The organism is Bacteroides sp. MSK.20.82, assembly GCF_019052485.1.
Lineage (GTDB): Bacteria > Bacteroidota > Bacteroidia > Bacteroidales > Bacteroidaceae > Bacteroides > Bacteroides thetaiotaomicron.
The window spans coordinates 1-43002 of the sequence record NZ_JAHQUN010000046.1; the positions used below are offsets into that span (position 1 = coordinate 1).

The 43002-nt window shown below is 41.4% G+C and carries 36 protein-coding genes and 2 tRNA genes; 22 read left to right on the forward strand and 16 right to left on the reverse strand.

From position 1 onward, the window contains the following. Window positions 1–46 precede the first annotated feature (46 nt). The 5 genes from KTR07_RS22960 to KTR07_RS22980 all read right to left on the reverse strand — a co-directional run bounded on the left by KTR07_RS22960 (window position 47) and on the right by KTR07_RS22980 (window position 5201). Complete coding sequence (locus KTR07_RS22960; protein WP_014299552.1) at window positions 47–1003, reverse strand: toprim domain-containing protein; 957 nt, start codon at window positions 1001–1003, stop codon at window positions 47–49. A gap of 232 nt (window positions 1004–1235) precedes the next feature. Beyond that, entirely contained in the window at window positions 1236–2426 is a 1191-nt protein-coding gene (locus tag KTR07_RS22965) for a primase-helicase family protein (RefSeq protein WP_014299551.1), read from the reverse strand. 4 nt (window positions 2427–2430) lie between these two features. Beyond that, complete coding sequence (locus KTR07_RS22970) at window positions 2431–2745, reverse strand: AlpA family transcriptional regulator (protein WP_007763424.1); 315 nt, start codon at window positions 2743–2745, stop codon at window positions 2431–2433. Between the two features lie 169 nt (window positions 2746–2914). Further along, entirely contained in the window at window positions 2915–3856 is a 942-nt protein-coding gene (locus tag KTR07_RS22975) for a DUF6043 family protein (protein WP_009037360.1), read from the reverse strand. A gap of 7 nt (window positions 3857–3863) precedes the next feature. Next, window positions 3864–5201, reverse strand: a complete 1338-nt coding sequence (locus tag KTR07_RS22980; RefSeq protein WP_009037359.1) for a site-specific integrase — start codon at window positions 5199–5201, stop codon at window positions 3864–3866. 474 nt (window positions 5202–5675) lie between these two features. On the opposite strand from KTR07_RS22980, the gene KTR07_RS22985 reads away from it, so the two are divergent. From KTR07_RS22985 to KTR07_RS22995, 3 genes are all read left to right on the forward strand, one after another. Continuing rightward, entirely contained in the window at window positions 5676–6269 is a 594-nt protein-coding gene (locus tag KTR07_RS22985; protein WP_005928871.1) for a hypothetical protein, read from the forward strand. Window positions 6270–6273: 4 nt separating this feature from the next. After that, window positions 6274–7008 carry a DUF4145 domain-containing protein gene (locus tag KTR07_RS22990; protein WP_005928873.1) on the forward strand — a complete coding sequence of 245 codons (735 nt, stop codon included), beginning with the start codon at window positions 6274–6276 and terminating at the stop codon, window positions 7006–7008. Window positions 7009–7312: 304 nt separating this feature from the next. After that, window positions 7313–8122 (forward strand): Fic family protein, encoded by an 810-nt coding sequence (locus KTR07_RS22995; RefSeq protein WP_113748095.1) that lies wholly within the window; start codon window positions 7313–7315, stop codon window positions 8120–8122. Here KTR07_RS22995 and KTR07_RS23000 read toward each other — a convergent pair. Then, window positions 8119–9309, reverse strand: coding sequence for a DUF418 domain-containing protein (locus KTR07_RS23000; protein ID WP_113748096.1), 1191 nt, complete (start codon window positions 9307–9309; stop codon window positions 8119–8121). The two genes, KTR07_RS22995 and KTR07_RS23000, sit on opposite strands and share 4 nt — an antisense overlap. Before the next feature lie 331 nt (window positions 9310–9640). Beyond that, window positions 9641–11602: a WG repeat-containing protein gene (locus KTR07_RS23005; RefSeq protein WP_113748097.1), complete on the reverse strand. Its 1962-nt coding sequence runs from the start codon at window positions 11600–11602 to the stop codon at window positions 9641–9643. A 334-nt stretch (window positions 11603–11936) separates the two neighbouring features. Here KTR07_RS23005 and KTR07_RS23010 point away from each other — a divergent pair, with 334 nt between their 5' ends. The 6 genes from KTR07_RS23010 to KTR07_RS23035 all read left to right on the forward strand — a co-directional run bounded on the left by KTR07_RS23010 (window position 11937) and on the right by KTR07_RS23035 (window position 17647). Continuing rightward, entirely contained in the window at window positions 11937–13790 is a 1854-nt protein-coding gene (locus KTR07_RS23010; RefSeq protein WP_225709839.1) for a dynamin family protein, read from the forward strand. 10 nt (window positions 13791–13800) lie between these two features. Beyond that, entirely contained in the window at window positions 13801–14979 is a 1179-nt protein-coding gene (locus KTR07_RS23015; protein ID WP_113748099.1) for a hypothetical protein, read from the forward strand. A gap of 351 nt (window positions 14980–15330) precedes the next feature. Then, on the forward strand, window positions 15331–16014 hold the full coding sequence (locus tag KTR07_RS23020) for an energy transducer TonB (protein ID WP_113748100.1): 684 nt from the start codon (window positions 15331–15333) through the stop codon (window positions 16012–16014). A 108-nt stretch (window positions 16015–16122) separates the two neighbouring features. Further along, window positions 16123–16746: a hypothetical protein gene (locus KTR07_RS23025; protein WP_165938071.1), complete on the forward strand. Its 624-nt coding sequence runs from the start codon at window positions 16123–16125 to the stop codon at window positions 16744–16746. 51 nt (window positions 16747–16797) lie between these two features. Continuing rightward, window positions 16798–17361, forward strand: a complete 564-nt coding sequence (locus KTR07_RS23030; RefSeq protein ID WP_016268845.1) for a cob(I)yrinic acid a,c-diamide adenosyltransferase — start codon at window positions 16798–16800, stop codon at window positions 17359–17361. A gap of 64 nt (window positions 17362–17425) precedes the next feature. Beyond that, window positions 17426–17647: a DUF2795 domain-containing protein gene (locus KTR07_RS23035; RefSeq protein WP_002558131.1), complete on the forward strand. Its 222-nt coding sequence runs from the start codon at window positions 17426–17428 to the stop codon at window positions 17645–17647. An 80-nt stretch (window positions 17648–17727) separates the two neighbouring features. Here KTR07_RS23035 and KTR07_RS23040 read toward each other — a convergent pair whose 3' ends face one another. From KTR07_RS23040 to KTR07_RS23050, 3 genes are read right to left on the reverse strand one after another with little or no spacing between them, the layout of a single operon-like run. Continuing rightward, a complete protein-coding gene (locus KTR07_RS23040; protein WP_055221637.1) occupies window positions 17728–18897 on the reverse strand; it encodes a porin in 1170 nt (389 codons plus the stop codon). Window positions 18898–18912: 15 nt separating this feature from the next. Then, window positions 18913–19974 carry an L-asparaginase 2 gene (ansB, locus tag KTR07_RS23045; RefSeq protein WP_113748102.1) on the reverse strand — a complete coding sequence of 354 codons (1062 nt, stop codon included), beginning with the start codon at window positions 19972–19974 and terminating at the stop codon, window positions 18913–18915. Between the two features lie 29 nt (window positions 19975–20003). Further along, entirely contained in the window at window positions 20004–21314 is a 1311-nt protein-coding gene (locus tag KTR07_RS23050; RefSeq protein ID WP_008762009.1) for an anaerobic C4-dicarboxylate transporter family protein, read from the reverse strand. Window positions 21315–21493: 179 nt separating this feature from the next. Between KTR07_RS23050 and KTR07_RS23055 the strand changes: the two genes are divergently transcribed. From KTR07_RS23055 to KTR07_RS23080, 6 genes are all read left to right on the forward strand, one after another. Then, complete coding sequence (locus KTR07_RS23055) at window positions 21494–22927, forward strand: aspartate ammonia-lyase (protein ID WP_113748103.1); 1434 nt, start codon at window positions 21494–21496, stop codon at window positions 22925–22927. A 227-nt stretch (window positions 22928–23154) separates the two neighbouring features. Next, window positions 23155–24135, forward strand: a complete 981-nt coding sequence (locus KTR07_RS23060; RefSeq protein WP_117981638.1) for an SMI1/KNR4 family protein — start codon at window positions 23155–23157, stop codon at window positions 24133–24135. A gap of 58 nt (window positions 24136–24193) precedes the next feature. Beyond that, window positions 24194–24784, forward strand: coding sequence for a porin family protein (locus KTR07_RS23065; protein ID WP_008765414.1), 591 nt, complete (start codon window positions 24194–24196; stop codon window positions 24782–24784). A gap of 201 nt (window positions 24785–24985) precedes the next feature. Further along, window positions 24986–27442, forward strand: a complete 2457-nt coding sequence (gene priA / locus KTR07_RS23070; protein ID WP_113748870.1) for a primosomal protein N' — start codon at window positions 24986–24988, stop codon at window positions 27440–27442. A 55-nt stretch (window positions 27443–27497) separates the two neighbouring features. Further along, a complete protein-coding gene (locus KTR07_RS23075) occupies window positions 27498–29294 on the forward strand; it encodes a DUF4091 domain-containing protein (RefSeq protein ID WP_113748105.1) in 1797 nt (598 codons plus the stop codon). 42 nt (window positions 29295–29336) lie between these two features. Beyond that, on the forward strand, window positions 29337–29807 hold the full coding sequence (locus tag KTR07_RS23080) for a low molecular weight protein-tyrosine-phosphatase (protein WP_008765417.1): 471 nt from the start codon (window positions 29337–29339) through the stop codon (window positions 29805–29807). On the opposite strand, the gene KTR07_RS23085 is transcribed toward KTR07_RS23080, so the two are convergent. Further along, a complete protein-coding gene (locus KTR07_RS23085) occupies window positions 29782–31854 on the reverse strand; it encodes an HD family phosphohydrolase (RefSeq protein ID WP_113748871.1) in 2073 nt (690 codons plus the stop codon). The two genes, KTR07_RS23080 and KTR07_RS23085, sit on opposite strands and share 26 nt — an antisense overlap. 94 nt (window positions 31855–31948) lie before the next feature. On the opposite strand from KTR07_RS23085, the gene gltX reads away from it, so the two are divergent. Beyond that, a complete protein-coding gene (gene gltX / locus KTR07_RS23090) occupies window positions 31949–33463 on the forward strand; it encodes a glutamate--tRNA ligase (protein ID WP_113748106.1) in 1515 nt (504 codons plus the stop codon). A 16-nt stretch (window positions 33464–33479) separates the two neighbouring features. Continuing rightward, a complete protein-coding gene (locus KTR07_RS23095; RefSeq protein ID WP_113748107.1) occupies window positions 33480–34703 on the forward strand; it encodes a 3-deoxy-D-manno-octulosonic acid transferase in 1224 nt (407 codons plus the stop codon). A 272-nt stretch (window positions 34704–34975) separates the two neighbouring features. On the opposite strand, the gene KTR07_RS23100 is transcribed toward KTR07_RS23095, so the two are convergent. The 5 genes from KTR07_RS23100 to KTR07_RS23115 form a co-directional block, all read right to left on the reverse strand. Beyond that, a complete protein-coding gene (locus tag KTR07_RS23100) occupies window positions 34976–36604 on the reverse strand; it encodes a TlpA disulfide reductase family protein (RefSeq protein ID WP_113748108.1) in 1629 nt (542 codons plus the stop codon). Then, the gene (locus KTR07_RS23105) at window positions 36601–37815 is read right to left on the reverse strand and encodes a peroxiredoxin (protein WP_117981639.1); all 1215 of its coding nucleotides are present in this window, start codon (window positions 37813–37815) and stop codon (window positions 36601–36603) included. The genes KTR07_RS23100 and KTR07_RS23105 overlap by 4 nt, the downstream gene beginning before the upstream one ends. A gap of 426 nt (window positions 37816–38241) precedes the next feature. Further along, the gene (locus tag KTR07_RS28640; protein WP_256365422.1) at window positions 38242–38376 is read right to left on the reverse strand and encodes a hypothetical protein; all 135 of its coding nucleotides are present in this window, start codon (window positions 38374–38376) and stop codon (window positions 38242–38244) included. 34 nt (window positions 38377–38410) lie between these two features. Then, the gene (locus KTR07_RS23110) at window positions 38411–38923 is read right to left on the reverse strand and encodes a gamma carbonic anhydrase family protein (protein WP_008765423.1); all 513 of its coding nucleotides are present in this window, start codon (window positions 38921–38923) and stop codon (window positions 38411–38413) included. A gap of 149 nt (window positions 38924–39072) precedes the next feature. Beyond that, window positions 39073–40854, reverse strand: a complete 1782-nt coding sequence (locus KTR07_RS23115) for an aminopeptidase P family protein (RefSeq protein ID WP_113748111.1) — start codon at window positions 40852–40854, stop codon at window positions 39073–39075. Window positions 40855–41045: 191 nt separating this feature from the next. Here KTR07_RS23115 and rpsU point away from each other — a divergent pair, with 191 nt between their 5' ends. The 5 genes from rpsU to KTR07_RS23140 all read left to right on the forward strand — a co-directional run bounded on the left by rpsU (window position 41046) and on the right by KTR07_RS23140 (window position 42920). Continuing rightward, complete coding sequence (rpsU, locus tag KTR07_RS23120; protein ID WP_002558090.1) at window positions 41046–41237, forward strand: 30S ribosomal protein S21; 192 nt, start codon at window positions 41046–41048, stop codon at window positions 41235–41237. A 73-nt stretch (window positions 41238–41310) separates the two neighbouring features. Then, window positions 41311–42192, forward strand: a complete 882-nt coding sequence (gene xerC, locus KTR07_RS23125) for a tyrosine recombinase XerC (protein ID WP_016268834.1) — start codon at window positions 41311–41313, stop codon at window positions 42190–42192. Window positions 42193–42207: 15 nt separating this feature from the next. Next, on the forward strand, window positions 42208–42507 hold the full coding sequence (gene hpf, locus KTR07_RS23130) for a ribosome hibernation-promoting factor, HPF/YfiA family (protein WP_008762025.1): 300 nt from the start codon (window positions 42208–42210) through the stop codon (window positions 42505–42507). Window positions 42508–42604: 97 nt separating this feature from the next. Continuing rightward, window positions 42605–42681: transfer RNA gene (locus KTR07_RS23135), tRNA-Thr, on the forward strand. A 156-nt stretch (window positions 42682–42837) separates the two neighbouring features. After that, window positions 42838–42920: transfer RNA gene (locus tag KTR07_RS23140), tRNA-Tyr, on the forward strand. The last annotated feature ends 82 nt before the right edge of the window (window positions 42921–43002 follow it).

Consider the following 43002-nt stretch of genomic DNA (forward strand, 5'->3'; position numbering starts at 1 on the left):
CGGGAGAGCCCACAACTACGAAAGCGGAGCGTGTAGTTATAGTGGGCTATAACCGAAAGCCGTTTTTCTTTTTCGGTGACTGGCTGCTCACTTCTTTGACGGATTGGAGCTTCCCTTTTTTCTCAGCCTGTTTCTGTAAGTATTCGTTCAAGTCCTTGCATCCGCTGTAAGTCTGTGAAGCGTCACGGATGTATCGGTCTCTGCCGTATTCCTTGCGGATTTGTTGGAGGGCTTCCATGCCTGCATGGTCGTTATCAAAAAAACAGTGGATGCGTTCGTAGCTGCCCAACGGATAGAGAGCTTTATTCACATTCGATACGGAATTTAATACGATATAGTCCTGTCCGTCCAACTCCGGATAATTTGGGCAGCTCTCCTGTCTCAATGTCAGAAAGGAGAGGTAGTCCATAAATCCCTCGAACACATAACAGGTATTCCTCGCTTTCCCAGACTGTCTGATGTGGGAGATTTCCTTTGGAGCGATGCAGCCCTTGAAATAGCGGTTGCGAACCTCAAACCCACCCGAAGCATTGGGAAAGGCGATGGCAAAGTACCGCTTGCCGTTGTGGGTGAAACGGGCTTCACTACATTCTCTTTTCGCCAGTTCTGTATTTATTCCTCTACCTTGTAAGTAGGCAAGCAGGGCAGGAGATGACAGCGGAACAATCTCCAACTGTTGGAAGCTCGGCTCAGAAGAGCTTTGCTTGCCAAAAGAAAAAGATACCGGGCGCACGTGCGGTGTCTGCTCTGCTATCCGTTTCAAGATGTAAGGCACATGGTCGGTAGCGTACAGATGTGCAGCCAGTGCAATGATGTTTCCGCCCTTTCCCAAACCGAAGTCATACCATTGTTCACGTTCGGTATTCACTTTGAACGATGCTTCACTCTCTTCCCGAAACGGAGATTTGTACCAAAGGTTGATACCTTGTTGTTTTACTGGTGAATAACCCAAGCTGTGCAGGTAGTCGGCTATTCGTATGCTTTTAGCTTCTTCTATTGTCATTTTCTTGCGGATTTGTTGGTGAATGAAAAAATGATGATTTGATGAATTTGGAATTTAACACACTGTTAAACAGCGTTATATCGGCTCATCTTTTTCTCATCAGATTGCTTGCCAAAAGAGAAATGATGTTTTCTTTTTTCATCAGCAATCGTTGTTGATGAGTGTTTGATGAATACATATCTATCTGTAAGGCAATATATTACTTCCCTTATTCATCATTTCATCAAAATAATTAGATAGCGGTCAGTTGTTCTTTCGTTACCGTATAAAACCGACCAGTTTTCCTTTTCGGCTCATAGTGGCACTCACGATGGGGTGCGAACTCATAAGCGGTGTAGGATAGCGAATTGTGTGCGGAAGTAAGTTTCCATACTTCCTGCACAACTTTCCTCACTTGATACTTTTCAACCTTGACCTGTGAATAGAGTAGCAAGGTTACAAGGTCGTTCAGGCAGAATGATACGCTTTCCACGTTCATGTTCGACATGATGTCAAGCAACAACTCGGTCATTTCTATTTCCAGTCGGTTGCGGTTGCTTCGGATTATTTTCTGCAAGGCTGCGGTATGTGTCAGTCTTGGGTTGAACCACATACGGCTTTCCTGTGTTGTGGATAGTTCCCTTTGGGTCAGGAAATAAAGAAATGCGGGTATTTCCGCTTTTAGCTTTTGCAGAAAGTTGGTATCATCACTCTGCAACGGCATTATCTTCCGCACCCAGTAGCGTGTTTCTCCTACGTCTATGAGTATGGGCAGATATTCGTTGTTGGAACATAGCACGAACTTGGCGAAGAAAGCAATCTCCGTTCGGTCTTTGCCTTTGGCTTCCACCTTGTAGGTGAAAGTGGTGCTCAGGTTTTTCAACCGTTCGCTGTCTTCCCTGCGGTTGAGCAAAACTTCGTCCACAACGATTAGCAGCTTTCCTGCCCAGTCGGAATTGAATTGGCTGCGGAAATCTTCGTTGGTGTTGAAAGTCACGTTGTTCTCAAACACGGCTTTCAGGAAGTTCAAGAACGTGCTTTTGCCTGTGTTGCGTTCTTCTGAAACAAGTAGGACAATAGGCAGCTTCTGTGTCGGCTGTAGATACAGCAGTTGCATATAGTCCATACCCAGCTCGTATTGTTCCCCGAAGATGTGCCGCATCAAGGATTGGATGTGGGAGAAGTCCCCCTGCTGCGGTTTATGCTCTATAGGCTCGTAAAGGTTCAGAAATCCCTCAATCTCCTTTTGATAGTTCAAATGGTTGGGAACAGTGCAAAAGCCGTCATACTTGGGGACGGTGGCAAGATAATTCTTTCCATAGTCCTGCCGTAATGTGCTGTTGTTCCATACGACACGTTTCTTTTCATAACCGCCATTAGCGCATGGCTGATTGACCACCTTGTACAAAGTTGTTCCTACGCGCATATATTCTTCCTCCTTCATAGGCTTAGATTAAAGGGTTGTGTTCACCTAAAATTCTCTGAATGTCGGATTGTCGGTATCTGACCTTGTTTCCAACCTTTACAGGCTTCAGATAGTTTTTCTTAGACCAGTGCCAGAGTGTGGTATCACAAACACCGCACATCTTTTTCACTTCCTCTTTGGTTAGATACTTCTCCTTTCTTGCTTCCGCAATGGCGGTAGAAAGTTCATGCTTCGCACGGCTGATTAACTGGTTGGAGAATAATAGCAAATCTTCTCCTGTTACTTCCAACTTGATGTTGCCGTTCCCGTTTTGGATAATTGCCAATAAATCTGTCATAGGCTTCTTGAAACTGCCGGTTGTAAGACTTCCCGTTTCGGCAGTATTATAAACGAAAAGCCACTACCCCGATTAGGATAGTGGCGCAAATATATAATGAAAAACAATCGTAAAACAATGATATTCAATTCGTTAAATTCGTAAAAACGAAAAGCGAATTAAACGAGTTTCAATTGGATAGATAGGCTTTCAATTCCTCGATGGCTTCATGGTCTTCACCAATGTCTTTTACCAGTTTCTTGCTGTTTCCAAGTGGTGAAATGAGATTTTTGTATGCTTTCTGGATGCCTCTTTCGTGGACGATTTCTTGTTCCTTGAACTGCTCGTGCAGTGCGTTTCTGAAAGTCTTGATGGGACACTTCCGCATGAAGCGGTATTCCACCAGTGCGATAAACAGCCGTGCTATATCTGTTTCCGTAGCATGGGTTTTCAATCGTGTGCCAATTCTTTCAATCAGTATGTCATGCCTTTCTATCAGAAGTTCTGGCAACGTGCGTGTGTCGGCTTTGCGTCCTGCGGTCTTTGGCTGTTCTTCCTGCAACATATCTGTTTCTTCCTCGTCCATGTCTTCATCTTCTTCTATTGCCCATTCCACAAGAGAGTTTTCCTCAATGGCTTTCTGTTGCTTCCTGAATACTTGCCAGTCCTCTTTGGTTCTCATGCCATTGGCGATGCTTTTTCTGATAATGAATTTGACCATGCCGGAAACAAGCCATTTGTATAAGGTGGGAATATCCTTTCTTTTGGTCAGTTCCTCACCCTGTTCCACCATGCACTCATAGCTTCGTCCGTAATAGAGCCATGCAAGCATGGCAGGAACAATGCTTCTCTTGTTCGGGGTATGAAACTCATTCACTATTTTCTCGGCAAGGTCTGATTGTAAAAGAACATTTTCCAGTTCCTCGAAATCAGGGTTTCTATCATCGCCTATTCTCTTGCGTGCTGCTTCTTTATATTTCGGAACAAGCCTTACAGCCGTATTGAAAATATTGAAGAACCCTTTGAACTTCTTGTCGTTCATTTCTTCTACGAAATCGGCATATTCATCCGGATGGCTGTCGAGCCATTCCTTTATCAGTCTTTTGAAATTGTCATATTCCTGTTGTCCCATACAAGTATCAGTCTAATAGTTTTACAAGGTCTTTCTTCATTTCTTCGTCAATATCCCTGTATCGTCTGAAAGCCTTGCTTCCCTCCTTGTGTCCCGACAGTGCGGAAACAAGGTTCGGGTCTTTCACTTTTTTATAGATATTGCCGATAAAAGTACGTCTTGCCAAGTGGCTGCTTGCCACTTCATAAATCGGTCGTTTGATTTCGTTGTGCGTCAACGGATCTAAGATTGTTACGATGCGGTCAACTCCAGCCAACTTGAATATCTTTTTTATGGCGTCATTGTACTTTTGTTCGGATATGAACGGCAATAGTTTCCCCTCATATTCTTTGTAGCGTTCAAGGATTTCTTTCGCTTTGTCGTTAAGTGGAACACGTACCGTAACCGGATTCCCCTCTTTGGTTTTCTTGGGAATATACTCTATGGCTTCATTGACCACATTTAGTTTGGTCATTCGGTACAAGTCGCTCACTCTGCATCCTATCAGTGTCTGAAATATGAATATATCTCTCTGTATTGCCAGTTGTGGGGTAGCTGAAAGGTCGGCATTGAAAATTCTATCTCTCTCTTCAAGTGTTATATAATAAGGTGTACCGTATGTACATTCTTCTATTGGGAATTTGTCGAAAGGTCTGTTTGTGGTACGCTTGTTATCGAAGCACCACAGGAAGAATGTACGTATTCTTGAAAAACAGTCTATCAGCGTGTTCTTGCTTCTGGGCTGTGGTGTCCTCTTTTCGGGAATGGCTTCATAAATGCTCGGGTAAAGTTCATAATACTGGTATTCGTTCTGAAAGAAATCCCACATATCCCGAAGCGTGTCAGGTGTTACCAAATCCACGTCAAAGATAAAGCCCTTTTGTCCTCTCTTTGTAGCCCTTACATATAGTTCATAACGCAGTAAGGCTCTTTTGACAACCCGGAAATTTTTCTTTCGTACCTCCGACAAAGGGTGCTTGTTTAGAAATTCATCGAATAGTTCTCCAATGGTAGGCTTGATAACCACTTCCTCCGGCAAAAAATATTTTTCAGGATGGTAAAATTTATCAAGTGTTGTTTTTAGCCATTCTTTGTCTATTGCTTCCTTTTCTTGTTGATATACCTTCTCGATATAGGTTTTCAACTGGCGTATCTCTTCATTTATATGGGTACGCATTTCTTCATTGCAGACAGCTTTCGTTTTTACACATTCGTCTTTATCATCCCATAGATTGGGATTGATGGCTAACTGAGTAGGAGCAACGGAGTCTAACTGCCTTCCGTTTCTAAAACGGACATAGATTGTAGCCATGGATTCTGTATCATATCGTTTGGCTGCTTTTTTAATGATAAAGGTTACTTTCATAGACTTTCAGGTTGAATTTTACTCTGCTGCAAATATAGATATTTTCCCCACATTTTCCCCACATCTGCTAGATATTTTGCAATTCGATTAACTTGGATTGAAATTTAATAGGATTGTAACATGTTGAAATACAGTGTGATTGCAGTGTTTTTCCGCATTTTTTCTTTTTACTCACATTTTCCCCACTTTAATTATTTCAAATGCGGGTCTGGGTACTGAAGCGGAGAAAGTTGAAAAACTCTCTCCGCTTTTCTTTTCTGTCCCTCGTAACTCGTTGGTTTGCTGATATATTAAGTCAACTACTTTGTTATAAGAATTGGTTCGGTATATACTATAGAACTCTTCTTCTAAAGAAGAAAAATGAAAGGTAGGGGTATGGATGTATTTTATGCTTAACTGAAATTCGCAATTATCTTTATTAATATTTCGTAATGAAAAAAAAACTAATTATTTTTGCACAAAATAAATCTAATTATGGGAGTTTACGATGACGATTTAGAATCAGAAGCTATTGCTAAATGTGCAAAAGCACTTTCTTTGATTGAGAATAATGCAAAGGTAAGAGTAATTAAACACTTGCTGGATAGATTTGAACTAATAGAGACAAATAATGCTATAAGTTCTATTTCTAATCAAGCTAATGTCTCCAATTTGACACCTACCACTTTTGCCCAAATTGAATCACACATACCACACTCTCAAGAAGTGGTGGAAGTCGATAACTGTGAGCCAGATGTTCCTTCAATATATGAGCTAATGACTAAAGGATTTGCGAAAAGTGAAATGGATATTTTATTATTAGTTTTTTATTTTAAATCTAATAAAGGTACTCAACCAGTTGAGAGATTAGCTTTGATAGATGGTTATAAAGAATATGATATTCATACGCCTACACGAACTAAAAATTTATCTTCAGCACTTAATAATTTGCTTAAAGCAGAATATATTACAGCACTAAATAAAACTAAATTTTCCATTACCTCCAAGGGAAAAGAACAAATTTCATTAATTGCTTTAGGAAAGTCTGTGACAAGAACTAAGAAGAAGTCTCTTTCTAAGAAAAAATAATCTTATGGATTTGAATACACAGTCATTGTTGTATGCAATTTGTCGTGAATATGCTAAAAAAATAGATAAAGCATCGGCCTTTATATGGTTGCACTATAAAATGTTTCCAGATGGCTGTGATATAAAAATGATAAATAAATATTTTGAGGCTTGTGATTTGCCTAAATACAATCCAACATACCTAAAAAATGATTTGAGAAAATCAAAGGGTATTATTGCAGGTAAAACTATTGGGACATATAAACCAAATCGTGAGCTAATTGAAAAATTGGATGCTCAATTCTGTGATTTGATATTAAAAGATGAAACAATTATTTCTGATGATAGAATTATTCCTAAAATATTATATGAAGAAACAAGGGGGTATATTGAATGTCTTTGTAAACAAATAAATGCGAGTTATGAATATAATATCTATGACGGGTGTGCTATTCTTATGCGAAGATTATTAGAAATATTACTCATTCATTCTTACGAAGCTATTGGTAAAATAGGATTAATACAAGAAGCCAGCGGAGAGTATAAAGGGTTGAGTTATATAATTAACTATACCTTAAGCAATAAACCTTTTTCTTTAGCAAAAGAGAGTCAAGAATTATTGGACACTTTTAGGCAGCTTGGAAATTTCTCTGCACATAAAATTCAATATAATGCTAAAAGAAAATATATTGACGATGTTAAGGTGGTATATCGTTTGACAATGGAAGAGCTATTGTATATTTCGAAAATGAAAAAATAATCAGATTATATTGTTGTAAGATAAGATTGGTGATTATGGATTTGGTATCCAAGATTTTAATTCATAAATTAGGTCCAAATCATGTAGGAATTGGTTCGAGAACAGAACGGTTAAGGGTGCCACAAAGAAAGTCAAGTATTGAATAATCAATTACTTGGCTTTCTTTGTTATAAAGTGATTGTTCCTAAATTATTCCACCACCTTTAAACAAAAACTTTTCTTTAAATAAATATGTCGTTTCCTTTTGTCGGAGTATAAACTCGGAGTATTTTTGGGAAGAAGATCGAATTAAAGATAGCCTATTATGGAAAAGAGTATTTGGCAGGAGATAGAAAAACTGTATCAAGAATTTCAGAAACTCGGTATCGGTCAGTTGGTAGACTATGAAAAGTACTACCTTTATTCTCTTATTACTCATTCTACAGCTATTGAAGGTTCTACACTCACTGAGATGGATACTCAACTTCTCTTTGATGAAGGAGTGACTGCCAAAGGAAAGCCATTGGTTTATCATTTGATGAATGAGGATTTGAAGAATGCATACGAACTTGCTAAAGAAGAAAGTGTGCAGGGTGTTGATATTACTTCTTCCTTGTTACAAAAGCTAAATGCTACTCTTATGCGTACCACTGGAAGCGTACATAATACAATAGGCGGTTCTTTCGATTCTTCCAAAGGCGAGTTTCGTTTGTGTGGTGTTACGGCTGGTGTGGGTGGCCGTTCTTATATGAGTTATCAGAAAGTGCCTGCAAAAGTAGAAGAATTATGTTCTATATTGCAAGAACGGCAAAAGTTAATGAATACACTTCGGGAACAATATGAATTGAGTTTCAACGCTCATCTTAATTTAGTAACTATTCATCCATGGGTGGACAGTAACGGTAGAGCGGCTCGTTTATTAATGAACTATATTCAATTCTGCTATCGTCTTTTCCCTGCAAAGATATTTAAGGAAGATAGAGCCGATTATATACTTTCTTTACAGCAGTCGCAAGATGAGGAAACCAGTCAGCCTTTCTTGGACTTTATGGCAACACAACTGAAAAAATCCCTTTCTTTGGAGATTGAAAGGGATCATACTTTCCGGGAAAGAGGATTCAGCTTTATGTTTTAGTTGTTAGGTTTCCAGTTTATCCAGGTTGCCTTTTTCCATAACCACTCTAATGGTCCCTGACGATGTGAGCAAAGCCACCAATTACAGAAAAAGTATTGTAAAAAGAATACGCATACACCAATAAGAATGCATGCTGTAATGCCTGTATGCAGATAAAGACCTAATCCCCAATTGTAAAACAAGAATCCTCCGATCAAAGATTGCGATAGATAGTTTGTCAGACTCATGCGGCCATAAGGTGCAAATTTATGAAGGACATGTTTCAGTTTTGTCAGGTAATAAACGAGTATAATCCCTGCAAACATGATTCCGGTAAATGCAATATTTGAAAGTGATTTCAGTAGAAGGACAGAAGGTACAAGTAGTGCCTCCCTGCTTATAAAGTCGGGAAGTATATCTATCAAACCATAAAGAGGGAAAAATGCTGTAACGGCTATGATGAATACTTTAAGCCAGATTTTTATATTTTTTTCTGAGTAGAGAAATACATTGCTGCGTCCTATGATCATACCTACCATAAATAATCCTGCGGTTTGGGTAACCCTTCCATGTAAGAGCATCCACCCCATATTAGCAACATTACCCGTCCAAATGGCAGTTTTGCACATTTTGAGGAAAGAACCTTCTTTCTGAGCAGCATTGACTAACTCCCAGTATGGAGCATCAAGATCAGCATTAATCATATAGTCGGGGTTGATGAGTGCATAAATTATTTGTCCCAATTCAATAGGTTGAAGTAGAAGAATGACTGCTATGATCGTGACTGTTCGGGTAGAGAGTCGGCAGACTGCGATCAGTACATAACCAAGCAAGGCGTAGAGTACCAATATTTCACCCGGAAATAAAGCCGAATTAATACAAGCTATAAAAAGAAGTAATACTAACCGCCAGGCAAACCGCCCACGAAAATCTTTCCCTTTAAGTTTTTGTGAATTGTCTTGAATAAAAAAACTAAATCCAAAAAGCAACGCAAAGATGCAGTATGCCTTACCGGAAAAGGTGAAAAATACACTATCCCAAATTACCCTATCCGTAAATATCAGAAAGTTACAGGTCTCTTCCGGAAAGCTATTGAGACTAAACCGTTCGATAAAATGGATAAGTGTAATTCCCATTACAGCGAACCCACGTAGCACATCAGCTATTTCTATACGATTATTATGGGGTAATGTGTTAGATAAATGCATACTTTTTAGAATTTAAAATGTTAACGTACTTTTTCAGATGCAAATTTAACGCAGCCCTTTTATAGTTTTGGAAAAATACTGTTCAATAAAGAGCAAAATATGACTTTTATGTGCTTTGTATGATTGACGATGCTTTCTGCCTTTTACAGTTAGTCTATTGATAATTAGTCTTGTGCCTAAAATATGAGAAGATAATACAATAATATATGATAAAGGATATTTGAGTTGTGAGTATCAAAGAGAATTTTCTATATTTTGCATTCGGCAAGAATTTATTATCCAATTATAAAAAAATGCAGTCTGCATTTTTAAGACAAACTTGCAGGTTCTTTTATTTTTTTGCCCGTTTCATTCCAAAATCAAGGTTTTCGTTAGATGGTTCACCCCGCTCTATTCTGTGTCCATAACTTTCCATTATTACTTCTTTGGGAACATTTTTACGGATGATGTCTCCTTTTTTATCATAATAATTCCAGTTGCCATTTGACAAAACAATCAATTTAGGTTCTCTTGTATCTCCAATACTTTCTATAGGCATATCATTAATGATCCTGTCATATATACAAGGTAGTATTTCTTTGTTTTTCCATGATAAAGCCCCATACTTTCCATTTTTGCGAACAACAATAATGCCTGCTACCGGTAAATCGACATATTCGTATTCCAAAGGGATAATAATTTGTCCCTCGTAGGATATCAATCCATATTTGCCATCTTTTTTTGCAAAATGTGCCTCAGGACCATATTCCACCCATCCGGATAGTTCATCGTATATAATTGGTATAATGACCTTATTGTGAATATCAACCGTACCCACCTTCCCATTTTTAATAACGATGTATTTATTTTCTTCTGGCTCAAAATTATTATAGTGAGTATCGCAGATGCTGTCATATTCAAAAGCTAATTTTATATTTCCTTCTTTATCATACATTCCGGCTTTGCCGTCAGCATTCACAAAAACAAGATCATCTTTCAGTCCATATATGTGTTTGTATGTAAAAGGCTTGATTATTTCGTCTTTTCTAGAAATATAGCCATATGTATCACCTTTTCTGGCAATGAAATCTATGACAGAAATAGAGCGGGAAGTGTAAAGTGTGTCATATTTAAAGGGTATTGACTGCGTTCCATCATAATCAAGAAGTCCTTTCTTATTGTGAATATTTGAAATAATAATGTGATTGTCTCTGCATTCGTAAGATTCAATGCCTTTTATTGGAATTATTTGGGCGTTTTGATTATAGACTGTTACTGTTTGCCCCTTGGTTGCCAAAAATATATTGGCATATTCAGAAGGCTGCTCTATGAAATCGAAACTCAGAGGCAGAATGGGTTTACCATATTCGTCGATAATACCAAATGCTCCTTGTTTCGCAACAATGGCTTTTCTTCCCAATCCGAAAGGGGTGGCATAATCGTATGTTCCGAAAGGTACAACTACCTTTTTAGTTTTATCAATATATGCAAATTTGTTTTCTACAGGTGTGTTATCCGATCTTTTGTTTTGTTCTATTTCTTCTAAGTATTGAGTCTTGTCTAGATATACATTCATTTCATCTGTTGTAATCAGCAGTGGAAGGTTTGTTTTGTTGGAAGGGATGGCTGATAATGGTCTGGATATGATAAAATAATTATCAAATTCAGAGAGCTGTTTCCCTTCAAAAGAATAGGTTGCCCAATCGTAGTCTTTTGTTACGATAAGGCAATCTTGATTATCCGAATACTTTATTTTTTCATATTCAAATGGGATTATGATGTTGTTTTGAGCGTTTATTACTCCATATCTTTTGTTTTTAGTTAAAATGGCAACTCCTGAGTGGAAATTTGTATTGTATGAATTTCCGTCATATTCCAGCGGAATGATGACTTCTCCTTTCCGGTTGATAAATCCCTGTTTGCCATCTTTTATGACACTGGCCAATTCCACATCTGTAGAGAAGACTCCGACATTATCATAAATAAAAGGAATCAGCACCTTTTCTGTAATATCTATATAGCCTTCCTTGCCATCTTTTTGGGCAAGTATCATTCCATGTTCATCTATAGGATTCAAAAAACTATATTTTCCGGGTGGTATCATTATCTTCCCTTCTTTGTTTTTGAATCCCCACATAGAATGATCTTTATTAGTAATACGATGATATTCTATACTGTCTGTAGGGATGAGTATTTGTTTTCCTTCATCATTATAATAATATTCGGTTAATATAAAATATTCGTCATTACTGCTTTGGCAGAATACTATATAGGGGAAGAATATTAATATGAATAGTAAGATAATTGGTTTCATAAGTGCTGAATTTAGAGTGTTCTATGTTAATGAACAAATATATTCTTTTTTGCGGATATGAAGAAACTTTTTGTTGATGAATTGAACTTGAATCCATAAAACTTTGACGAACTTTCAATTATTATGCAATCTTTGTGCTCTATACATTTTTTATTTCCCGACAAACTGCTAACTTTATCATCATTATTAAAATGACATGTGAATAGTCGGTTGTACCATTATTTAAATCTCGTTTATGGGTAAATACAAATTTATAGAAGAAAGAGTGGAAACAATGTCTTCGTCGGAGCTTAAGATATTCTTGAATATACTGAAGAGCAGATCTAAGGAATTGATGTCAACTTTGGAGTCAGTAAGGGGAATAAAAGATTTGGAGGCTGTTTGTAAATCAACTCAGAAACTAAATAATCGTGTTTCTGAGTTTGACGGAGGATCTTTTCTTATATTAGTGGTTGGACCCGTGAAATCAGGAAAATCTACTTTAGTAAATCTCATAGCACATGCTCACGTCAGCCCCACTCATTTCTTGGAGTGTACGGTGCGTCCGTCCATTATTTCAAAAGGACAGGAGGAATCCATTACCCGTATTTTTTCTGTTGCTGATAAAGCCAGAAAAGTAGAACAGTTTGATTCGGTCATTGATAGCCTGCGCGGATTTGAGAAACTGGAAAACATTTCCGAGATAAGCATTGAAAAGAAAGAATTGAATGATGCTAATCTGGAGGAGTGTGTTTCGTTAGCTTTGGAAGAAAGCGTGATAAATACAGATCATACGCTGGTGACATCCATAACAACTTCCGGTGGGGAGCTTTTGAAAGATAATATATTTCTGGTGGATATGCCCGGGCTGGATGGCGGGTATGCGAATTTGGATAATCCTATTTATGAAACGATCTCTCAAAGGGCAGATTTCGTGATATTTGTGCAAAGTTCAAATTCTGCTATATCGAAGGTTTCCAATCGTTTTCTGAAGTTGCTGCAGGAGAATAATCCGAAAGTTCCGGTTTGTCTTCTGCATAATGTGTTTGAAGCGGCTTACTGGCATTCGGAAGAGGAGAAGCAGGCTGTAATTAAGGTACAGGTAGAATTTGCCGAGAATGAAATGGGCAGACGTAACTTCCAGTTGAAGGAGAATATATATAGTTTGAACTTGGGAAAAGTGGCGGATGCTGCTAGCTATGCGGGAATGGCGGATCTTCAGGAAGAAGCTGCGAAGTTTCAGAGATTTGAGAAGGATTTGTATGGCAAGGTGATCTCCAATAGTACTGATATACGCCTGAGAAGTGTAATCGGAAGAACGCTGAATCAGTTGGAAAAACTGGATAATTTAGTCGGAGAATCAATTGGTCAACAGGAAGCAATCGATATAGAATATCAGGCTGCGGCAACTTCGTTTGACGAGTTACTCCGTCAGGCGAGTGAACTTAGTTACGATGGGAGCGATTTTAGAAAAATGGTGCAAGTCTATATGGATGATGATTTGAAAGAGTTTACTGAAATCGTTAGGGAGTATTATGATTCCGGATGCAATTCCGCATTTGCTGGTGGAGCGAAGGGGAAGGATGCTACACGCAGCCTTGTCACAAAGTTTATGACTGATTCGTCAGCGGCGATAAAAAGTAAATTCCTTGATTCCCATGAACATAGCTTGGTCCGGCAGTATTTGCGGAAACTCTCTAACTTGAAAGATGATGTGGCTTTTATAGAGAAGATGAATACTTTTCTGAAGCAAAAAGGTTGTGCACTTTTTGATTCAGTGCCGCAAGTGACAAATTTTCCTGCGGTCGATTTTGATTTGCAGGGAGCTTTTGATGTGAAGAATATTAATAATCCGACAGTTCCGCATATCGGAATACCCAATCCGTTCGGGACTTATTCGACAATGGAAATTCAGAGTTTTCTGAGGAAAGCGATGGAATGTATCACCGGAATCGATCATACGCATACCGGGAAAACGATCAAAGGATATCTTCAGCTGACTGTCGGGAAGAGTATATATAAGGCGGCTAATGACCTTTACGATCAGTATGTGCCTGTACGCAAACAAAGTATCATTGATTTTTTGGAACAACAAAAAACAATGTATCTGAATGCGCTGGTGTCTGATAAAGAAGAATTTGACAGGAAGGATGCGTTGCTTCGGTCAATAAATGCACAAGTTCAGAGTTTTAAGGATTCAATAAGATAAGAATAAGCCTATGAAACGAAATTTATTAATTATCACACTCCTGTTTTTGGGCTCTTTTGTGATATTATTGTTGGGTAACATCATTATTATTGGTGAGAAAATAGCCTCCTTATCGCATGTCGCGTGGGCAGAGTATGCTTTTTACACTTTGATTCTGGTTGTATTTTATGTTGTCGTTATACGTCCGGTCGTTCGGGTGCATCGTGCTCCGCAGATTCCGGCTTTGTCTATTGATGGGGAGTGGAATACTGCACAACTTGTTGCGTTTGGACACAAACTGGCGGATAACTGCAATTATATACCTAAGGATAAGTCCTGTCCCGAGTTAAGAAAACTGCATCAGCAGAGATTGCTTGAAGGTTTGGAACGTTATGCAACGAGCAGGGAAGAACTGGTGCAAATCATAAGCGAAGAGCTGAAATTGCGTATTGAAGGGGGAGAACTGAAAGAAACTTCAGGTCCGCGTACAGAAGATATGCATTCGGTTCGTATCATTGGTATTAATCGTCGTATTATAGAATGGGCGAAATCTGTCTTTATGATTACGGCAATTTCGCAGAATGGAAAGCTGGACACGGTATCTGTGCTTTATATGAATTATAAAATGATAGAGGATGTGATTGTAGCTTCCGGTTTCCGGCCTACGAGGCAACAGTTGTTCCGGCAGTATGTCAATATTCTGGTTACTTCATTAATGACATTTGTTGTATCCGAAGTATTTAAAGATATGGGCTCGGTTGCTCCCTTCGGCTCATTAGCGGATCAATCTTCGGATGCAGCGTCCGATATCGATATTTCCGATGCTTCTGTTGACGCTGCCGATGTTGATTTGGATGACATTGGTGATACCGTTTCGGGAGATACCGGCTTTTTGAGCATTCTGTCTAATGTGAAAATACCGGGTGTAGTCATCGGCTCGATATGCGATGGAATCGTGAATTCGTTGATGACTTTACGTATCGGTTATGTGACGCGTAACTATCTGATTGATGGAATGAATTCATTAAATGGAATCAAAGCTAAAAGAAAAGCAAAGCGTGTAGCTGTGAAGGAGGCGTTGAAGTCTTTGCCCAAAGTTGTCGTGGTAGGTACTTCTTTCGTGGGAAAGGGGGCTATGAATATTATTCTGAATATTATTGGCGGGAAGAAAGTGAAGGAAGCTGATGAAACGAAAGATAAGCATGCGTAACATGCTCTCATATACATTTATTTTCTTTTTGGTTTAATCAGAACAATTGTTAGAATATCTATTGTAATGAAGACTGTTCCTTTCCTATTAGTATGATTACTAGTATACTACTTGATTTTTAAACTGAAATGCTTGGTATTGCTAGTTGGAATAACTTGGAGTCATATTCATAAATTTTATCCAAAAGAAGGAAAAAGAATAAAATAAACAAGAAGCAAAGTTACATCCTATCCATAAAAATACTATATTTATTGCAGCTAGAGAGCACTTTAAGTAATGCTTAAGACAGAAAACGAAAAGTAGTATATATACTATATATTTTCTATTATTAATTACTTAAACACATTTTTTATGGAAGCCAAAAAATCAAAAAAGGCTGCAATTGAGAATCAAAGAGGTTCTTGGTTGTTGATGGGTTTGGTTGTTGCGCTTGCTTTCATGTTCGTATCGTTCGAATGGACACAGCATGATGTAAGAGTTGCGGCAGTATCATCTGATGATGAATCCATCTTTGTAACGGAGCTCGTTCCAATTACATTCCCGGAAGAAAAACTGGAACCGCCTCCTCCACCGGAAATCAAGCAATCCGAATGGATCGAAATAGTAGATGATACCGAAGAGGTGACGGATAACGTTTCAGTAGTGCCGGACAATGTGAATGAACCTTACAAGGTTGTTTGGATACCGCCGGTTGTGGAAACAGAAGAAGTGGTGGAGGACGTTATTCACGTAAGTGTTGAAGTCATGCCCGAATTTCCCGGTGGTTCAGCTGAATTGCTGAAATATTTGAGTACTCATATCAAATATCCGACAATGTCTCAGGAGATGGGCTCACAAGGACGTGTAATTGTTCAGTTTGTCGTAGACAAAGACGGATCGATTACTAGTCCGACAGTTGTACGAGGGGTAGATGCTTATTTGGATAAAGAAGCTATCCGTGTGATAAGTGGAATGCCTAAGTGGAAGCCTGGAGTGCAGAACGGTAAGAAAGTTCGAGTAAAATATACTGTACCTGTAGTATTCAGACTGCAGTAGTTACTTGAAATAAATGATTAAAAGGGTCGGTCCACCGCGGGAGCCGGCCCTTTTTTCAATAAAATAATATATCTTTGCGCCACGAACAAAAAAATGAAAGACTGGTTTATGAATCTTCTGTATTACCTAAAAAGACCTTTTATCTGGCTCTCCCGTTTCCGCTACCGTTGTGGATATGGTGTGCACTCTCCTTTTGCTTTCAGTCTGATCACGGACGTGATTTATGAGAAGATGCCTTATTATGCATATGACCTGCTGAAGGTGGAACAGAAAAAGCGAATCATAACACAGGGGTGGGAGAAAGGAATACCAAGAATCAACCGTCTGTTGTTCCGCCTGGTGAATAAAGTGCAACCGGCCACTATCATAGAAGTAGGAAAGCCCTCGGCAGCCTCCTTATATTTACAATCAGCCAAACCTTCTGCCGGGTATCTTTTTGCTTCCGACTTATCAGAACTCTTTTTAGATGCCGATACTCCGGTAGACTTTCTGTATCTGAATGACTATCGGAATCCGGCTTTGCTGGAAGAAGTTTTTAACATCTGTTCCCGTCGGACTACTTCGAATAGTTTGTTTGTCGTTCATGGGATCTGCTATTCAAAGGCAATGAAAAATCTTTGGAAACAGTTACAGAATGATGAGCGGGTGGGAATCACTTTTGACTTGTATGATGCAGGCTTGCTTTTTTTTGATACAACAAAGATTAAACAGCATTATATCGTCAACTTCTGATCACCTTTATACGTTAATCTTATATATAGTAATGATGAAAAATAGACGTTTATGAAAAAAAGCCTTGTATATACAAAGACCGGTGACAAAGGAACTACCAGTCTTGTCGGCGGAAGCCGCGTTCCGAAGACCCATATTCGTTTGGAAGCATACGGAACAATTGACGAACTTAATTCCCATCTGGGATGGTTGAATACGTATTTGCTGGATGAGGCAGACCGGGATTTTATCCTGAGTATACAGCATAAGCTATTCTCTATCGGTTCACATCTGGCAACTGACCAGGAAAAAACACAACTGAAAGCCGCCAGTATCCTTACTTCGGAGGATGTGGAACGCATCGAGCGCGAAATTGATAAACTGGATGAACAACTGCCCGAACTTTGTGCCTTTATCATACCCGGAGGTAGCCGTGGAGCGGCTATTTGCCATGTGTGCCGTACGATTTGTCGAAGAGCCGAACGTCGCATTCTGACTCTGTCCGAAACTTGTACAATTTCTCCCGAAGTGTTAGCTTTTGTCAACAGATTATCAGATTATTTGTTTGTTTTATCCCGAAAAATTAATTTTGATGAACAAAATAGTGAAATATTCTGGGATAATAGTTGGAAATGATAGATTTTATTATACTTTTGCCGAAAAATAGAAAATAAGTATTCACTTTTTAATACTCAAGATTATGTATTGGACATTGGAATTAGCATCGAAACTGGAAGATGCTCCCTGGCCGGCGACCAAGGACGAATTGATTGATTACGCTATGCGTTCGGGTGCTCCTCTTGAAGTGATAGAGAATCTGCAAGAGATGGAAGATGAAGGCGAAATCTATGAGAGTATCGAAGATATTTGGCCGGATTATCCTAGTAAAGAAGATTTCTTTTTTAACGAGGAAGAGTATTGATTTAGAAAAAGAAACCGAACATATAAAAATACCCGATAGCTGTGTGAAAGCTATCGGGTATTTTTTATTCTCATACAATATTAAAAGACCGGCATCTGCCAGATGAATCCTACCGAAATCCGGTTGGTACTGTAATTCTCTTGTCCCAGCACTTTGGCACGGGAGGTGAAGTCATAAGAACGTCCTACATAGGTCACGAAGAAATGCAGGTTGGTTTCCATCGGATAAAATTCGATACCTGCCAGATACCCCCAGGAGGTACGGTAGTTACCTTTTTCTATCCCTTCGGAGGCTTTGGTTACGGAAGCCGTTTCATACATTCCTTTCACGAAGGCATTCCATTTTGGGAGGAAACGGTAGTTACACTTGGCTACTACGGATAAATAACCTGTATCAAACGCATTGTGTCCGCCCGGGCGACCGACGATGCCGGTGATAATCCCTTTACGGTCAATCTCTTCTTTTGAGTACATGAAGTCGACAAAGGCGTTCCACTTTCCGAGATTCAGTTCATTTCCTATAGCATAGTAATACATATTATGATCTTTGGCTTCGTTCATCACAGAGGCCGACCAGCGGGTTTTAAATACATTATTAAAATTGCCAATCCAGTTTAAGGTATAGACCAGCGGCATTTTTCCGGATTTCAGATCGGGGAGATTACCCTCCGCATCCTCTGTGATTCCATAAGTGTTGTCGAAAGAGCTATTGCGGCTGTTCAATATCTGCAGATTAAGTTGCTGATCGGGAGTAATGTTATAACTTGCATTCAGACCGGTCAGGAAGTTACTCATGTAATCGATCATATCACAATATTGATAGACATCGATCGGGTTGAGGTCAAACTCGAAGCCGCCATAGTTGGCACTTTGTTTACCGGCAAACAGGTTGAACTTATCGTTGAGCTTGATACCGATACCTGCCCAGTCGATGGAGGTCGGGAGGTTGTCTATCATATTGTTTCCGTCGTTCGAGCGGTTGAGACGCTGGCGGTAACGGTAAGAAAGCCAGTTGTTGATATTTCCTTTCGCTTCGATGCGGAGCTGGTGCATATTGAAGTCACCTTCCTGAAATCCATTTTGGAAATGAGCGTCAAAACTTCCTTGCATATTCAGGTATAAGTTGAACTTATCCGTTTTCTTTTTTACGTCTGTCAGTTCCTCGAAAAGAGGAGTGTTTGGGGAGAACTTTTGGGCATACATTGCCTGTATGCTACCCGCAAGGAGTAGCATAAACATTAATTTTTTCATAAGTAGGTCCGGTTTTTAGTATTCGTTAAAGTATTCCTGAATTTGTTTCCAGTCCGTGGTTTTGGTCAGCGCAAGCATCAATAGTACACGTGACTTTTGTGGATTCAATTCCTGAGAGGCTACAAACTGATACTTGGCGTCATCCACTTCCGCATCGAGGGTGGTAGGACCAGTCGGTACGCGGGAAGAACGAACAACTACAATGCCTTTTCTGCGGGCGTCTATCAATGACGGAAATATGTTTTTATGAATATTACCGTTGCCGACTCCTGCATGAATGATTCCTTTATATCCGTTGTTGAGCAACGGAGTCATCATATCGGCTTCGATATTGGAATAGCTGTATACGATGCCGACTTTGGGCAATGAAGTCAGTTTGGTGACATCAAATACGGATTGGGTGGTATGTTTCTTCAGTGTGATCTGATTGTAGCATACTTTACCGTTCAGTACATATCCCAATGCACCGGAGTTGGGAGCCTGGAAAGTCTGTACATCGACCGTGTTCATTTTGACTACGCTTTCTGCACCCAGAATCAGGCCGTTCATGGCAACCAGTACACCTTTGTCTTTTGATTCTTTGGCTGCTGCGGTAACTACAGCATTATAAAGATTCAGCGGACCATCGGCACTTAATGCTGTAGACGGGCGCATGGCACCTACCAATACAACAGGCTTGTCACTTTTGACCGTCAGATTCAGAAAGTAAGCAGTCTCTTCCATCGTATCCGTTCCGTGAGTGATCACAATTCCGTCGATATCCGGTCGTTTCAATAACTCGTTAATTTTCTTGGCAAGTGTCAGCCAGACTTCGTCATTCATGTCCTGTGAACCGATTCTCACAATCTGTTCGCCGGTTACATTGGCGATATCTTTGATTTCGGGGACTGCATCCAGCAATGCACCGATAGCAACTTGTCCTGCCGTATAGCTGGTACCCGTAGCCGAGCTTCCTGTTCCGGCAATGGTTCCTCCGGTAGCAAGGATGTGGATATTCGGTTTTGCGGCAAATGCCATTGTTGCGGATAATAGTAGTGTTACTACTACTACCAGGCCTAATTTCTTAATTTGTTTCATAACTGAAATGAGTTTAGGTTAATAATATATTAGAATATTTGAATAAAGAGCAGTCCTAAAACAATAGCGACTACGGTAGATACCAGTCCGGGCATCATAAACGAATGATTCAACACATATTTACCGATTTTTGTTGTTCCGGTGCGGTCGAAATTAATGGCGGCTACGACAGTCGGGTAATTCGGGATAAAGAAATACCCGTTCACTGCGGGGAATAAGGCAATCAGCATATACGGAGAAATACCTAATGCGATGCCTAACGGCATCAATGCCCGCACCGTGGCTGCCTGGCTATACAACAGGATAGACATGACGAACAGCGCAATACCGAACAGCCATGGCATCTGCCGCACGATTCCTTCGATGGAGAGAGTGAGCTGTGCCATATTGCCCTGAAGGAAAGTATCACCCATCCACGCAATACCGAAGATGGCGATAACAGCCTGCATCCCGGCAGGGAATACAGAACCCTGCGTTGCTTTGATTCCATCCGTCTTGGTTACTATAAGGATGATAGCGGCTGCCGACAACATTACGATCTCGATAATGGAGGACATACCGAGCGTGACGATTTCTCCATCGATCAGGAAACTGGGACGCATACCTTCAAAAGATCCGAAAAGGACGATAAAAGCAGTTGCCAATATAAAGATGAGTACGGAAAGCATGGCGGAACGTTTGTTCTTGACATCTTTAATCTCTATCTTCTTGTCATTGAAAAGACCTTCTTTCAAGCGTTTTTGATACTCGGGATCCTCTATCAGTTCTTTGCCGACTTTCATGGAGAATAAAGCGCCGACCAATACTCCGATGATAGTGGCGGGAATCGTAATTTTAAGAATATCGAATAATGTAATGTCGAAACCTGCCAGTAACCCGAGCAGAGCTACCGTAGCGGCAGAGATGGGACTGGCTGTAATAGCCTGTTGCGAAGCAATCACAGCAATACCGAGCGGGCGTTCCGGACGAATCTTTGTTTCGGTAGCTACCTCTGCAATTACGGGCAATACGGAATAAGCCACATGCCCGGTTCCGGCAATAAAGGTGAACAGGTAAGTCACCAATGGGCTGAGCAGTGTGACGTGTGAAGGATTTTTGCGTAGCAAATGTTCTGCCAGTTTCACCATATAGTCCAGCCCGCCGGCTGCTTGCATACAGGAGGCAGCGGAAATGACGGCGGCAATCATCAACATAACGTCGATAGGTGGTGCGGTGGGTTGTAAACCAAAAACGAACGTGAGTATTCCCAATCCTACTCCTCCCATGACACCGAGTCCGATGCCTCCCAAACGTGCGCCAATAATAATGGCTGTCAGAACAAATGCTAATTGTAATATCATTGGTTGTTGTTTTATAAGTTCCTAACAAAGATAAAGGATTTATCTTCGTTTTTTCTCTGTTTCTAAGATAAACAACAAAAAAGTTATTGAATAGTTTTTGCATATTTATTAAAACAATAACATCTCTGGCTGGTTATTATATCAACTAACGAATGTGTTATTGTTATAAAACAACCGATATGGAACAGAAATTATCAAAAAAAACTCGTACAGAGAGCGACTTGATAGGTAGTCGTGAAGTGCCGGAAAGTGCATTGTATGGAGTACAGACACTCCGTGGTATTGAAAACTTTCGCATCAGCAAGTTTCATTTGAATGAGTATCCCCTGTTTATTCAGGCATTGGCCATCACTAAAATGGGAGCTGCCGTTGCCAACCGTGAACTGGATTTATTGACTGAGGAACAGACGGATGCCATACTGAAGGCTTGTAAAGAAATACTGGAAGGAAAACATCATGACCAATTCCCTGTAGATATGATACAGGGTGGAGCCGGAACCACCACCAATATGAATGCCAATGAAGTGATTGCCAACCGTGCACTGGAACTGATGGGACATGCACGCGGAGAGTATCACTACTGCTCGCCTAACGATCACGTCAATCGTTCGCAATCTACCAATGATGCGTATCCTACAGCCATTCACATTGGTCTGTATTATACCCATTTTAAATTGGTGAAACACTTTGCAACACTGATCGAGGCTTTCCGAAAGAAAGGAGCGGAGTTTGCACACATCATCAAGATGGGACGTACCCAACTGGAAGATGCCGTACCGATGACACTAGGACAAACCTTTAATGGATTCGCAAGTATTTTGGAACATGAACTGAAGAATCTCGATTTTGCCGCACAGGATTTTCTGACGGTCAACATGGGTGCGACAGCCATCGGAACCGGAATTACCGCCGAACCGGAATATGCGGAAAAGTGCATTGCTGCCCTGCGCAAGATTACAGGACTGGATATCAAACTGGCAGATGACCTGATAGGTGCTACTTCGGATACTTCCTGCATGGTAGGATATTCTTCGGCCATGCGGCGTGTAGCTGTCAAGATGAACAAGATTTGTAATGATCTGAGGCTATTGGCTTCCGGTCCTCGTTGCGGACTGGGAGAAATCAATCTGCCTGCCATGCAGCCGGGCTCTTCCATTATGCCGGGAAAGGTGAATCCTGTCATTCCGGAAGTCATGAATCAGGTCTCTTATAAAGTGATAGGAAACGACCTTTGTGTGGCTATGAGTGGAGAGGCTGCGCAGATGGAACTGAATGCGATGGAACCTGTCATGGCACAATGCTGTTTTGAATCTGCGGATTTGTTGATGAACGGTTTTGATACATTGCGTACCTTATGTATTGATGGTATCACAGCCAATGAAGAAAAATGCCGTCGGGATGTACACAACAGTATCGGAGTAGTGACCGCACTGAATCCCGTAATTGGCTATAAACATTCTACAAAGATAGCGAAGGAGGCTCTGGAAACGGGTAAAGGAGTGTATGAGCTGGTGCTGGAACATAACATTCTTTCCAAAGAAGACCTGGATACGATCTTGAAACCGGAAAATATGATTAAACCGGTGAAACTGGATATTCATCCGAATCATTGATTCATAGGGGTAAAATGAGAGGCCAGCCTGTTGATATAGGCTGGTCTCTGTGTTTTGTATCATTAGTGTATTTTATGTATTTAATCTTGGATTCTTTTTCATTTACTCGTAAAAAAAACGAAATAAATAAAGGAAATAAATTGATAATGTCTGTTTTTTAGTATATTCGTAAAAAGTAGTGTACATACAAAGCAAAACTAAAAGAATACAAATTAAAAACAGCGATTATGAAAAACAAACCTTTTGAGAATTTTGACTTTATAGACTTCTGGGATGATGATGAATATGCTATGAATGAATATATTGGCGCACCTCCTACAGAAGAGATGATAGAAGAAACAGAACGTGAACTGGGATACAAACTCCCCGAATCTTATATTTGGCTGATGAAGCAGCATAACGGTGGAATACCTTTCAATGTTTGTTTTCCTTGCGACGAACCTACCAGTTGGGCGGACGACCATGTGGCTATCACTGGCATTATGGGAGTCGATAAGGATAAGATTTATTCTCTTTGCGGACAGTTCGGCAGCCGTTTCATGATTGAAGAATGGGGGTATCCGGACATTGGAGTGGCTATCTGCGACTGTCCTTCTGTGGGACATGATATGATTTTCCTTGATTATCGGGAGTGTGGTCCACAGGGCGAACCGAAAGTCGTTCATGTCGATCAGGAAGATGATTATTATGTTACTTTCCTTGCCGATAACTTTGAAGAATTTATTCGGGGACTTGTCAACGAAGAAGTCTTTGATACGTCGGAAGAAGATGAAAGAATGGAGCTGGAAAAAGTTCGGAACGCAGCTTTCTCACCGCTCTTGTCCGATTTGTGCGCAAAGTGTGATCATCCCGTGGATACGGAGCGATGGATTCGGAAGATATCGGAAGAGATAGTAACCGATAAAGGATTCTTTGCGCTTCATGCCGACGAACGTTCTTATCTGCTTTACGACATCCAGTTGTGGCTTTACACCAACGTTTATCCCGATACGACGGAAGAAGATTACCTGTCTGCTTATAAAAAGATAATAGCGCTGGACGGTGAGTTCAGTACGGGAGGATATGCTTCGGACTTTGTTACCGATTGGCTGACACGACGCAAGGAGAGCGGTATGGTTACGTGTAATGACGGTATTCTTTCGATGGCAGCGGGAACTAAGGAGGCCTTGCTGGCAAATCGGGAGTTGATTTCGAACAAAGAGCAATAATTTGTGTTTATTTATTATAAATATATATCTTTGTCCCGAATTATAAACACGTAGATTTATGAAAAAGATTTTTGGTGCTTTAATGATTGCCGTATGTATCGGTATGGCGATGCCTGCCCAGGCACAATTACATTTTGGTGTAAAGGGTGGTTTAAACTTGTCTAAAGCAAGCTTTTCTGATGTGAAAGAAAACTTTAAAAAGGATAATTTTACAGGTTTCTTTATCGGTCCGATGGCGGAATTCAATATTCCGGTTGTGGGATTAGGAGTCGATGCGTCTTTGCTTTTTGCTCAAAGAGGTATAAAAATCTCTGATGGAGGTGAAGAAGCTACTGTCAAGCAGAATGGCTTGGATATTCCGGTCAATTTGAAATATAACATCGGTCTGGGAAGTCTGGTAGGTCTTTATGTGGCTGCCGGTCCTGATTTTTACTTTGATTTTGCCGGTAATAAGACAATAGACGGAGTAAAAACCGATAAAAAGAAAGCTGAAGTCGGTATCAATGTAGGTGCAGGTGTGAAGCTGCTGAATCATCTGCAAGTAGGAGCTAATTATAATATTCCGTTGGGCAAGACTGCCAGCTTTGAAGACATTGAAGGCTCATACAAAACCAAGACTTGGCAAGTATCCGTTGCTTATATTTTCTAAGCCATCCGTTACATTCAATCATACAAAGAAAGAGCTTCCGATAAAGGAGGCTCTTTTTTTGTTCAAGGTATTTTGTTTAAGGTACTGGTCTGTGAACCTGAATCTATTTTATCAGATTCCGGTGTGCAGACTATTTTTCTTATCAGTGTTCCCTCTTCCTCTTTTAAATCCCCATTTTTTTATTGTACTTTTGTGCTTGCAATGAAAAAGTATGTAGATGTCATATTACCATTACCGCTTCCGAAGTACTTTACCTATTCCCTGCCGGATGAATGTGCGGAAGAGGTTGAGATCGGATGCCGTGTGATAGTTCCTTTCGGACGGAAGAAATTTTATACAGCTATCGTTCGTAATGTTCATTATTGTGCTCCGACGGAGTATGAGGTGAAGGATATATCTGCATTGCTGGATGCTTCTCCTATTTTATTGTCCACTCAATTTAAGTTTTGGGAGTGGCTGGCGGATTACTATCTCTGTACACAAGGGGATGTTTATAAAGCGGCACTTCCTTCCGGCTTGAAGTTGGAGAGTGAAACGATTGTAGAATATAATCCCGATTTTGAGGCGGATGCACCATTATCGGAAAGAGAGCAGCGTATTCTTGATTTGCTTTCAGTAGATTCTCAGCAATGTGTCACGAAACTGGAGAAGGAGAGTGGCATGAAAAATATCCTCACAGTCATCAAATCTCTGCTGGATAAAGAAGCCATCTTTGTGAAAGAGGAATTGCGCCGTACTTACAAGCCGAAAACGGAGGCGAGAGTACGATTAGCCGGTTCTGCTGATGAAAAGCGGCTTCATATCTTATTTGATATCCTGTCCCGTGCTCCGAAGCAGTTGGCGTTGCTGATGAAATATGTCGAGTGTTCGGGAATCCTTGGAAGAGAAACGCCGAAAGAAGTTTCGAAAAAAGAGCTGTTGCAACGTGCAGGGGTGTCTCCTTCTATTCTGAATGGCTTGGTGGAGAAAAAGATATTTGAGATTTACTTTCATGAAGTCGGCCGGCTGAATCAGGAAGTGAAGGAGGTCGTAGAGTTGAATGCCTTGAACGAGTTTCAGCAGCGGGCGCACGATGAGATCGTGCAATCCTTTCAGGAGAAAAATGTCTGCCTGCTTCATGGAGTTACATCCAGTGGAAAGACAGAAGTATACATTCATCTGATAGAAGAAACGATTCGTCAAGGGAAACAAGTATTGTATCTCTTGCCTGAAATAGCATTAACCACTCAAATCACAGAGCGCCTGCAACGGGTATTCGGTTCTCGTTTGGGGATTTATCATTCCAAGTTTCCGGATGCCGAGCGGGTAGAGATATGGCGGAAGCAACTGGGAGAAAAAGGATATGATATCATCCTTGGAGTCCGTTCTTCCGTATTTCTTCCTTTCCGTGATCTGGGCCTGGTGATTGTAGACGAAGAGCATGAGAACACCTATAAGCAACAGGACCCTGCTCCTCGCTATCATGCACGGAATGCGGCTATCGTACTGGCTGCCATGTATGGAGCAAAAACGCTTCTCGGCACTGCTACCCCCTCCATAGAAACATGGCAGAACGCAAGGAATGGAAAATATGGATTTGTACAACTGAAAGAACGATATAAAGAAATTCAGCTGCCGGAGATTATTCCGGTGGATATCAAAGAACTGCATCGCAAGAGGCGGATGGTCGGACAGTTCTCGCCGTTACTGATACAATATATGAAAGAAGCACTGGAACAGAAAGAACAAGTTATTCTCTTCCAGAACCGTCGCGGATTTGCACCGATGATAGAATGCCGTACTTGCGGCTGGGTGCCGAAATGTAAGAACTGCGATGTGAGTCTGACTTATCATAAAGGTATCAACCAACTGACCTGCCACTATTGCGGCTATACCTATCAACTACCGAAGTCCTGTCCCGCCTGTGAAGGAACAGAACTGGTCAATCGTGGCTTTGGTACGGAAAAGATTGAAGATGATATCAAAGTCCTTTTCCCGGAAGCGGCTGTTGCCCGAATGGATTTAGACACTACCCGTACCCGCGCTGCCTACGAGAAGATTATCGCCGATTTTGAACAGGGAAAGACGGATATACTGATCGGTACGCAAATGGTATCGAAAGGTCTGGACTTTGATCATGTAAGTATAGTGGGCATCTTGAATGCGGACACCATGCTCAATTATCCGGATTTCCGTTCTTACGAACGTGCTTTCCAACTGATGGCACAAGTAGCAGGACGAGCCGGGCGTAAGAATAAACGCGGGCGGGTGGTACTGCAAACGAAAAGCATTGATCACCCCATTATCCATCAGGTTATCGGTAATAACTATGAAGAAATGGTAGACGGTCAACTCGCTGAACGACAAATGTTTCATTATCCCCCTTACTATCGGTTGGTGTATGTCTATCTGAAAAACCATAATGAAGCATTGCTGGACCAGATGGCTGCGGTCATGGCAGAGAAACTAAGAACTGTGTTCGGAAACCGGGTATTGGGGCCGGACAAACCTCCCGTTGCTCGTATCCAGACATTATTCATCAAAAAGATAGTGCTGAAGATCGAACAGAATGCCCCGATGGGACGTGCGCGGGAATTGCTACAACGTATCCAGAAAGAGATGCTGGAGGATGAACGCTATAAATCCTTGATTGTCTATTATGATGTAGACCCCATGTAGCACTCGATACAGACCTAATATTTTTCTTATAATAACCTTTATAAATTAACTAACCATGAAACGACTTACGATTTATTGCTTAACATGTCTTATTGGTGTGAGTCCTCTTTTTGCCCAGCAAGGAGTGACTCAGTGTGGAACCCCTACGGGGCAACCGAAATTTCCAATAGAAACTTATCAGGAACTGCCCGACCCTTCCTCCCCCTCTGATAAAGACTGGGCAGCAGTTACCAACCCTCAGATTTCCTGGGGAACTATTGACACCCGCTATGCGAAGCATCGGCTTCCTCAGCTGAAAAAACAGCAGCTTACCACTTTAAAAGGCTGGCGTGGCGAACGTATAAATGCGCAGGCTGTTGTCTGGACCGGCACTGAGGTGAAAGATCTGAACTTCAGCTTTACCGATTTTAAAGATAAAAAAGGAAATAGCCTTTCGGATGAGGCGTTTAAAGCCGGTTTCATCCGTTATGTAATGACCGATGAACTGAATAAAGATGGCAGAGGCGCATGCGGTCACCGTCAAGCAGTGGATTACGATTCGTTGTTGGTAGCCGACCCGATTGATACGAACTTGAAATCAATGTCTGTTCCGGCACGTACTGTTCAACCTATCTGGGTGCAATGCTGGATTCCTCAATCGGCTACTCCCGGAACCTACAAGGGTGCCTTGCTGATAAAAGACGGTTCCCGTCTGTTGCAGCAGCTTAATCTCGAAATCCTTGTTTCTTCCCGTGAACTTCCTGCACCGTCCGAATGGGCTTATCATCTGGATTTGTGGCAGAGCCCGTTTGCCGTAGCCCGTTATTATCAGGTTCCCTTGTGGAGCCAGGAGCATCTGGACGCTATGCGCCCGCTGATGAAAATGCTGGCAGATGCCGGTCAAAAGATTATCACAGCCACTTTGACACATAAACCCTGGAACGGTCAGACTGAAGATTATTTCGAGACGATGGTTACATGGATGAAACGTGCCGACGGTACTTGGGCTTTCGACTATACGGTTTTTGATCGCTGGGTAGAGTTTATGATGAGTGTCGGTATCGATCAGCAGATTAACTGTTACTCTATGGTTCCCTGGGAATTATCTTTCCAGTATTTTGATCAGGCAACAAATTCATTGAAGTTTGTAAAGACAGCACCGGGAGAACCTGCTTATGAAGAAATGTGGGTTGCGATGCTTACTTCTTTTTCCAAGCATCTGAGAGAAAAAGGATGGTTTGATATTTGTGCGATTGCGATGGATGAGCGTCCGATGGATGTAATGCAGAAAACGTTGAAAGTAATCCGTAAGGCAGATCCGGAGTTTAAAGTTTCACTGGCCGGTAATTATCATGCTGAGATAGAGCCGGACTTGTACGATTATTGCATTGTTATCGGACAGAACTTCCCGGAAGAAGTGCGTCTCCGCCGTGCGGCCGAGAATAAACGTACCACCTATTATACTTGTTGTACGGAAGCACATCCCAATACATTCACTTTTTCCGACCCTGCTGAGGCTGCATGGGTGAGTTTCTATTCTTCGAAGAAGCATCTGGACGGCTATCTGCGTTGGGCATACAATAGTTGGCCTTTGGAGCCGTTGCTCGATTCACGTTTCCGCACGTGGGCGGCTGGAGATACTTATCTTGTGTATCCGGGAGCCCGTAGCTGTATCCGTTTCGAACGTCTGATCGAAGGTATTCAGGCACATGAGAAAATAACGATTCTTCGTCAGGAATTTGAGAAGAAGGGAAATAAAGCCGGATTAAAGAAGATAGAGAAAATGCTGGCCCCGTTCAATTTGGGTAATATGCCGGAAATACCGGCAGCCGTTACCGTAAACCGGGCCAATCAGATACTTAATTCGTTTTGATAATAGAAACGAATGAAGCCTGTCAATTATTAAACGTAAATTATGAAGAAAATATTATTTGTCTGCCTCGGAAATATCTGCCGTAGCTCTACGGCGGAAGGAGTAATGCTTCACCTGATCAAAGAAGCCGGACTGGAAAAAGAATTTGTGATTGATTCCGCCGGAATCCTGTCTTATCATCAAGGCGAATTGCCGGATAGCCGGATGCGTGCACACGCTGCCCGTCGGGGCTATCAACTGGTTCATCGCTCCCGTCCGGTGCGGACAGAGGACTTTTATAATTTTGATCTGATTATTGGCATGGACGACCGTAACATAGATGATCTGAAAGAAAAAGCTCCTTCTACGGAAGAGTGGAAAAAGATTCATCGTATGACGGAGTACTGTACCCGCATTCCCGCCGACCATGTCCCCGACCCCTACTATGGAGGGGCCGAAGGATTTGAATATGTGCTGGATGTACTCGAAGACGCTTGCGCTGGTCTGCTTACTTCTTTAACTCAGGATAACTGATCCGTGTGTGATAAGCGATCTTCAGTTTTTCTTTGAATACCGTCTTGATGGTCGCAATGTCCTTGAAAGTGATAGGGCATTCTTTGAAATAACCTTCAGCAACTTGGGAGTCTATGATTTTGTCGACCAGGTTGCTGATAGTTTCTTCCGTATATTCCGGCAGACTGCGTGACGCTGCTTCAACAGCATCCGCCATCATCAGAATAGCTGTCTCCTTTGAGAAAGGATTAGGACCCGGATAGGTGAACAGTTCTTCATTCGGTTCCTCGTCGGGGTGCTCGTTCTTCCATGAGATATAGAAGAACTTCGTTTTTCCCCGTCCATGATGGGTGCTGATAAAGTCTTTGATTACTTTCGGCAGATTATGCTTGTCCGCCAGTTTTAATCCGTCTGTCACATGACTGATCACGACCTGGGCACTTTGCTCGTAATTCAGATTCTTATGAGGATTGACGCCTCCCGACTGATTTTCCGTAAAGAAAGCGGGATTCTCCATCTTGCCGATATCATGATACAAAGCTCCGGTACGTACTAATTGACTTTTCGCTCCGATACGGATCGCTGCTTCTGCCGCCAGATTGGCTACCTGCATAGAGTGCTGGAAAGTTCCGGGCACGGTTTCGGACATCTGCCGGAGAAGATCACTGTTGATATTGGAAAGTTCGACCAAAGTCACATTAGAGGTAAAGCCGAACGTCTTTTCCAGCAGAAACAGCAACGGATATGTAAACAGCAGCAGAATACCATTAATAAAGAAATAGGTATACATCCGTGCATTCAGCTTAGAGAAGTCATTGGCAAGTCCATTCTCGGTCATTAGCTCGAATGCGAAGTAAATAGCCGCGTAAGTCAGTATCACCAATAAGGCCGTGCGGAAGAGCTGTGACCTCTGCGAAAGTTCCCTTAAACTGAAAATGGCAACTAATCCGGCAGCCAACTGCGTCAGAATGAACTCATGCGGAAAACGCAGGGATATAGAGCAGATTAATATCGTAATGACATGCGTTAGGAAGGCAGTTCGTGAATCGAGGAAAACCCGTATGATAATGGGCAGCATCGCGTACGGAATCATATATACATTAAATATATTATGTGATACCATGAAAGCTGTTACTACACTATAAAATACAATCAGTGTAAACAGTAACGACAGGCTGCCTTTGCGCTCATAATAATCTTTTCGGAACAGGTCGAGATAGAGCATAAAGCAAAGCATCAGCATACCGACAAACAAAATCTGCCCGCCAAGAATCAAGCGGCTCTGATCAATGGATTCACTTCGCTTGATAGACTCTTTGCGTAATGATTCCAGAATATTGTACGTTTCCGGGCTGATGATTTCTCCACGGTCTATAATTTTCTGTCCGCTGACGACTAATCCGTTGGCCCAGGAATAGTTGTTCAGCATTTCCTCTTTGGCGGTCTGTGTCCGTTGCTGGTCGAATGTGAGATTGGGTGTGATATATTCGTTTAAAGAACATTGTCTCAGAATCTCACGGTTGAAGTGGGTCGTATCTGCGGAAAGCAAGTACTCATAAGCTTTTTTGACCGTATATATATGATCGGTAGGCTTGGAGTTGGCGAGTTTATCGTCGATGATCATGATTGCCGAAGTACTGTCCTTGTGGAGTTCTTGTATGTTTTCTGTCGAAACGATGCCCTCTCCGTATATTTCTTTTAATGTCCGTTCGATGTATCGCAGATAATCTACGGTAGGAAGTATACCTTTCAGGTGAGTATGGTAATTCTCTTTCAGCTTGGCGATTGCGTCTTTCTCTACTTGTTTGTCAAGCAGATAATAAGGTTGGAAGGAAGCCAGCAAACTATCCTGTTCCCGGTTCACCACTGCGTCGTCTTTATAGATTGGAAAGTCAAAAGTGGCTATCAGCTGCCCGTACTTCCAGGGCTTGTTTATGTCAAACTGATAGTTGAATTTTCCGTCACGTGGCAGGAAATAGACAATCAGTGTCACTGTCGCTACAAACAGCAATGATTTATATAATATATCTCTTCTTGAGAACCTCTTTTTCTTCTTCATATGTTCCATACGCATTGAAATTTTTGCGAAAAGTACAAAAAAAAACAATAGTGTGGAAAAAAAGGTTTAATTTTGCCACGATTTACCTATACTAACCCAAATTATGGCAGAAAGAAAAGTAAGAGTTCGTTTTGCTCCGAGTCCTACGGGAGCATTGCACATCGGTGGTGTGCGTACAGCTTTGTATAATTATCTATTTGCGCGTCAACACGGCGGAGACCTCATTTTCCGTATTGAAGATACTGACTCCAACCGGTTCGTGCCGGGAGCGGAAGAGTATATACTTGAGTCATTCAAGTGGTTGGGTATCCACTTTGACGAAGGAGTGAGCTTCGGTGGAGAACACGGCCCGTACCGTCAGTCCGAACGTCGCGAAATCTATAAGAAATACGTGCAGATTTTGTTGGATAATGACAAGGCATACATCGCTTTTGATACTCCCGAGGAACTGGACGCTAAGCGTGCGGAAATTGCTAACTTCCAATATGATGCATCGACCCGCGGGATGATGCGTAATTCTCTGACAATGTCGAAAGAAGAAGTGGACGCATTGATTGCTGAAGGAAAGCAATATGTGGTTCGCTTTAAGATCGAGCCGAACGAGGATGTTCACGTGAATGACTTGATTCGTGGCGAAGTCGTTATTAATTCATCTATTCTGGATGACAAGGTGCTTTATAAGTCGGCTGACGAACTGCCTACTTATCATCTCGCAAACATTGTGGATGACCATTTGATGGAAGTGTCTCATGTAATCCGTGGCGAAGAATGGTTGCCTTCGGCACCGTTGCACGTACTTTTGTACCGTGCATTCGGCTGGGAAGACACGATGCCGGAATTTGCCCACTTGCCTTTGCTGCTGAAGCCGGAAGGAAACGGTAAACTAAGCAAGCGTGACGGCGACCGTTTGGGATTCCCTGTATTCCCGTTGGAATGGCGTCCGGAATCGGGAGAAGTGTCTTCCGGATATCGTGAATCGGGTTATTTGCCCGAAGCGGTGATTAACTTCCTGGCTTTGTTGGGATGGAATCCGGGCAACGATCAGGAAGTGATGTCTATGGACGAGATGATAAAACTGTTCGACATTCATCGTTGCAGCAAGTCCGGAGCTAAATTCGACTATAAAAAAGGTATTTGGTTCAATCATCAGTATATCCAGCTTAAACCGAATGAAGAAATTGCCGAACTGTTTTTGCCTGTGCTGAAAGAGCATGGGGTAGAGGCTCCTTTCGAGAAGGTCGTTACGGTAGTCGGCATGATGAAAGACCGTGCAAGTTTTATCAAGGAACTGTGGGATGTTTGTAGCTTCTTCTTTGTGGCTCCTGCTGAATATGACGAAAAGACAGTGAAGAAACGCTGGAAAGAAGACTCGGCAAAATGTATGACTGAGTTGGCGGAAGTAATTGCCGGCATCGAGGATTTCAGCATTGAAGGTCAGGAGAAAATAGTGATGGACTGGATTGCTGAAAAAGGTTACCATACAGGTAATATAATGAATGCTTTCCGTCTGACACTGGTGGGCGAAGGAAAAGGTCCGCATATGTTCGATATTTCCTGGGTGTTGGGCAAGGAAGAGACATTGGCTCGTATGAAGCGCGCCGTAGAGGTACTTAAATAATTAGGATTTGTAAATTATGCTTTACAATCTGGCAATAGTTATTTATGACCTTTTGGTTCATTTTGCTGCTCCGTTCAGCCGTAAGCCCCGAAAAATGATGAAAGGGCATTGGGTGGTGTATGAACTTCTACGACAGCAAGTGGAGAAAGGGGAGCAGTATATTTGGTTTCACGCTGCTTCGCTTGGCGAGTTTGAACAAGGGCGTCCATTAATAGAAATGATCAGGGAAAAATATCCCGATTATAAGATATTGCTTACATTTTTCTCTCCGTCCGGTTACGAAGTGCGCAAGCATTACCGGGGAGCGGACATTGTTTGCTATCTGCCGTTTGATAAACCGCGGAATGTGAAGAAGTTCCTGGATATCGCAAACCCGTGCATGGCATTCTTTATCAAGTACGAATTTTGGAAGAATTACCTGGATGAGCTTCATAAGCGTCGCATCCCGGTGTATAGCGTTTCTTCCATTTTCCGTCGCGATCAGATATTCTTTAAATGGTATGGTGGGACTTATCGCAATGTGCTGAAGGATTTCGATCATTTGTTTGTGCAGAATGAGGCTTCCAAACGCTATTTGTCGAAGATTGGCATTAGTCGTGTGACAGTGGTGGGAGATACCCGTTTCGACCGTGTGTTGCAGATTCGGGAAGAGGCCAAAGACCTTCCGTTGGTGAAAATGTTTAAAGGAGACAATGCCTTTACGTTTGTAGCCGGCAGTTCTTGGGGACCGGATGAAGATTTATTTCTGGAGTACTTCAACACCCATCCGGAAATGAAGTTGATCATCGCTCCGCATGTGATTGATGAAAATCATCTGGTGGAGATTATCAGTAAACTGAAACGTCCTTATGTACGCTATACTCGTGCTGACGAAAAGAATGTACTGAAAGTTGATTGCTTGATTATCGATTGCTTCGGACTGTTATCTTCTATTTACCGCTATGGAGAAGTGGCTTATATCGGAGGTGGTTTTGGCGTCGGTATTCATAATACGCTGGAAGCTGCTGTATATGGCATCCCTGTTATCTTCGGACCGAAATATCAGAAGTTTATGGAAGCAATCCGGTTGCTCGAAGCTAAAGGCGCATACTCAATTAAAGACTATCACGAGTTGAAAACCTTGCTGGACCGTTTTCAGGCAGATGACGTTTTCATGCGTGAGACTGGTGCGAATGCCGGTTATTATGTGACCAGTAATGCCGGAGCTACGGAGAAGATCATGCACATGATTAACTTTTAGAGACGGATAAGGTTGGGCGTCGCCTGAAAAACAGGTAAGCCCTATCATTTCGCTCTGCTGTTCTGAGCTTGTCGTCTCGTTTTTCTTAAAGAAGAGAGATTCGTCAATGAACTCAGAATATAACAGAATAAGATAAGAATAAGGAGATGTGTCAGAACTCCCCTTTTAACGAATTCATCTTTGCCACAACTATCTGTAGCGAAGATGAATTTTAATTTATAAAGGTTTCGATACACCCGCTTACCAGTACATCTTTTGAAAATGTTGGTATTCTATTTGTTTATTTCCTGTTTTAGTAACTCTTCCAGTTCTTTTCGTGTCACATGGGTGAATCGTTTCACTATATTTCCTTGCTTATCTATCACCAAATACATGGGCAAACCTTTCATCTGAAAATGTTTCCAAAGATAACCCCATTGCTTTTCGTTTAACCAATAATGTTCACCGACAATGTCTTGTATGAGTATTTTCCAAGTCTTTTCGATGGAACTGGGGCCAGTTAGGTAGACAAAAGCTACGTTTTCGCCTAATTCTTTTTTAATAGGTTCATATTCTTTAATCGTCCTTCGGCAGCCACCGCACCAGGTAGCCCAAAAGTCAATGAATTGTACTTTTCCTTTATGGCGGTCGACGAGAGCAGACAGTAATTCTTCTTCTGATACTTTAGGTGCTTCGCAGACAGAGTATTTCTTTGTTGTCGCTTTTGCGCGTGGTTGCATCTGTCGGTTCATGTCTTGAATGATTCCTAAGAAAATCGGGTTTGTAATTTCCGTTGCCATAGCTTCTTGTTGAGTGGTTAGTGGTTTTAAATTATATAGGCTGGAGCGCATATAGATTGCCCGTATATAATCGACCATTAAACAAGTGCTGTCTTGCATGATATGGCTCAGATACTCCTTCGCTTTGGTGAATAGTTTCTGACTGAATTCATTATATTCTTTGGGGTATTTTGCAATAAGCGAGATCAGCTCGCTGCCTTGTTGGAAGGGGATACCTGTTTTGAGAGCTGTCTCGTATTGGCGAATAAGCGCTTGTTCCTCCTTTGTAAGCGCTGCTTTTGATAGTAAATACTTCTCAAATTTTAAAGGATCATGATGTAGCTCATAGAGTTCTCCTGAGATCACGTTGCGGTAATTGTAGCAATAGAGCGCTAAGGGATGATTGACAGGGAAATTCTTTAGGAAATCATAGAAATTGGCAGGAAAATCAAAATTGGCAAAGGCTGTACTGGCTTGTTCACGCGTGATGTTTTCCTTCTTCTGATAAGCCGTTTGCAGACAATAACGGGTTGCATTCAGATTCTCTATGCAATCGAACGCACATGAGAGATTGGCAAGTGTGCGGGTATCTTCACTAAATTGCGTTTTTGTGTTGTTGTGTGCCACGCACTGTTTGTATTGGTCGATGCAGCGTTTCTTAAATTCATTGGCGCTGATGCCTGCAATAGAATCCAGTATGTCGCCATTTCTATAAACCGGAGCTATTCTTGTAATCAATTCTGGCTGGCACCATTCATTATTGATGGTAGCATATTGTCCGCTGAATACAAATTGTTTTCCTTGCGGATTGCTTAGATTGACCGCTACATTAGTTTCTTTATCGGGACTTAGCAGAATGACTATATCGGCTTTCCCTATCGTCATCCGTACTTGTGTGTTATGATAGAGAGGAATATTGATTTTGAAGCTTCCGTCTGCTTCGATAGTCGGGAAGAGGGTTTCGGCTGCCCCCATCACAATATTAGGAGCTCCGATTTTGAGGTCCGGATGATCATCAGGGCTATAATTAGCTATTGTGCCGCTTAGTATGGCTTTTCCTTTTTGATATTCGGGACTCCGTAATTGTGCTTGTACTATGTTGAATAGCAGAGACAAGAAAAGGAAGGTAAACAGTCTGTTCATAATAGTTCTTTGATTGCATTTATAATTTCTTTATCTGTATTCTCTGTGCTATATCCTCTGATTATTTTTCGTATGATTCGTTTCTGGTCCAGTATGAAAAAGAAGGGTGCAGCACCACCTGTCTGGTATTGTTTGATAACTTCGTTCGTGGCATTTAGAATCGTATAATTCAAATCTTTCCGCTTGGCGTAGTTTCGGATGGCGGATGCATTGTGGCTCCAGGATTCTATAGCAATGAGATCAAACTCCTCGTTGCTGAATAACTCTTTTAACTTTTTCAGAAAAGGTACAGCTGCCTGGCAGGCGCCACAGCCAATGCCGGTGAAATTGATTAGTATGACTTTGCTTTTGCAGTTGGCAAGTGATAGAGACTGTCCATCTATATTTTCTAATATCCATCCCGGAGCTTTTTTGCCTGTGAGTCCGGATGTGGATGGCGAGTCTCCGCTTTTCTTGTGGAGATCGCTGTATTTAACTGTTTCATAATCTTTGGGGAAATAATCATTGATGTTAAAGTCTCTGATGTTGAGCTTGTTAATCTGAAGGTTGGAACAAGTTGAAACGGAAATATCATGTGACATTTCCCTTCGCTCCTTAAAAGGTAAATTATCCGATTTATTAATCCATAATTCATAAATAGAAGTCGTATTGCCGATATCGAATGGGGGAAGAGGCATGTGGAAGGCTTTTCCAAAGAATTCAACCTGTTGTTCCTCATTGATTGTTAGTTTGAAATAGTAATCATTACCCTCGTCTTTCAGTTCTATGGTGATATTATCATCAGTGGTAAGCGCATACTTGATGATGTTCTTTGCGAAATTGAAGAATGGAGGTCTTACTAGCCTGAAAGGGAGTGGTTTGAATGTGAAGTCATCAATTACTAACTTTTTATTATCGTGATAGGCTTCTACTCTTACGTTACCATCATAACAAAAGTTTAGCTTTGTAGTATCCTTGGCATCCAGTGAAACATAGCTTGCGCCGATGGTTGAATCTATGGGGTGATTATATTCTTTGATGAATCCATGTAGAATGGATAATGCGGTGGAGTCCCCGGGTTGCCAGCTTTCGTTAGCAACATAATATGTTGCGGATTCAATTTTCTCTAGATTGGCAAATACCTTTTTTAAATAGTCTCTCTCTCTGTTTTGAGCATTGACTGCCGGCATTGTTGCAAAAAGGAGAGTAATAAGCAGTAGTTTTGTTTTCATGATTGATCGTGGAGTAGTATGTTTTCTATAGTTAGATGTTTTTATTCTGTTTGATTACAAATCTACGAATAATTCGTAAATTAGAGGCAGGCAATTGGTTAAATAAAACAAATGAATCCATGAACTCCTTCATGGATATTAGCTGATCCAATACGCTCCTTTGCTAATTTTTCAAAGATCAGAGATGCATTGAATATAGTACCCTGAAAACACATGAACTTACTAATGATCTGGAACCTGATATTTATATTATTCATGTGAATCAGTAGTTGAATGTTGTTCATTTCTTTGCGGTTTTGAACTAAATGATAGTCAATAGTATCTTAAATGGGCTGTCTAAAAAGTCAATAGTATCTTAACTCTCCTCCTTCTGGAAGGAGGAGTACCCGTAGGGGGAGGTGGTAGGTGAATACATAATCCTATCATTTACAAAGAAATAGGAACAAACATTATCTCTCCTACCACCTCGGTCTTCGACCACTCCTCCTTCCCGAAGGAGGAGATTCGAGATAGAATCGACTTTTTAGTCACCCCCAATGGAGATACTACTGTTTGATTCATTCCTTTGCAATTTTGAATCAACTACTGATTCACATTATTTATACCATTGGGAATACATCAGGTAATTGTGAGCGATTTTTTGGTTTAGCTCCTTTGCTTGCTCCGGGTCTACCTTCTTAATAAATTTAGCCGGTACCCCTCCCCAAATGCTTCCGGGCTCGATCACTGTATTGCTCAATACCAAAGAACCGGCGGCAACGATGGAGCCTTCGCCTACTACGGCATGATCCAATATGGTAGACCCCATCCCGATAAGTGCATAATCTTTGACGGTTGCTCCGTGAATCGTCACATTATGTCCTACGGAAACATGATCACCAATTTCGATGGTTGACTTCTCATATAAAGTATGTAGCACGCTTCCATCCTGAATATTGACTCCATTGCCTATCCGTATGGAATTAACGTCACCGCGCAATACGGTACAAAACCAGATGCTACAGTCATTTCCTATTTTTACATCTCCTATGATAGTTGCATTGTCTGCGAGAAAACAGTTCTCTCCAATTTCGGGGGTAAAGCCCCGCACTGATTTGATTAAAGCCATAAAATATATTGTTTCTAATGATGTTTTTATTGAATATGATTGGGGATTGTCTGACACCCGGGTCTCGTACTGTCTGACACCCGGGTCTCAAGCAGCCTGACACCCGGGTGTCGGTATGCTCAACACCCGGGTGTCAGACAAAAGCTGTTTTAAATAGCTTTTGTTGCTTCTAGCAGCCACTTCTTTTCTTCTTCGTTTAGACTTGGAGAAAGTTTTTCGTAAACGGTTCGATGGTAGTCATTGAACCACTTGACTTCCTCTGCCGTCAGCATTTCTTTGATGATGCCTTTTTTGCAGATCGGGCATAGGGTGATCGTCTCAAATTTGAAATATTCTCCGAACATGCCTTCCTTATCTTTGCAGACCAATGTCAGATTCTCGGTGCGTATCCCGTGGCTGCCTGCCTTATAAACACCAGGTTCATTGGATGTAACCATACCGGGTTGCAGCACAATGGGATTTTCGTTCATACGGATACTTTGCGGACCTTCGTGTACGCTCAGAAAATGTCCTACGCCATGTCCGGTACCATGAAGGAAGTTCATGCCATGACTCCAGATAGGCATACGGGCCAATACATCGAGTTGGGCGCCGCGTGTTCCGGCTGGGAATTTAGCCATTGCCAATGCAATATGGCCTTTTAATATTAAGGTATAGTCTGTTTTTTCTTCCTCCGTCAGTTCGCCTAATGCAATGGTACGGGTGATGTCAGTTGTTCCATCCAGATACTGCGCTCCCGAATCTAACAGCAAGAAACCTTTAGACTGAAGCGTGACATCACTCTCCTCCGTTGCGGAATAGTGTACGATTGCTCCATGCTCTTTATATCCGGCGATTGTGTCAAAACTTTCTCCCATATACAAAGGTTGGGCTGCTCTGAACTCATGCAGCTTCCGGTCTACGCTCAGTTCGGTCTCTTTGCCCGAAAGCACTGATGCTTCCAGCCATTTGAGAAACTTGACAAGCGCCACGCCATCCCGCTGCATTGCGTGATGGATGCCGGCAATCTCCTGCTCATTGCGAATGGCTTTCAGTAATGTCACAGGAGATTCTCCACGAACGACCTTACATGCTGGATTGATAGCCGAATAAATCGCATAGTTCGTTTTCTTTGGGTCGATAAGTATGTTTTCTCCTGCAAAAGAATTCAGGAAAGATTCAGCTTCGTCATATTTTCTCAGGCTGACTTGCTGCTCTTGCAAGTATTCATTTACCTCTTGGGTAATCTTTTCCGGCGAAATGAAGTAGACTACTTCATCTTGAGTAACCAGTAGATAACTTACTATAACCGGATTGCAATGCACATCACTTCCTCTCAGATTGAGAGTCCATGCTATTTCGTCCAGACTGGATAAAAATAAAGCAAAGATGCCTTTCTTTTTCAGCTCGGTACGAATGGCGGCAACTTTTTCTCCACAACTTTTTCCTGCATATTTAACATCGTAGATAAAAGCCGGAGCATCAGGCATGGATGGACGGTCCTTCCAAATGTTTTTCAGTGGATCGCCAAACAGATTGACCTGTAACTGATAGGGGGCAAGATCTTCTTTCATTTGTTCCACCTGTTGCACGGAAAACATTTTCCCATCAATACTCACAGATTCTCCCGGCTTTAGATTCTGACAGAGGAACTTTGTGATACTAGGAGTTTCCGGCAGCATCTCTTTATATAATGTAATGCCGCTGCCTTCCAGTTCCTTTTCCGCTTGCAGGAAATAACGGGAATCTGTCCATAGTCCGGCTTTATCCATTAAGATGACGGCTGTTCCGGCGGAACCCGTGAAACCGGAAATCCATTCACGGGACATCCAATAAGGAGCTACATACTCACTCAGGTGAGGATCGGTGCTGGGAATGATGAACGCTTTGATATTGTTAGGGCGGAATGTCATCCGTAGTGCGTGTATACGCTCTTTTATGCTCTGCTTCATACCTTATTATGTTATTTATAGACATATTTATGAGTCTCAAAGGTACTAACTTTTCGCGGTTAATGATTTGTTTATGAATAGTTTTTGAGAAATATTTGCCGAAAGTTTTGTGAATAAAGAAAGTATGTGTAATTTTGCGGCGCAATTTGACTGCGGAAATTTTTAACCAATAACATATTAATAATAACAAAATGATTGTAGTACCTGTAAAAGAAGGCGAAAACATTGAAAAAGCGCTGAAGAAGTTTAAAAGAAAATTTGAGAAAACTGGCATCGTGAAAGAATTAAGAAGCAGACAGCAATTTGATAAACCGTCTGTAACTAAAAGACTTAAGAAAGAGCGTGCAGTTTATGTACAACAACTTCAGCAAGTAGAAGATTAATAATTCGTAATTTCCTTTGAATTATTGAATTCTTTTCATACATTCGTTGCACGATTTTAGATGTAGCGATATTATGTTAATTAAATCTTTTCTTGATTACCTCCGGTATGAGCGGAATTATTCCGAAAAAACCGTTCTGGCGTATGGCGAGGATATAAAGCAACTACAGGAGTTTGCTCAGGAAGAGTACGGAAAGTTTGATCCGTTGGAAGTGGAAGGTGAACTGATTCGTGAATGGATTGTTTCATTAATGGACAGGGGATATACTTCAACTTCTGTAAATCGAAAGCTAAGTTCGCTCCGGTCGTTCTATAAGTATCTTTTAAGGCAAGGAGAGGTGACCGTAGATCCGTTACGAAAAATAACAGGACCTAAGAATAAGAAACCGTTACCTGTCTTTCTGAAAGAGAGCGAAATGGATAAGTTGCTGGATGATACGGATTTTGGCGAAGGATTTAAAGGTTGTCGTGATCGGTTGATTATTGAAATGTTTTATGCTACAGGCATGAGACTATCGGAATTGATAGGTCTGGATGATAAGGATGTGGATTTTTCTGCTTCTCTTTTGAAAGTAACCGGGAAAAGAAACAAGCAACGGCTAATACCGTTCGGTGATGAACTGAAAGAGTTGATGCTTGAATATATTAATGTAAGAAACGAAGCGATTCCGGAAAGGTCGAAGGCTTTCTTTATTAAAGAGGATGGCGGACGGCTTTATAAGAATCTAGTCTATAATTTAGTGAAACGGAACCTGTCAAAGGTGGCGACGTTGAAAAAAAGAAGTCCTCACGTGCTGAGGCATACTTTTGCTACCACAATGCTGAATAATGATGCAGAATTGGGTGCGGTAAAAGAACTTTTGGGTCACGAGAGTATTGCAACTACCGAGATCTATGCGCATGCTACATTTGAAGAACTTAAAAAAGTGTATAAACAAGCTCATCCAAGAGCTTAAAAAAAGGAGGTAAGTATGGATATTAGAATTCAATCAATTCACTTTGATGCGTCAGAGCAATTGCAGGCATTTATTCAGAAGAAAGTGTCTAAGTTGGAAAAATATTACGAAGATATAAAGAAAGTAGAGGTGTCATTAAAGGTAGTTAAGCCGGAAGCTGCTGAAAATAAAGAGGCAGGCATAAAGATTCTTATTCCTAATGGTGAGTTTTATGCAAGTAAAGTGTGCGATACATTCGAGGAAGCAGTTGATTTGGATGTGGAAGCACTTGAAAAACAACTGGTGAAATACAAGGAAAAACAGCGTAGCAAATAAAAAAATCGCAAATATTTTGCGGGAAAGAAATAAATAACTAAATTTGCAGCCGTTTCGCTCGCGTTAGAACGTGACGGTTGCATTTTTTAGCTAGAATGCCTCTTTAGCTCAGTTGGCCAGAGCACGTGATTTGTAATCTCGGGGTCGTTGGTTCGAATCCGACAAGAGGCTCCAAGGATGAATGAGGATCATCCGATTTTAGCGAAAGGGATGACGGCAGTCAATTCGGTTCGCATGGCGGGGAAGAATTAGAAGAAGAACTGAGAATAAAACATCTATGTTCAGAGTATTGTTCGCTATTTGATTTTAATTCTTTGTTTGAAATATTAAGGGCAAATACCAGAGTGGCCAAATGGGGCAGACTGTAAATCTGCTGTCTTTCGACTTCGGTGGTTCGAATCCATCTTTGCCCACAATCAGAGTGACAACTTTGGCAAGAATGCGGAAGTAGCTCAGTTGATAGAGCATTAGCCTTCCAAGCTGAGGGTCGCGGGT

What these genes read in the sequence shown, in the direction of transcription:
- KTR07_RS22960 (WP_014299552.1), bottom strand. Translation starts at nt 1,003, where the DNA reads ATGACAATAGAAGAAGCTAAAAGCATACGAATAGCCGACTACCTGCAC.
- KTR07_RS22965 (WP_014299551.1), bottom strand. Translation starts at nt 2,426, where the DNA reads ATGAAGGAGGAAGAATATATGCGCGTAGGAACAACTTTGTACAAGGTG.
- KTR07_RS22970 (WP_007763424.1), bottom strand. Translation starts at nt 2,745, where the DNA reads ATGACAGATTTATTGGCAATTATCCAAAACGGGAACGGCAACATCAAG.
- KTR07_RS22975 (WP_009037360.1), bottom strand. Translation starts at nt 3,856, where the DNA reads ATGGGACAACAGGAATATGACAATTTCAAAAGACTGATAAAGGAATGG.
- KTR07_RS22980 (WP_009037359.1), bottom strand. Translation starts at nt 5,201, where the DNA reads ATGAAAGTAACCTTTATCATTAAAAAAGCAGCCAAACGATATGATACA.
- KTR07_RS22985 (WP_005928871.1), top strand. Translation starts at nt 5,676, where the DNA reads ATGGGAGTTTACGATGACGATTTAGAATCAGAAGCTATTGCTAAATGT.
- KTR07_RS22990 (WP_005928873.1), top strand. Translation starts at nt 6,274, where the DNA reads ATGGATTTGAATACACAGTCATTGTTGTATGCAATTTGTCGTGAATAT.
- KTR07_RS22995 (WP_113748095.1), top strand. Translation starts at nt 7,313, where the DNA reads ATGGAAAAGAGTATTTGGCAGGAGATAGAAAAACTGTATCAAGAATTT.
- KTR07_RS23000 (WP_113748096.1), bottom strand. Translation starts at nt 9,309, where the DNA reads ATGCATTTATCTAACACATTACCCCATAATAATCGTATAGAAATAGCT.
- KTR07_RS23005 (WP_113748097.1), bottom strand. Translation starts at nt 11,602, where the DNA reads ATGAAACCAATTATCTTACTATTCATATTAATATTCTTCCCCTATATA.
- KTR07_RS23010 (WP_225709839.1), top strand. Translation starts at nt 11,937, where the DNA reads ATGTCAACTTTGGAGTCAGTAAGGGGAATAAAAGATTTGGAGGCTGTT.
- KTR07_RS23015 (WP_113748099.1), top strand. Translation starts at nt 13,801, where the DNA reads ATGAAACGAAATTTATTAATTATCACACTCCTGTTTTTGGGCTCTTTT.
- KTR07_RS23020 (WP_113748100.1), top strand. Translation starts at nt 15,331, where the DNA reads ATGGAAGCCAAAAAATCAAAAAAGGCTGCAATTGAGAATCAAAGAGGT.
- KTR07_RS23025 (WP_165938071.1), top strand. Translation starts at nt 16,123, where the DNA reads ATGAATCTTCTGTATTACCTAAAAAGACCTTTTATCTGGCTCTCCCGT.
- KTR07_RS23030 (WP_016268845.1), top strand. Translation starts at nt 16,798, where the DNA reads ATGAAAAAAAGCCTTGTATATACAAAGACCGGTGACAAAGGAACTACC.
- KTR07_RS23035 (WP_002558131.1), top strand. Translation starts at nt 17,426, where the DNA reads ATGTATTGGACATTGGAATTAGCATCGAAACTGGAAGATGCTCCCTGG.
- KTR07_RS23040 (WP_055221637.1), bottom strand. Translation starts at nt 18,897, where the DNA reads ATGAAAAAATTAATGTTTATGCTACTCCTTGCGGGTAGCATACAGGCA.
- ansB (WP_113748102.1), bottom strand. Translation starts at nt 19,974, where the DNA reads ATGAAACAAATTAAGAAATTAGGCCTGGTAGTAGTAGTAACACTACTA.
- KTR07_RS23050 (WP_008762009.1), bottom strand. Translation starts at nt 21,314, where the DNA reads ATGATATTACAATTAGCATTTGTTCTGACAGCCATTATTATTGGCGCA.
- KTR07_RS23055 (WP_113748103.1), top strand. Translation starts at nt 21,494, where the DNA reads ATGGAACAGAAATTATCAAAAAAAACTCGTACAGAGAGCGACTTGATA.
- KTR07_RS23060 (WP_117981638.1), top strand. Translation starts at nt 23,155, where the DNA reads ATGAAAAACAAACCTTTTGAGAATTTTGACTTTATAGACTTCTGGGAT.
- KTR07_RS23065 (WP_008765414.1), top strand. Translation starts at nt 24,194, where the DNA reads ATGAAAAAGATTTTTGGTGCTTTAATGATTGCCGTATGTATCGGTATG.
- priA (WP_113748870.1), top strand. Translation starts at nt 24,986, where the DNA reads ATGAAAAAGTATGTAGATGTCATATTACCATTACCGCTTCCGAAGTAC.
- KTR07_RS23075 (WP_113748105.1), top strand. Translation starts at nt 27,498, where the DNA reads ATGAAACGACTTACGATTTATTGCTTAACATGTCTTATTGGTGTGAGT.
- KTR07_RS23080 (WP_008765417.1), top strand. Translation starts at nt 29,337, where the DNA reads ATGAAGAAAATATTATTTGTCTGCCTCGGAAATATCTGCCGTAGCTCT.
- KTR07_RS23085 (WP_113748871.1), bottom strand. Translation starts at nt 31,854, where the DNA reads ATGGAACATATGAAGAAGAAAAAGAGGTTCTCAAGAAGAGATATATTA.
- gltX (WP_113748106.1), top strand. Translation starts at nt 31,949, where the DNA reads ATGGCAGAAAGAAAAGTAAGAGTTCGTTTTGCTCCGAGTCCTACGGGA.
- KTR07_RS23095 (WP_113748107.1), top strand. Translation starts at nt 33,480, where the DNA reads ATGCTTTACAATCTGGCAATAGTTATTTATGACCTTTTGGTTCATTTT.
- KTR07_RS23100 (WP_113748108.1), bottom strand. Translation starts at nt 36,604, where the DNA reads ATGAACAGACTGTTTACCTTCCTTTTCTTGTCTCTGCTATTCAACATA.
- KTR07_RS23105 (WP_117981639.1), bottom strand. Translation starts at nt 37,815, where the DNA reads ATGAAAACAAAACTACTGCTTATTACTCTCCTTTTTGCAACAATGCCG.
- KTR07_RS28640 (WP_256365422.1), bottom strand. Translation starts at nt 38,376, where the DNA reads ATGAATCAAACAGTAGTATCTCCATTGGGGGTGACTAAAAAGTCGATT.
- KTR07_RS23110 (WP_008765423.1), bottom strand. Translation starts at nt 38,923, where the DNA reads ATGGCTTTAATCAAATCAGTGCGGGGCTTTACCCCCGAAATTGGAGAG.
- KTR07_RS23115 (WP_113748111.1), bottom strand. Translation starts at nt 40,854, where the DNA reads ATGAAGCAGAGCATAAAAGAGCGTATACACGCACTACGGATGACATTC.
- rpsU (WP_002558090.1), top strand. Translation starts at nt 41,046, where the DNA reads ATGATTGTAGTACCTGTAAAAGAAGGCGAAAACATTGAAAAAGCGCTG.
- xerC (WP_016268834.1), top strand. Translation starts at nt 41,311, where the DNA reads ATGTTAATTAAATCTTTTCTTGATTACCTCCGGTATGAGCGGAATTAT.
- hpf (WP_008762025.1), top strand. Translation starts at nt 42,208, where the DNA reads ATGGATATTAGAATTCAATCAATTCACTTTGATGCGTCAGAGCAATTG.